47 protein-coding genes and 4 pseudogenes are annotated in these 51,206 nt (G+C 71.2%); 32 read left to right on the top strand and 19 right to left on the bottom strand.

All coding sequences use genetic code 11. The annotated features are described in order from the left end of the window. The first annotated feature begins 24 nt into the window (after positions 1 to 24). From uvrC to ACNAYW_RS10680, 6 genes and pseudogenes are all read left to right on the top strand, one after another. Complete coding sequence (gene uvrC, locus ACNAYW_RS10655; RefSeq protein WP_415849668.1) at positions 25 to 2,028, top strand: excinuclease ABC subunit UvrC; 2,004 nt, start codon at positions 25 to 27, stop codon at positions 2,026 to 2,028. Between the two features lie 14 nt (positions 2,029 to 2,042). Continuing rightward, positions 2,043 to 2,201: pseudogene (locus ACNAYW_RS10660) on the top strand (arsenic transporter); the annotation flags it as partial. Between the two features lies 1 nt (position 2,202). Beyond that, positions 2,203 to 3,092: pseudogene (locus tag ACNAYW_RS10665) on the top strand (SLC13 family permease); the annotation flags it as partial. 106 nt (positions 3,093 to 3,198) lie between these two features. Next, on the top strand, positions 3,199 to 4,245 hold the full coding sequence (locus tag ACNAYW_RS10670; protein WP_415849669.1) for an iron ABC transporter substrate-binding protein: 1,047 nt from the start codon (positions 3,199 to 3,201) through the stop codon (positions 4,243 to 4,245). A 28-nt stretch (positions 4,246 to 4,273) separates the two neighbouring features. Continuing rightward, positions 4,274 to 5,771, top strand: a 1,498-nt coding sequence (locus ACNAYW_RS10675) for an ABC transporter permease (RefSeq protein ID WP_415849670.1), incomplete at its 5' end; no start/stop codon positions are given. Then, positions 5,768 to 6,829, top strand: a complete 1,062-nt coding sequence (locus ACNAYW_RS10680; RefSeq protein ID WP_415849671.1) for an ABC transporter ATP-binding protein — start codon at positions 5,768 to 5,770, stop codon at positions 6,827 to 6,829. The genes ACNAYW_RS10675 and ACNAYW_RS10680, both read left to right, overlap by 4 nt. Here the strand turns inward: ACNAYW_RS10680 and ACNAYW_RS10685 are convergent. The 3 genes from ACNAYW_RS10685 to ACNAYW_RS10695 all read right to left on the bottom strand — a co-directional run bounded on the left by ACNAYW_RS10685 (position 6,820) and on the right by ACNAYW_RS10695 (position 9,992). Further along, positions 6,820 to 7,404: a DUF6928 family protein gene (locus tag ACNAYW_RS10685; RefSeq protein ID WP_415849672.1), complete on the bottom strand. Its 585-nt coding sequence runs from the start codon at positions 7,402 to 7,404 to the stop codon at positions 6,820 to 6,822. The two genes, ACNAYW_RS10680 and ACNAYW_RS10685, sit on opposite strands and share 10 nt — an antisense overlap. 67 nt (positions 7,405 to 7,471) lie before the next feature. After that, positions 7,472 to 9,445, bottom strand: a complete 1,974-nt coding sequence (gene ggt / locus ACNAYW_RS10690; RefSeq protein ID WP_415849673.1) for a gamma-glutamyltransferase — start codon at positions 9,443 to 9,445, stop codon at positions 7,472 to 7,474. 73 nt (positions 9,446 to 9,518) lie between these two features. After that, a complete protein-coding gene (locus ACNAYW_RS10695; protein WP_415849674.1) occupies positions 9,519 to 9,992 on the bottom strand; it encodes a M15 family metallopeptidase in 474 nt (157 codons plus the stop codon). Between the two features lie 185 nt (positions 9,993 to 10,177). On the opposite strand from ACNAYW_RS10695, the gene rapZ reads away from it, so the two are divergent. The 11 genes and pseudogenes from rapZ to ACNAYW_RS10750 all read left to right on the top strand — a co-directional run bounded on the left by rapZ (position 10,178) and on the right by ACNAYW_RS10750 (position 19,881). Next, complete coding sequence (gene rapZ, locus ACNAYW_RS10700; protein WP_415849720.1) at positions 10,178 to 11,035, top strand: RNase adapter RapZ; 858 nt, start codon at positions 10,178 to 10,180, stop codon at positions 11,033 to 11,035. Continuing rightward, complete coding sequence (locus ACNAYW_RS10705) at positions 11,032 to 11,994, top strand: gluconeogenesis factor YvcK family protein (RefSeq protein WP_415849675.1); 963 nt, start codon at positions 11,032 to 11,034, stop codon at positions 11,992 to 11,994. The genes rapZ and ACNAYW_RS10705 overlap by 4 nt, the downstream gene beginning before the upstream one ends. Positions 11,995 to 12,056: 62 nt before the next feature. Beyond that, complete coding sequence (gene whiA / locus ACNAYW_RS10710; protein WP_175374920.1) at positions 12,057 to 13,034, top strand: DNA-binding protein WhiA; 978 nt, start codon at positions 12,057 to 12,059, stop codon at positions 13,032 to 13,034. A 139-nt stretch (positions 13,035 to 13,173) separates the two neighbouring features. Further along, positions 13,174 to 13,363 (top strand): glyceraldehyde 3-phosphate dehydrogenase NAD-binding domain-containing protein (locus tag ACNAYW_RS10715; protein ID WP_415849676.1); only part of this gene is annotated, 190 nt, incomplete at its 3' end. Between the two features lies 1 nt (position 13,364). Beyond that, positions 13,365 to 13,524, top strand: a pseudogene (locus ACNAYW_RS10720) (glyceraldehyde 3-phosphate dehydrogenase NAD-binding domain-containing protein); the annotation flags it as partial. A gap of 1 nt (position 13,525) precedes the next feature. Further along, positions 13,526 to 14,154 (top strand): annotated as a pseudogene (locus tag ACNAYW_RS10725) (type I glyceraldehyde-3-phosphate dehydrogenase); the annotation flags it as partial. Further along, positions 14,154 to 15,392, top strand: a complete 1,239-nt coding sequence (locus ACNAYW_RS10730) for a phosphoglycerate kinase (protein WP_415849677.1) — start codon at positions 14,154 to 14,156, stop codon at positions 15,390 to 15,392. The pseudogene ACNAYW_RS10725 and the gene ACNAYW_RS10730, both read left to right, overlap by 1 nt. Beyond that, a complete protein-coding gene (tpiA, locus tag ACNAYW_RS10735; RefSeq protein WP_415849678.1) occupies positions 15,389 to 16,171 on the top strand; it encodes a triose-phosphate isomerase in 783 nt (260 codons plus the stop codon). The genes ACNAYW_RS10730 and tpiA overlap by 4 nt, the downstream gene beginning before the upstream one ends. A 79-nt stretch (positions 16,172 to 16,250) precedes the next feature. Next, positions 16,251 to 16,487 carry a preprotein translocase subunit SecG gene (gene secG / locus ACNAYW_RS10740; RefSeq protein ID WP_068520767.1) on the top strand — a complete coding sequence of 79 codons (237 nt, stop codon included), beginning with the start codon at positions 16,251 to 16,253 and terminating at the stop codon, positions 16,485 to 16,487. A gap of 141 nt (positions 16,488 to 16,628) precedes the next feature. Then, positions 16,629 to 19,382: a phosphoenolpyruvate carboxylase gene (gene ppc, locus ACNAYW_RS10745; RefSeq protein ID WP_415849679.1), complete on the top strand. Its 2,754-nt coding sequence runs from the start codon at positions 16,629 to 16,631 to the stop codon at positions 19,380 to 19,382. Positions 19,383 to 19,437: 55 nt separating this feature from the next. Beyond that, on the top strand, positions 19,438 to 19,881 hold the full coding sequence (locus ACNAYW_RS10750; RefSeq protein ID WP_415849680.1) for a limonene-1,2-epoxide hydrolase family protein: 444 nt from the start codon (positions 19,438 to 19,440) through the stop codon (positions 19,879 to 19,881). 4 nt (positions 19,882 to 19,885) lie between these two features. Here the strand turns inward: ACNAYW_RS10750 and ACNAYW_RS10755 are convergent, their stop codons facing one another. The 3 genes from ACNAYW_RS10755 to ACNAYW_RS10765 form a co-directional block, all read right to left on the bottom strand. Then, positions 19,886 to 21,565, bottom strand: coding sequence for a serine/threonine-protein kinase (locus ACNAYW_RS10755; protein ID WP_415849681.1), 1,680 nt, complete (start codon positions 21,563 to 21,565; stop codon positions 19,886 to 19,888). 63 nt (positions 21,566 to 21,628) lie between these two features. Continuing rightward, the gene (locus ACNAYW_RS10760) at positions 21,629 to 23,935 is read right to left on the bottom strand and encodes an outer membrane protein assembly factor BamB family protein (RefSeq protein WP_415849682.1); all 2,307 of its coding nucleotides are present in this window, start codon (positions 23,933 to 23,935) and stop codon (positions 21,629 to 21,631) included. An 86-nt stretch (positions 23,936 to 24,021) separates the two neighbouring features. Continuing rightward, entirely contained in the window at positions 24,022 to 25,170 is a 1,149-nt protein-coding gene (locus ACNAYW_RS10765) for an acyl-CoA dehydrogenase family protein (protein ID WP_415849683.1), read from the bottom strand. A gap of 112 nt (positions 25,171 to 25,282) precedes the next feature. Between ACNAYW_RS10765 and ACNAYW_RS10770 the strand changes: the two genes are divergently transcribed. From ACNAYW_RS10770 to ACNAYW_RS10785, 4 genes are read left to right on the top strand one after another with little or no spacing between them, the layout of a single operon-like run. Continuing rightward, on the top strand, positions 25,283 to 25,717 hold the full coding sequence (locus ACNAYW_RS10770; RefSeq protein ID WP_415849684.1) for a YbaB/EbfC family nucleoid-associated protein: 435 nt from the start codon (positions 25,283 to 25,285) through the stop codon (positions 25,715 to 25,717). Further along, positions 25,714 to 26,022 carry a hypothetical protein gene (locus ACNAYW_RS10775; protein ID WP_415849685.1) on the top strand — a complete coding sequence of 103 codons (309 nt, stop codon included), beginning with the start codon at positions 25,714 to 25,716 and terminating at the stop codon, positions 26,020 to 26,022. The genes ACNAYW_RS10770 and ACNAYW_RS10775 overlap by 4 nt, the downstream gene beginning before the upstream one ends. Beyond that, on the top strand, positions 26,019 to 26,960 hold the full coding sequence (locus tag ACNAYW_RS10780; protein WP_415849686.1) for a WXG100-like domain-containing protein: 942 nt from the start codon (positions 26,019 to 26,021) through the stop codon (positions 26,958 to 26,960). Before ACNAYW_RS10775 ends, ACNAYW_RS10780 begins: the two co-directional genes overlap by 4 nt. A 21-nt stretch (positions 26,961 to 26,981) precedes the next feature. Further along, a complete protein-coding gene (locus ACNAYW_RS10785) occupies positions 26,982 to 27,674 on the top strand; it encodes a VOC family protein (RefSeq protein ID WP_415849687.1) in 693 nt (230 codons plus the stop codon). On the opposite strand, the gene pgl is transcribed toward ACNAYW_RS10785, so the two are convergent. Genes pgl through tkt form a run of 5 tightly spaced genes read right to left on the bottom strand, consistent with a single transcriptional unit; the run spans position 27,671 to position 34,081 of the window. Then, positions 27,671 to 28,429: a 6-phosphogluconolactonase gene (gene pgl / locus ACNAYW_RS10790; RefSeq protein ID WP_415849688.1), complete on the bottom strand. Its 759-nt coding sequence runs from the start codon at positions 28,427 to 28,429 to the stop codon at positions 27,671 to 27,673. The genes ACNAYW_RS10785 and pgl overlap by 4 nt on opposite strands. After that, a complete protein-coding gene (locus ACNAYW_RS10795) occupies positions 28,429 to 29,343 on the bottom strand; it encodes a glucose-6-phosphate dehydrogenase assembly protein OpcA (RefSeq protein ID WP_415849689.1) in 915 nt (304 codons plus the stop codon). The genes pgl and ACNAYW_RS10795 overlap by 1 nt, the downstream gene beginning before the upstream one ends. Beyond that, complete coding sequence (gene zwf / locus ACNAYW_RS10800) at positions 29,340 to 30,860, bottom strand: glucose-6-phosphate dehydrogenase (protein ID WP_415849690.1); 1,521 nt, start codon at positions 30,858 to 30,860, stop codon at positions 29,340 to 29,342. The genes ACNAYW_RS10795 and zwf overlap by 4 nt, the downstream gene beginning before the upstream one ends. A gap of 6 nt (positions 30,861 to 30,866) precedes the next feature. Next, complete coding sequence (gene tal / locus ACNAYW_RS10805; protein WP_415849691.1) at positions 30,867 to 31,973, bottom strand: transaldolase; 1,107 nt, start codon at positions 31,971 to 31,973, stop codon at positions 30,867 to 30,869. Positions 31,974 to 31,981: 8 nt separating this feature from the next. Then, positions 31,982 to 34,081, bottom strand: a complete 2,100-nt coding sequence (gene tkt / locus ACNAYW_RS10810) for a transketolase (RefSeq protein ID WP_415849692.1) — start codon at positions 34,079 to 34,081, stop codon at positions 31,982 to 31,984. Between the two features lie 305 nt (positions 34,082 to 34,386). Here tkt and ACNAYW_RS10815 point away from each other — a divergent pair, with 305 nt between their 5' ends. Both ACNAYW_RS10815 and ACNAYW_RS10820 read left to right on the top strand, forming a co-directional pair. Further along, on the top strand, positions 34,387 to 35,367 hold the full coding sequence (locus ACNAYW_RS10815; RefSeq protein WP_415849693.1) for a heme o synthase: 981 nt from the start codon (positions 34,387 to 34,389) through the stop codon (positions 35,365 to 35,367). Between the two features lie 2 nt (positions 35,368 to 35,369). Next, on the top strand, positions 35,370 to 35,999 hold the full coding sequence (locus ACNAYW_RS10820) for a maleylpyruvate isomerase family mycothiol-dependent enzyme (protein WP_415849694.1): 630 nt from the start codon (positions 35,370 to 35,372) through the stop codon (positions 35,997 to 35,999). Between the two features lie 18 nt (positions 36,000 to 36,017). Here ACNAYW_RS10820 and ACNAYW_RS10825 read toward each other — a convergent pair whose 3' ends face one another. Further along, on the bottom strand, positions 36,018 to 36,602 hold the full coding sequence (locus ACNAYW_RS10825; protein ID WP_415849695.1) for a TetR/AcrR family transcriptional regulator: 585 nt from the start codon (positions 36,600 to 36,602) through the stop codon (positions 36,018 to 36,020). A gap of 98 nt (positions 36,603 to 36,700) precedes the next feature. On the opposite strand from ACNAYW_RS10825, the gene ACNAYW_RS10830 reads away from it, so the two are divergent. Then, positions 36,701 to 38,005, top strand: a complete 1,305-nt coding sequence (locus ACNAYW_RS10830) for an NADH:flavin oxidoreductase/NADH oxidase family protein (RefSeq protein WP_415849696.1) — start codon at positions 36,701 to 36,703, stop codon at positions 38,003 to 38,005. On the opposite strand, the gene ACNAYW_RS10835 is transcribed toward ACNAYW_RS10830, so the two are convergent. Further along, on the bottom strand, positions 37,994 to 38,959 hold the full coding sequence (locus tag ACNAYW_RS10835; RefSeq protein WP_415849697.1) for a quinone oxidoreductase family protein: 966 nt from the start codon (positions 38,957 to 38,959) through the stop codon (positions 37,994 to 37,996). The two genes, ACNAYW_RS10830 and ACNAYW_RS10835, sit on opposite strands and share 12 nt — an antisense overlap. 85 nt (positions 38,960 to 39,044) lie before the next feature. Here ACNAYW_RS10835 and ACNAYW_RS10840 point away from each other — a divergent pair, with 85 nt between their 5' ends. Next, positions 39,045 to 39,614 (top strand): dihydrofolate reductase family protein, encoded by a 570-nt coding sequence (locus ACNAYW_RS10840; RefSeq protein WP_415849698.1) that lies wholly within the window; start codon positions 39,045 to 39,047, stop codon positions 39,612 to 39,614. A gap of 25 nt (positions 39,615 to 39,639) precedes the next feature. Here the strand turns inward: ACNAYW_RS10840 and ACNAYW_RS10845 are convergent, their stop codons facing one another. From ACNAYW_RS10845 to mptB, 5 genes are read right to left on the bottom strand one after another with little or no spacing between them, the layout of a single operon-like run. Continuing rightward, the gene (locus tag ACNAYW_RS10845; protein ID WP_415849699.1) at positions 39,640 to 39,933 is read right to left on the bottom strand and encodes a hypothetical protein; all 294 of its coding nucleotides are present in this window, start codon (positions 39,931 to 39,933) and stop codon (positions 39,640 to 39,642) included. Then, positions 39,930 to 40,910, bottom strand: a complete 981-nt coding sequence (locus ACNAYW_RS10850) for a COX15/CtaA family protein (protein ID WP_415849700.1) — start codon at positions 40,908 to 40,910, stop codon at positions 39,930 to 39,932. The genes ACNAYW_RS10845 and ACNAYW_RS10850 overlap by 4 nt, the downstream gene beginning before the upstream one ends. 39 nt (positions 40,911 to 40,949) lie before the next feature. Next, positions 40,950 to 41,735, bottom strand: coding sequence for an ABC transporter permease (locus tag ACNAYW_RS10855; protein ID WP_415849701.1), 786 nt, complete (start codon positions 41,733 to 41,735; stop codon positions 40,950 to 40,952). A 1-nt stretch (position 41,736) separates the two neighbouring features. After that, positions 41,737 to 42,669 (bottom strand): ABC transporter ATP-binding protein, encoded by a 933-nt coding sequence (locus ACNAYW_RS10860; protein WP_415849702.1) that lies wholly within the window; start codon positions 42,667 to 42,669, stop codon positions 41,737 to 41,739. 6 nt (positions 42,670 to 42,675) lie between these two features. Further along, entirely contained in the window at positions 42,676 to 44,472 is a 1,797-nt protein-coding gene (gene mptB / locus ACNAYW_RS10865; RefSeq protein WP_415849703.1) for a polyprenol phosphomannose-dependent alpha 1,6 mannosyltransferase MptB, read from the bottom strand. A 103-nt stretch (positions 44,473 to 44,575) separates the two neighbouring features. On the opposite strand from mptB, the gene ACNAYW_RS10870 reads away from it, so the two are divergent. From ACNAYW_RS10870 to ACNAYW_RS10900, 7 genes are read left to right on the top strand one after another with little or no spacing between them, the layout of a single operon-like run. Further along, positions 44,576 to 45,277: a helix-turn-helix transcriptional regulator gene (locus ACNAYW_RS10870; RefSeq protein ID WP_415849704.1), complete on the top strand. Its 702-nt coding sequence runs from the start codon at positions 44,576 to 44,578 to the stop codon at positions 45,275 to 45,277. Further along, positions 45,274 to 46,704 (top strand): Fe-S cluster assembly protein SufB, encoded by a 1,431-nt coding sequence (gene sufB / locus ACNAYW_RS10875; RefSeq protein ID WP_415849705.1) that lies wholly within the window; start codon positions 45,274 to 45,276, stop codon positions 46,702 to 46,704. The genes ACNAYW_RS10870 and sufB overlap by 4 nt, the downstream gene beginning before the upstream one ends. After that, the gene (gene sufD, locus ACNAYW_RS10880) at positions 46,704 to 47,879 is read left to right on the top strand and encodes a Fe-S cluster assembly protein SufD (RefSeq protein WP_415849706.1); all 1,176 of its coding nucleotides are present in this window, start codon (positions 46,704 to 46,706) and stop codon (positions 47,877 to 47,879) included. Before sufB ends, sufD begins: the two co-directional genes overlap by 1 nt. An 18-nt stretch (positions 47,880 to 47,897) precedes the next feature. Then, on the top strand, positions 47,898 to 48,668 hold the full coding sequence (gene sufC / locus ACNAYW_RS10885; protein WP_415849707.1) for a Fe-S cluster assembly ATPase SufC: 771 nt from the start codon (positions 47,898 to 47,900) through the stop codon (positions 48,666 to 48,668). Next, positions 48,665 to 49,927 (top strand): cysteine desulfurase, encoded by a 1,263-nt coding sequence (locus ACNAYW_RS10890; RefSeq protein ID WP_415849708.1) that lies wholly within the window; start codon positions 48,665 to 48,667, stop codon positions 49,925 to 49,927. The genes sufC and ACNAYW_RS10890 overlap by 4 nt, the downstream gene beginning before the upstream one ends. Beyond that, a complete protein-coding gene (sufU, locus tag ACNAYW_RS10895; RefSeq protein ID WP_415849709.1) occupies positions 49,927 to 50,385 on the top strand; it encodes a Fe-S cluster assembly sulfur transfer protein SufU in 459 nt (152 codons plus the stop codon). Before ACNAYW_RS10890 ends, sufU begins: the two co-directional genes overlap by 1 nt. After that, complete coding sequence (locus tag ACNAYW_RS10900; protein ID WP_415849710.1) at positions 50,382 to 50,768, top strand: metal-sulfur cluster assembly factor; 387 nt, start codon at positions 50,382 to 50,384, stop codon at positions 50,766 to 50,768. The genes sufU and ACNAYW_RS10900 overlap by 4 nt, the downstream gene beginning before the upstream one ends. 139 nt (positions 50,769 to 50,907) lie before the next feature. Here ACNAYW_RS10900 and ACNAYW_RS10905 read toward each other — a convergent pair. Then, positions 50,908 to 51,206: hypothetical protein (locus tag ACNAYW_RS10905; RefSeq protein ID WP_415849711.1), on the bottom strand; the 299-nt coding region annotated here is incomplete at its 5' end.

Consider the following 51,206-nt stretch of genomic DNA (forward strand, 5'->3'; position numbering starts at 1 on the left):
GGCCACCCGTCCTAATCTGGACGGGTGGCCGATCCGCAGAGTTACCGTCCCGCACCGGGCACCATCCCCACGCAGCCCGGCGTGTACAAGTTCCGGGACAAGCACGGCCGCGTCATCTACGTGGGCAAGGCGAAGTCCCTGCGCAGCCGCCTCAACTCGTACTTCGCCGATGTCCACGGACTGCATCCGCGCACGTACCAGATGGTCACCACCGCGGCGTCCGTCGAGTGGACCGTGGTCGGCACCGAGGTCGAGGCGCTGCAGCTCGAGTACAATTGGATCAAGGAGTTCGATCCGCAGTTCAACGTCCGCTACCGGGACGACAAGACCTACCCGATGCTGGCGGTCACGCTCAATGAGGAGTACCCGCGGCTGTACGTCTACCGCGGGCCCCGCCGCAAGGGCGTGCGCTACTTCGGCCCCTACAGCCACGCCTGGGCCATCCGCGAGACGCTCGACCTGCTGCTACGCGTCTTCCCCGCCCGCACCTGCTCCGCGGGGGTCTTCAAACGGCACAACCAGATGGGCCGCCCGTGCCTGCTCGGGTACATCGACAAGTGTTCCGCGCCCTGTGTCGGCCGGGTGACCGCGGCGGAGCACCGGCAGATCGTCGAGGACTTCTGCGATTTCCTCGCCGGCAAGACCGACAATCTCATCAAGCAGCTCGAGAACGACATGCTCGGCGCCAGCGAGGACCTCGACTTCGAGCGCGCGGCACGCCTGCGCGACGACGTCGCGGCGCTGCGCAAGGCCGTCGAGAAGCAGGCCGTGGTGCTCGGCGACGGCACCGACGCCGACGTCATCGCCTTCTCCGCCGACGAGCTCGAGGCGGCGGTGCAGATCTTCCACGTCCGCGGCGGGCGCGTCCGCGGCCAGCGCGGCTGGGTGGTCGAGAAGCCGGGCGACGCGGAGCAGAACGAGAACGCCGAGCTGCTGGAACAGTTCGTCACGCAGTTCTACGGCGAAGAGGTCGAGCGCGCCAAACAGTCGGGCGACAGTGCCGCCAACCCCGTGCCGCGCGAGGTCCTCGTCCCGGTGCTGCCGGACGACGCGGACGAGCTGCAGGACTGGCTCACCGGGCTGCGCGGCGCACGGGTCTCGCTGCGCATCCCGCAGCGCGGCGACAAGCGCACGCTCATGGAGACGGTGGAGCGCAACGCCGTCGAGGCGCTGCACCAGCACAAGCTCAAGCGCTCCGGCGATCTCACGGCGCGCTCGGCGGCGCTGCAGGGGCTGCAGGACGCGCTGGACCTCGACGAGGCGCCGCTGCGCATCGAGTGCGTCGACATCAGTCACATCCAGGGCTCCGACGTGGTGGCCTCGCTCGTGGTCTTCGAGGACGGCTTGGCGAAGAAGTCCGACTACCGGCACTACGGGATCAAGGAGGCCGCGGGCGACGGCCACAGTGACGACGTCGCCTCGATCGCCGAGGTCACTCGTCGCCGCTTCCTGCGCCACCGCGCCGACGCCCGCCAGGCCGAGGCGGCGGAGAGCGCCGACGGCAGCGAGGTTCCCGACGACAACGGGGGAGACCTCGCCCCGGAGGCGGCGCTCGACCCGCAGACGGGGCGTCCGCGGCGGTTCGCGTACCCGCCCAACCTCTTCGTGGTCGACGGTGGCGCGCCGCAGGCCGCCGCCGCGCAGGAGGTCCTCGACGAGCTGGGCGTGACCGACGTGGCCGTGGTCGGCCTCGCCAAGCGGCTCGAGGAGGTGTGGGTGCCGGGCGATGAGGACCCGGTGATCCTGCCGCGCAGCTCGGACGCGCTGTTCCTGCTCCAGCGCGTGCGCGACGAGGCGCACCGGTTCGCGATCTCGTTCCACCGCAGCAAGCGGTCGAAGCGGATGACCGCGAGCGCGCTCGACGCGATCCCGGGTCTCGGCGACACCCGCAAGACCGCGCTGCTCCAGCACTTCGGCTCGGTCACCAAACTCCGCGAGGCCAGCCTCGAGGAGATCGTGGAGGTGCCCGGGATCGGGCTCACCACCGCCAGAACGGTGCTCGACGGCCTGCGTACCGACGGCGCGTGAACGCGGCCGACGTGGTGGCGCAGGTCGCGCCCGTCCTCGTCTTCCTGCTGGCGATCACCGTGGTCGCCGAGATCGCGCAGCTGGCGGGCGTCTTCGACGCGCTCGGCGTGCTCGCCGCCCGCCTCGGCCGGGGCCGCGTCCCGCTGATGTGGCTGTGCGTGGTCGCCGCCGCGNGCGCGGCGACGATCGTGCTCAGCCTCGACACGACGGCGGTGCTGCTGACGCCCGTCGTGCTGGCCGCGGCGGCGCGACTCGGGCTGGCGCCGGTGCCCTTCGCGATGACCACGGTCTGGCTCGCCAACACCGCCTCGCTGCTGCTTCCGGTCTCGAACCTCACCAACCTGCTCGCGGTCTACCACCTCGAGGGCGGCGTGCGGGCGTACCTCGCGCTCTCGTGGCGCCCCGCGATCGCCGCGATCGCGGTGACCGTCGCCGTGCTGTGGCTGCTGCACCGCCACGACCTGCGCGGCCGGTACCCGGTCCCCGAGTTCGAGGCGCCCGCCGACCGGGTCCTGTTCGGCGTGGCGGCGGTCGTCTGCCTCGCACTCGGGCCGGCCTTCGCCCTCGGGGTGCCGCCCGCCGCGGCGTCCACGGTGGCCGCGCTCGTCCTCGTCGGCGCGGTCGTCGTCCGCGCGCCGCAGCGGCTCCGCGAGATCGTCGTGCCGTGGCGGATGGTGCTGATCCTGGCGGCGGTCTTCGCCGGGGTGCAGGTGCTGCTCGCGGTCGGGCTCGAGGGCGTCCTGCGCGAGGTCGCAGGGGAGGGGACGGCACCGTCGGACCTGCTGCGGGTCGCGGGCGCGGGGGCGCTCGCCGCGAACGGCGTGAACAACCTGCCCGCGTACCTGGCCCTCGAACCCGTCGCCGTCGGCGAGCCGATGCGTCTCATGGCCTTGCTCGTCGGCGTCGGCGTGGCCCCGATCGTCACCCTGTGGGCCTCGCTGGCGACGCTGCTCTGGCGGGAGCGCTGCGCCCGCGTGGGCGTGCGGATCTCCGCCCGGCGGTTCGCCGCCCACGGCCTGCTGCTCGCGGTGCCCGCGACGATCGTCGCGGTTCTGGTTCTCTGACGCGTCAGGTATGTCTGCTCGTCCGCGGAGGTGGCGGGCTTAGTGTAGCGTCGCCTTACTCTCGCCCGTCGTGAGTGATTTCGTTGCTCAAGAAAAGGATTCGACGATGTCGTTGCGCAAGCGCTCCACCCTGGCCGCCGCACTGGTGGCGGTGGCCTCCCTCACGATCACGGCCTGCGGGTCGAGCGACGACGGTGCGGCACCGTCGAGCCCGGGCTCCGCGGGCGGCGACCTGACGCTCTACAACGCCCAGCACGACACCCTCGCCAAGGAGTGGGTGGAGAAGTTCACGGCGGAGACCGGCATCAAGGTCACGATCCGGCAGGGCAAGGATTCCGAACTGGCGCAGCAGATCATCGCCGAGGGCGATCGCTCGCCCGCCGACGTCTTCCTCACCGAGAACTCGCCCGCGATGACCCAGGTGGAGAACAAGGGCCTGTTCGCCGACGTCGATCCCGCGACCCTCGCGCAGGTGGGGAACGGCCTCAAGCCGTCCACCGGCAAGTGGACGGGCATCGCCGCGCGCTCCACGGTGCTGGTCTACGACAAGCGCAAGGTGACGCCCGAGCAGCTGCCGAAGTCGATGGCGGACCTCGCCGCGCCGGAGTGGAAGGACCGGTGGAGCGCCTCGCCGTCGGGCGCGGACTTCCAGGCCATCGTCTCCGCCTACCTGCAGCTCAAGGGCGAGCAGGCCACGAAGGACTGGCTCACGGCGATGAAGGCGGGCGCCAAGGCGTACAAGGGCAACGGCGCCGCGATGAAGGCCGTCAACGCCGGCGAGGTCGACACCGCGCTGATCTACCACTACTACTTCTACGGTGACCAGGCCAAGACCGGCGAGAACTCCGGCAACGTGGGCACCCACTACTTCAAGAACCAGGACCCGGGCGCCTTCGTCTCGATCTCCGGCGGCGGCGTGCTGAAGTCGTCGAAGAAGCAGGCGCAGGCGCAGCAGCTCCTGAAGTTCATCACCTCGAAGGCGGGCCAGGAGGTGCTCGAGAAGGGCACGTCCTTCGAGTACCCGGTGGCCTCCGACGTTCCGGCCAACCCGAAGCTCGTTCCGATGGCGGACCTGCAGGCGCCGACCGTCGACCCGGCCAAGCTCAACGGTCCGCAGGTCGTGACCCTGATGACCGAGGCGGGCCTGCTCTGAGGCTGCTCACCCTCGCGGNCGCNGNCANCGCGGCGGTCGCGGCGGTGCCGCTGGGCTTCGTCGTCTACACGACGGTCGACACCGGCTGGGCGGAGTCCGTCCGCCTCGTCTTCCGGCCCCGCGTCGCCGAGCTCCTCATCAACACCGTGCTGCTCACGGTGATCGCGGTGCCGCTGAGCGTGATCGTCGGCGTCGGCGGCGCCTGGCTGGTCGAGCGGACCGAGCTGTGGGGCCGCCGCGCGTGGTCGCTGCTCCTGGCCGCGCCGCTGGCGATCCCCGCGTTCGTCGGCAGCTACGGCTGGGTCTCCGCGATCCCGTCGCTCGGCGGCCTGTGGTCGGGCGTGCTCATCGCCGTGCTGTTCTACTACCCCCTCGTCTACATCCCGGTCGCGGCGGCACTGAGCCGCCTCGATCCCGCGCTGGAGGAGTCCGCGGCCGCGCTCGGTCTCGGCCGCTGGGCCGTCTTCGTCCGCGTCGTGCTCCCGCAGCTCCGGCTCGCCGCGCTCGGCGGCGCCGTGCTGGTGGCGCTGCACCTGCTGGCCGAGTACGGGGCGTTCGCGATGATCCGGTTCGACACCTTCACCACCGCGATCATGGTGCAGTACCAGTCGACCTTCAACGGCGCCGCCGGGTCGATGCTCGCCGGGGTGTTGGCGCTGCTGTGCCTGCTGCTGCTCGTCGCCGAGGTGGCCGCCCGGGGCCGTGCCCGGTACGCGCGCGTCGGCTCGGGTGCCGTCGCCGCGCCGGAGCGGATCCCGTTGGGCCGCTACCAGGCCGGGGCGCAGCTCGCCCTCCTGGCGCTCGGGGGCGCGGCGCTCGGGCTCCCGTTGTGGTTCGTCGTGCGGTGGACCGTCCGCGGCGCCGCGCAGACGGTGCCCGCCGATCTGCTCGAGGCGCTCGGCACGTCGCTCGGCTACGGCGCGGTGACCTCCGTGCTCACCGTCGCCGCCGCCTTCCCGCTCGCCTACCTCGCCGTGCGCCGGCCGACCGGGGTCACCCGGACGCTCGAGGCGTCGACCTACGTGAGCAGCGCGATGCCGGGAATCGTGATCGGCCTGGCGCTGGTGACCGTCTCGATCCGCGCGCTGCCCGACCTGTATCAGAGCGCGACGGTGCTCGTCCTCGCGTACGTGCTGCTGTTCCTGCCCCGGGCCGCGGTGGGCCTGCGGGCCGGGCTGGCGCAGGCGCCGATCTCGCTGGAGGAGGCGGCCCGCGCGCTCGGGGCGCCGCCCCCGGTCGCGTTCGCGCGCATCACCCTCCGGCTCACCGCGCCGGCCTCGGCCGCCGGCGCGGCGCTCGTCTTCCTCGCGGTCACGAACGAGCTGACCGCCACGCTCATCCTCGCGCCCAACGGAACCCGCACCCTCGCGACGGAGTTCTGGGCCAAGAGCAGCGAGATCGACTACGCAGGCGCGGCGCCCTACGCGCTCGCGATGGTGCTGCTCTCGCTGCCGACCACCTACCTGCTGTTCCGCCAGTCCCGGCGGGCCGCCGGACGTACCACCCGGACGAGAGGAGCCGCATGAGCACCGAACTGGTCCTGCGCGGGCTCACCAAGCGCTACGGCACCGACACCGTCCTGCGGGACGTCGATCTGACGGTGCCCGCCGGCTCGATCACCGCCGTCGTCGGGCCGTCCGGATCGGGCAAGACCACCCTGCTGCGGCTCGTCGCGGGGTTCGCACGCCCGGACGCCGGCTCCGTCCACCTCGGGGGCGACGAGCTCGCCTCCGGTGCCGCGTGGGTGGCCGCACACCGCCGCGGCGTCGGCTACGTGGCGCAGGACGGCGCGCTCTTCCCGCACCTCTCGGTCGCCCGCAACATCGCCTTCGGGATGGGGCCCTCGCTGCCGGTGCGCCGTCGCGCCGCGGCCGGACGGGTCGCGGCGCTGCTGGAGACGGTGTCGCTGGATCCGACGCTGGCGCAGCGCTATCCGCACGAGCTCTCCGGCGGCCAGCAGCAGCGTGTCGCGCTCGCGCGGGCGCTCGCCGGCAGCCCGCGGATCATGCTCCTGGACGAGTCCTTCTCGGCCCTGGACGCGGGCCTGCGCGTCGCGACCCGCGCCGCCGTCGCCGAGGTCCTCGGCGCTGCGGACATCACCACCGTGCTCGTGACCCACGACCAGGCGGAGGCCCTGTCGTTCGCCGATCAGGTGGCGGTGCTGCGCGGCGGTGTGCTGGAGCAGGTCGGCCCGCCGGCGGGGGTCTACGCGCGGCCGGCGTCCGAATCGGTCGCCCGCTTCCTCGGCGACGTCGTCGTTCTCGACGGTGCGCGCGACGGTGCCGCCGCCGAGACGGTGCTGGGGCGGATCCCCGTCGCCGGGGCCGACGGTGCCGCCGCGTCCGGCCCGGTGCCGCTGTTGCTGCGCCCCGAGCAGATCCGGATCGCGGGGGAGGGCGTGCCCGCCACCGTCGTCCGGGTCGAGTTCTTCGGCCCGGACGCCACCGTCGGCCTGCGTCTCGCCGGCGGGACGAGCATCGAGATCCGGCATCCCAGCACCGAGCTGCCCGCGCCGGGCGAGGACGTGCGGCTGCAGGTGGTGGGGGAGGCCGTGATCCTCGGATCGCCCGCCGCTCAGCGGTAGACGAGGAGCGCGACTGACCTCGGATCGAAGGAGTCGGTCCACCGCGGCCCCTCGTAGGAGAAGCCGAGACGATCGAAGAGGGCGCGCTCGGTGATCGACCCGTAGCTGTCCTCCTCGGCATCGAACCCGCGCTCGAACGGTAGTGGCGTCCCCTCGTCGATGAAGAGCTCGCGGTCGGCGCCGCCGAACACGCGTACCGTCTCGTCGTTGCGCCAGAACGCGAAGACCCCCATGGATACGACCGAGTGCAGCACGAACGCATCAACGTCGTGATCCTTCAGAATCGGGTAGCCCCAGTCGGGGACCGCCTCCATGGTCCACTCGATCGACACGTCGTCGTACGCGGCGATGATCAGGTCGCCGTACACTCCGATCGCGACCTCCCCGTCTCGTGAGTAGACGTCGCTGACGAGGTCGCCCGTGCGGTGCGAGCGACGTCGCCGTCCCCACGAACGCTTGCCGAGGATCTCCGTCGCCAGCGCGTCCGACGCCGCGACGTCGAGCGGCGGCAGATCCCGCAGCCGCGCCGCCGGATCGGACGTGGACGCCACGATGAAATTGCACTTCATTCCCATGGCGCCGACGCTACGGGTGCGGCCCTGCCCGCGGCTTGGCGCGGACCAGCACGGTTCCCGGTGCGGATCAGCTGCCGCCGAGCACGACCCCCTCGCGCCGCGGATCGACGCCGCCGGCGTAGACGTCACCCTGCTTGACGATCGCCGACAGCCCCGACACCTGCGGTGCCAGGTTGAGCGTGTGTCCGAGCGCGCGCAGTTGCTCGACGACCTTGCGGCCCTCCTCCGTGTTCAGCGTCGGATGGGCGCTGTCCACGTTGGTCTTCGCCGAGTTCGCCGCGCCGAAGTTGGCGAGGCCGACGGCCTGCTGCGGGTTCAGCTTCCAGTCGGTCAGGCCGATGATCGTCTTGATCACGTACTGGATGATGACCGCGCCGCCGGGGGACCCCAGCGCGCCGATCGCGTCGCCCCGGGCGCCGTCGGCGCCGCGGCCGAAGAGGATCGTCGGCGACATCGAGCTGCGCGGCCGCTTGTTCGGCTGCACCCGGTTCGCCACCGGTAGGCCGGCGGAATCGGCCGGCTCCGCGGAGAAGTCGGTGAGCTGGTTGTTCAGCAGGAAGCCGTCCACCATGTGGTACGAACCGAAGGCCGACTCGATCGTGGTGGTCATCGACGCGACGTTGCCCGCCTTGTCGAGCACCGTGATGTGACTGGTGCCGTGCTCGGGCGTCGTCGTCACGCCCGGTGTGGCGGTGGCGAACTCGCCGGGCTTCGCGGTCCCCATGGTCTTGGTCCGGTCGATCAGCTTCGCGCGGCCCTCCAGGTACGCGGGGTCCACCAGCGCGGCCGGGGAACCGCCGGGCAGCGGGATGAAGTCGGGGTCGGCGATGTACTTGTCCCGGTCCGCGTAGGCGAGGCGCTCCGCCTCGGAGATCAGATGGATGGCCTCCGCGGTCGGGACGCCCCCGTCGGGGCCGGGATCGCCTCCGTGCACAGCGTCGGGCCCGAGCTTCGACAGATCGAAGGAGTTCAGGATGCCCAGCGCCTGCGCGACGGTGATACCGCCGGACGAGGGCGCCGGCATCCCGCACAGCTCGCGATCGCGGTACGGCGTGCACACGGCCTCGCGTGTCTTCACTGCGTACTGTGCGAGATCCTGCACGGTCATCGTGCCCGCGGTGCGGCCGCCGGTGGTGTCCCGCACGGACGCGACGATCGCCTCGGCGATCGGGCCGGTGTAGAAGGCCTTGGCGCCCTCGGAGGCGATGGCGCCCAGGGTCTTCGCGTAGGCGGGGTTGGTCAGCTTGACGCCCGCCTTCTTCGGCGCACCGTCGGGCTCGAGGAAGTACGCCTTGAGATCCGCGTCGCTTTCGAAGTTCTTCGCCTCGTCGGCGATGGCACCGGCCAGGCGCGGGCTGATCTCGAAGCCGTCGTCGGCGATCTTCACCGCGGGGTCGAAGAGCTCGCGCCAGGTCTTGCTGCCGTGCTCGCCGTGAACGGCCTCGAGGAGGCGGAGTGCGCCGGGCACGCCGATCGCCCGCCCCGACGAGCGGGCGTCGGGCTTGGGGGCCGTCTGATCCGTGGGGGAGACCCACCGCAGGTAGTTCTCGTCGGCGCTCGCGGGCGCCGTCTCGCGACCGTCGTACGCCTGCACCTTCTTCGACTTCGCGTCGTAGTAGAGCAGGAAGGCACCGCCGGCGATACCGGAGGACTGCGGCTCGACGAGGCCGAGCACCGTCTGCGCGGCGACGAGCGCGTCGGCCGCGCTGCCGCCCTGCTCGAGCACCTCGCACGCCGCCTTCGTGGCGAGCGGATTGGCGGTGGCGACGCCGTAGTCCTTGGTGTGCGTCACGGGAAGCCCGGACCGGTAGCCGGACGCCCCCTCCGGATTGGTGCTGATGTCCTTCGGGCCGCTGGGGTCGGCGGCGGCCGACGGCCGGTACATGGTCCCGGTCGGGCTGGTCGCGTCGCACCCGCCCGCCGCGATCGTCACCGACGACGGTCCGCCGGACGGCCCGCCGTCCGATCCCGAGGTGCCGCACGCGGTGAGCGCGAGGGGAATGACGAATGCGGCCGCGGCCGCCGACCTGAGACGGAGCATGACGTCCTCCACGAGAATCGGATCATCGAAACCTAACACCGGCCCGTGAGCCGCGCGAAGGGTTCGCGCCAGGTCAGCGGTACGAGGCGTCGGGCACCGTCGGCGGGCAGACCCCGCCCGGAGATGCGACGAGCTCGAAGTGCCACCACTCGTTGTCGAAGGTGCGGCACAGGCCCCATCGATTCCCGTTCGCCTGCAGCCACGTCGCGCCCTGCCACGGCCCGACGTCGATCGCCTCGCCGCTGACGTGGGTCGACTCGGCGGGCGGGAGCACCCAGCGCCGGGCCGCCGCGGGCGAGCCGTACCGGGCGAGGCCGTCCGACCAGAGCCACTGCTGCTGGTCCCAGGAGCGCTTGCCGGAGGTGATGCTGATTACCGTGCCGTTCGCCGCGGCCGCCCGGTACGCCGCCGAGTAGGCCTCCGCGAGGGTGGGATCGAGGCCCGCGGTGCCGGGCACCGACTCCGCCGACGCCGCCGGAGCCACCAGCGCGGACGCCGCCGTGGCGAGGACGACGGCGGTCAGGGCGGCGGTGCGGTGAACGGACACCGTGACGACTCTAGGCGGTCGGCGTTCCCCGGTGCACGGCCCAGCGAGACCACCGCGCGAACCGCGCGCGATGGCTAGGCTGAAACGGTACCGACGAGCCAGGAGGAGGGTCCGTGCGCCCGACCGGGAATCCGGACGACCGAGCCGAGGAGCGGACCGTCGGCGAACACCGCAGTGACGGCCCCATGGACGTGCTCCTGGTGACGGGCCTGTCCGGCGCCGGCCGCGGCACGGCCGCCAAGGTGCTCGAGGATCTCGGCTGGTACGTCGCCGACAACCTGCCTCCCGCCCTGATCAGCAACATGGTGGACATCTCGCTGGCCGACGAGTCGCGGATCCACCGCCTGTGCATCGTGACCGACGTGCGCAGCCGCACCTTCACCGGAGACTTCGCGAACATCCGACGGGAGTTGGCCGAGAAGGACATCGAGCCGCGCGTCCTGTTCCTCGACGCCTCGGACGAGACCCTGATCCGCCGGTTCGAGCAGGTGCGCCGCAAGCACCCGCTGCAGGGCAGCGGCACGCTCGCCGAGGGCATCGCCGCGGAGCGCCGCATCCTGCAGCCCATCCGGTCCACCGCGGACCTGGTGCTCGACACCTCCGCCCTCTCGGTCGCCCGCCTGCGCGAGACGATCGAGAGCTCCTTCCGCACGCTCCGGTCCGGGACGATCACCGTGACAGTCGAGTCCTTCGGCTTCAAGAACGGCATCCTCCTGGACGCCGACATGGTGGTCGACGTGCGCTTCCTCCCCAACCCGTTCTGGGTACCCGAGCTGCGCCCGCTCAACGGCCTCACCGACGAGGTCTCCGGGTACGTGCTGGGGCAGCCCGGCGCCTCCGACTTCCTCGACACCTATGCGGAGCTGCTGGACCCGTTGCTCGCGGGGTACCGGCGCGAGGGCAAGACCTACCTCACCGTGGGCATCGGCTGTACCGGTGGCAAGCACCGCAGCGTCGCCATGACCGAGGAGCTGGTCCGCCGGCTCGCCGGCCGGCCGGGCATCGAAGTCCGTGCCGCGCACCGGGACCTGGGGCTCGAATGACGGCGCTGAAGCTCGCCTCCCTCGGCGGGGGCCACGGACTGTTCGCGACCCTGCGCGCGGGCCGCGCCCTCGGCGCGGAGATCACCGCGATCGTCACCGTCGCCGACGACGGCGGGTCCTCGGGCCGGTTGCGGAGCGAGCTCGGCATCATCCCGCCCGGCGACCTGCGGATGGCGCTGGCGGCGCTCATGCCGGACGACGACCGCGGCGAGTTCTGGGCGGGGATCCTGCAGCACCGCTTCGGCGGCGGCGGGGCCATGGCAGGGCATCCCGTCGGGAACCTGCTCCTGGCCGGGCTCTGCGAAGTGCTCGGCGACCCCGTCGACGCCCTCGACGCGATCGCCGACCGGTTCGGCGTCCAGGGCCGCGTCGTGCCGATGGTGCCGGGGCCGTTGCGGATCGAGGCCGACGTGACCGGGCTCGAGGACGACCCGCGTCTGTCGCGCGTCATCCGCGGGCAGGTCGCCGTGGCCGTGACGCCGGGGCAGGTGCGCCGGGTCCGGTTGCTGCCCCCGCACCCGGAGGCGTGCGTCGATGCCGTGGAGGCCATCATGGCCGCCGACGTGGTCACGCTCGGCCCCGGATCGTGGTTCAGCTCCGTCATCCCGCACGTGCTCGTGCCCGAGCAGCTGGACGCGCTGCGACGCACGACCGCCCGGCGGGTGCTGATCCTCAACCTGGCTCCCGAGCCCGAGGAGACCGGGGGCTATTCGCCCGAGCGGCACCTGCACGTGCTCGCCGCCCACGCCGACGGTCTGCGCTTCGACGACGTGCTCGTCGACGCCCGGACGGTGCCGCCGGGGACCGAGCGCGAGCACCTCATCCGCGCCACCGCGCTCCTGGGTGCGACGCCCCACTTCGTGGACGTCGGCGTGCCCGGGACCCACCAGCACGACCCCGAGGCACTGGCAGCCGCGATCGCGAAAGTGGCCTACAGTGAACTCTCGGACCGCGAATAGGCAACCTTTTCCTTTCCATCCGAATGTAGTCGACGTTTTCCCAGGAGGAGCCCGCTGTGGCGCTGACATCCCAGGTCAAGGACGAGCTGAGCCGGCTCTCCATCACCCAGGTCAGCGCGCGCCGCGCCGAGGTCGCCTCGCTGCTGCGCTTCGCGGGCGGCCTGCACATCCAGGGCGGCCGGGTGATCGTCGAGGCCGAGGTGGACACGGGGATCACCGCGCGCAGGCTCCGCAAGGAGATCCTCGACCTGTACGGCTACAACTCGGACGTGCACGTGCTCAGCGCGGGCGGCCTGCGCAAGGCGGCCCGGTACATCGTCCGCGTGGTCAAGGACGGCGAGGCGCTCGCCCGGCAGACGGGCCTGCTCGACATGCGCGGCCGGCCGGTCGTCGGCCTGCCCTCGCAGATCGTCGGTGGCTCGGTGCACGACGCCGAGGCCGCATGGCGCGGCGCCTTCCTCGCGCACGGCTCGCTCACCGAGCCCGGCCGGTCCAGTGCGCTCGAGGTCTCGTGCCCGGGCCCGGAGGTCGCGCTCGCCCTCGTCGGCTGCGCCCGCCGCCTCGGCGTGACGGCGAAGGCGCGCGAGGTGCGCGGCGCCGACCGCGTGGTCGTCCGCGACGGCGAGGCCATCGGCGCGCTGCTCACCCGCATGGGCGCCAACGACACCCGCCTGGTCTGGGAGGAGCGGCGCATGCGGCGCGAGGTCCGCGCGACCGCGAACCGTCTGGCGAACTTCGACGATGCCAACCTCCGCCGCTCCGCCCGGGCCGCCGTCGCGGCCGCCGCGCGCGTCGAGCGGGCGCTCGAGATCCTGGGCTCCGACGTTCCCGATCACCTGGCGCAGGCCGGCTCGCTGCGCGTGCAGCACCGTCAGGCCTCCCTCGAGGAACTCGGGCAGCTCGCCGACCCGCCCATGACCAAGGACGCGGTCGCCGGACGGATCCGTCGACTGCTGTCGATGGCGGACAAGCGCGCGGCCACCGACGGCGTGCCGGACACCGAATCCGCGGTCACCGCGGACATGCTCGACGAGGGCTGACCGGCTCCCCACCGCGGCGCGAAAGTCGAGCGAACGGGCACGATCGGCGCCAACCGCAGAACTGGTAATAACCAAGCGGGCGGGGTGTTCCGGGGCTACCGTTGGCGGGCAGGTATTCCTGACCCGAAGGAGCACTACAGTGACGGTTCGCGTAGGCATCAACGGATTCGGCCGGATCGGCCGCAACTTCTTCCGGGCGGTCGCCGCCCAGCAGGCACTGGGTACCACCGACGTCGAGATCGTGGCGGTCAACGACCTGACCGACAACGCGATGTTGGCCCATCTCCTCAAGTTCGACTCGATCCTCGGTCGCCTCGATGCGGACGTGGNCGCCGACGGCGACTCCATCCGCGTCGGCGACCAGGTCATCAAGGCCCTCGAGGTCCGCGAGGGGCCGGCGGCGCTGCCCTGGGGCGATCTCGGCGTCGACGTGGTCGTCGAGTCGACGGGCATCTTCACGGCGCGCGACAAGGCCCAGGGGCACCTGGNCNCCGGCGCCGACCTCACCGTGGTGATGGGCGTCAACGACGACAAGTACGACGGCAGCCAGCACATCATCTCCAACGCCTCGTGCACCACGAACTGCCTCGGTCCGCTCGCGAAGGTGGTCAACGACGAGTTCGGCATCGTCAAGGGCCTGATGACGACCGTCCACGCGTACACGCAGGACCAGAACCTGCAGGACGGCCCGCACAAGGACCCGCGCCGCGCCCGGGCCGCCGCGATCAACGTGGTGCCCACCTCGACCGGTGCGGCGAAGGCCATCGGCCTCGTGCTGCCCGAGCTGGAGGGCAAGTTGGACGGCTACGCGCTGCGGGTGCCGATCCCCACCGGTTCCGTCACGGACCTCACCGTACAGCTCGCGAAGAAGGCGACGGTCGAGGAGATCAACGCCGCGATGAAGGCCGCTGCGGAGGGGAAGCTCCAGGGCATCCTCAAGTACTACGACGCCCCGATCGTCTCCTCCGACATCGTCACCGACCCGCACAGCTCGCTCTTCGACGCGGGTCTGACCAAGGTGATCGACGATCAGGCTAAGGTCGTGTCCTGGTATGACAACGAATGGGGCTACAGCAACCGCCTCGTCGACGTGACTGATCTGGTAGGTAAATCGCTCTGATGACCGTTTCCACTCTTTCCGACCTGCTGTCCGAGGGCGTCGAAGGACGCACCGTGCTGGTCCGCAGCGACCTGAACGTGCCGCTCGACGATGCCGGCGTGATCACCGACGCCGGTCGCATCGTCGCCTCGGTGCCCACGCTGAAGGCGCTCGCCGAGGCCGGCGCGAAGGTGATCGTCACCGCGCACCTCGGCCGCCCGAAGGGCGCACCCGACCCGAAGTTCTCCCTCGCGCCCGTCGCGGCGGAGCTGGCGGAGCGCCTGGGCCGCAACGTCCAGCTCGCGGGCGACGTCGTGGGCCAGGACGCCCTGGCGCGCGCCGAGGGACTCACCGACGGTGACGTGCTGCTCCTGGAGAACGTGCGCTTCGATCCGCGCGAGACCAGCAAGGACGACGCCGAGCGCGAGGCGCTCGCCCGCGACCTCGCCGAGCTCGTCGACGTCTCCTCGCACGCCGGCGAGGGCGCCTTCGTCTCCGACGGCTTCGGCGTCGTGCATCGCAAGCAGGCCTCCGTCTTCGACGTCGCGAAGCTGCTCCCGGCCTACGCCGGCGGCCTCGTCGACGCGGAGGTGCGGGTCCTCGCGCAGCTCACCGAGAACCCGTCGCGGCCGTACGCCGTGGTGCTCGGCGGCTCGAAGGTCTCCGACAAACTGGGCGTCATCCGGGCGCTGGCGCCCAAGGTCGACACCCTGGTGATCGGTGGCGGCATGGCCTTCACCTTCCTCGCCGCGCAGGGCTTCTCCGTGGGCACCTCGCTGCTGCAGGAGGATCAGATCGAGACCTGCAAGCAGCTGCTCGAGGAGTTCGGCGACGTGCTGCACCTGCCGGTCGACGTCGTGGTCGCCGATGCCTTCGCCGCCGATGCGGCCGCGAAGACCGTCGCCGCCGACGCGATCGAGGACGGTTGGATGGGCCTCGACATCGGCCCGGAGTCCGCGCAGCGCTTCGGTGCCGTGCTCACCCAGGCCAAGACGGTCTTCTGGAACGGACCCATGGGCGTCTTCGAGTTCCCGGCCTTCGCGGCGGGCACGAAGGCCGTCGCCGAGTCGGTCATCAAGGCCACCGGCAACGGCGCCTTCACCGTGGTGGGCGGCGGCGACTCGGCCGCGGCCGTGCGCACGCTGGGCCTCGACGAGGACGGCTTCAGCCACATCTCCACCGGCGGCGGTGCCTCGCTGGAGTACCTCGAGGGCAAGGAGCTCCCGGGGCTGAAGGTGCTCGAAAGGGGTGACGCATGAGCCGCAAGCCGCTCATCGCCGGCAACTGGAAGATGAACCTCAACCACCTCGAGGCGATCGCGGTGGTCCAGAAGCTCGCCTTCGCGCTGCCGGACAAGTACTTCGGCCACGTCGACGTCGCGGTCCTGCCGCCGTTCACGGACCTGCGCTCGGTGCAGACGGCCGTCGATGGTGACGACCTGAAGATCACCTACGGCGCGCAGGACCTCTCGCCGCACGACTCCGGCGCCTACACCGGCGACATCTCCGGCGCCTTCCTCGCCAAGCTCGGCTGCACCTACGTGGTCGTCGGGCACAGCGAGCGCCGCACGATCCACGGCGAGACGGACGAGATCGTGCTCGCCAAGACCAAGGCGGCGCTGCGGCACGGCCTGACCCCGATCGTGTGCATCGGCGAGGGCCTCGAGGTGCGCGAGCAGGGCGGTCACGTCGCGCATTGCGTCGACCAGCTGCGCGGCTCGCTCGCCGGCCTGTCCGCCGACGAGCTGTCGAAGATCGTCATCGCCTACGAGCCCGTGTGGGCGATCGGCACCGGCAAGGTGGCGACCCCGCAGGACGCGCAGGAGGTGTGCGCCGCGGTGCGCGCCGCCGTCGCCGAGCTCGGCGGCGCCGAGGTCGCCGCGGGGATCCGCGTGCTCTACGGCGGCTCGGTGTCCAGCAAGAACGTGGGCGAGCTCGTCGCGCAGCCCGACGTGGACGGCGGTCTCGTGGGCGGGGCGTCGCTCAAGCCCGACGAGTTCGCCGCGCTCAGCGCCATCGCCGCCGGCGGGCCGCTGTAGCCGACGGCGTCACTCGACGCGCCGCACGCCCTGATCGACCGACGCCGACCGGAAGGTACACTGGATCCTCGTGGAAACATTGCAGCTGGTGCTGAAGATCGCCATCCTCGTGCTGAGCCTGCTGCTGGTGGTGCTCGTCCTGCTCCACCGCGGTAAGGGCGGCGGCCTGTCGTCGCTGTTCGGTGGCGGCGTGCAGTCGTCGCTCTCGGGCTCGTCGGTGGTGGAGAAGAACCTCGACCGGGTGACGATCTTCGTCGGCATCATCTGGACGGTGTGCATCGTCGGCGTGACGCTGAGCATCAAGCTGACGTCCTAGACGTCGCCCCGAAGACTTCGGCGAGGCGCCTCGAACCCGCAGGGTTCGGGGCGCCTTCGTCGTCGGCGGGTGCCGCCGGGCGGTGTGCCCATATGGGCGCCCGCCTCGAAATCTGAGCAGGCGGTAGGAATACTGCCCAGCATGACCAGTGAGCCAGCGCGCGCCGCCACCGAACCCCTCCGCGACGACATCCGGCTGCTGGGCGGGATCCTCGGCGACACCGTCCGCGAACAGGCCGGACCGCAGATCTTCGACCTCGTCGAACGGGCCCGGCAGGAGTCGTTCGCCGTGCGCCGCTCCGAGCTGGACCGCGGCCAGCTCGCGGCCCTGTTCGCCGACGTCCCCACCGCGGAGGCGATCCCCGTCATCCGGGCCTTCTCGCACTTCGCCCTCCTCGCCAACCTCGCCGAGGACCTGCACCGCGAGCGCCGTCGCGCCATTCACGTGCGCGCGGGCGAGCCGCCGCAGGCCTCGTCGCTGGCCCACACCTACGCCCTGCTGGAGGGCGCCGGGCTCGACGGTGCCGACGTGGCCGCGGCGCTGCGGCACGCGCTCGTCGTGCCCGTCATCACCGCGCACCCGACCGAGACCCGCCGGCGCACCGTCTTCGACACCCAGCACCGGATCACGGAGCTCATGCGCTACCGCGACCGGACCCAGCTGGACGCGCGCGAGGAGGAGCAGGTCCAGGTCGGGCTCCGGCGCCAGATCCTCACGCTCTGGGACACCGCGCTGGTGCGGCTCGAGCGGCTGCGGATCCAGGACGAGATCGAGAACGGCCTGCGCTACTTCGACTCCGCTTTCCTGCAGGTGATGCCCGCCATCAACCGTGAGGCACGGATCCGGCTGCGCGAGCTCTACCCCGGGACCGCTCTGCTGTCCGAACCGATCGTGCGCCCCGGTTCGTGGATCGGCGGCGACCGCGACGGCAACCCGTTCGTCACCGACGACGTGGTGACCATGGCGTCGCGGCGCGCGGCCGCCACCGCGATCGGCCACTACCTGCGTGAGCTGCTGCAGCTGGAGCAGGAGCTCGCGCTCAGTTCGCGTCTCACCACCGTCGCCGACGAACTGTTCGCCCTCGCCGCCTGGGACGACTCGCCCAAGCGCGCCGACGAGCCCTATCGCCGCGCCCTGCGCGGCATCCGCGGACGCCTCACCGCGACGGCCGACGCCCTGCTCGACGAGCAGCTGGACGCACGGATCGACATCGGCGCCGAGCCGTACCGCGCACCATCGGAACTGCTCGCGGACCTGGGCGTGGTGGACGCCTCCCTGCGGGCCGGAGGGGACGGCCTCATCGCCGACGACCGCCTGCAGTCCCTGCGGGAGGCCGTGAACACCTTCGGTTTCCACCTCTCCGGGCTGGACATGAGGCAGAACTCCGATGTGCACGAGGAGACCATCGCCGAGCTCTTCGCCTGGGCCGGCGTGCACCCCGACTACGCCGCGCTCGACGAGGACGCGCGGGTGCGGCTCCTCACCGACGAGCTGCGGCTGCGGCGCCCACTCGTGGGGCCGGGCGCGGAGTTCTCCGAGCAGACCGCCAAGGAACTCGGGGTGTTGCGGGCGGCGGCGCGGGCGGTGGAATCGCTCGGTGCCGGGGCGATCCCGAACTACATCATCTCCATGTGCACGTCGGTCTCGGACCTGCTCGAGGCCGCGGTCCTGCTCAGGGAGGCGGGCCTGCTGCGGCCCGACACCGACGGCGGCGCCGAGTGCCCCGTGAACATCGTCCCGCTCTTCGAGACCATCGAGGACCTGCAGCAGGGGGCCGCGACGATGCGGGCCGCGTTCGCCGTGCCGGTCTACCGTTCGCTCGTCGACGGCAAGGGCGGCCTGCAGGAGATCATGCTGGGCTACAGCGACTCCAACAAGGACGGCGGCTACCTCGCCGCCAACTGGGCGCTGTACCGCGCCGAGCTCGACCTCGTCGCGATGGCGCGCGAGGCCGGGATCACGCTGCGGCTCTTCCACGGCCGCGGCGGCACGGTGGGCCGCGGCGGTGGGCCGAGCTACGACGCGATCCTCGCGCAGCCCCCGGGCGCGGTCCGCGGCTCGCTGCGGCTCACCGAGCAGGGCGAGATCATCGCCGCGAAGTACGCGGAACCCGCACTCGCCGTGCGGAACCTGGAGTCGCTCGTCGCGGCGACGCTGGAGTCCTCGCTGCTCGACGTCGAGGGCCTCGGCGACGACGCGGAGGAGGCCTACGCGGTCCTCGACGAGCTCGCCGCCCTCGCGCGCGAGGCCTACGGCGACCTCGTGCACCGCACCGACGGCTTCGTCGAGTACTTCAAGACCTCCACGCCCGTCGAGGAGATCGGCTCGCTCAACATCGGCTCGCGCCCCAGCTCGCGCAAGCAGACGTCGAAGATCTCCGACCTGCGCGCCATCCCGTGGGTGATGGCGTGGTCGCTCTCCCGTGTCATGCTGCCCGGCTTCTACGGCACGGGAACGGCGTTCGAGACGTGGATCGGGGGAGACCCGGCCCGGCTGGAGCGGCTGCGGGAGCTGTACCGGCGGTGGCCCTTCTTCCGGTCGGTGCTCTCCAACATGGCGCAGGTCCTCGCGAAGTCCGACCTCGGCCTCGCGGCCCGGTACGCGGACCTGGTCCCCGACGCCGCGCTGCGCGAGCGCGTCTTCGGCAAGATCGCCGACGAGCACCGTCGCACCATCGCGATGTACTACGCGATCACCGAGACCGACGATCTGCTCGCCGACAACCACGCCCTCAAGCGGTCCGTGTTCAACCGCTTCCCGTACCTCGAGCCGCTCAACCACCTCCAAGTGGAACTGCTGCGCCGGTACCGCTCCGGCGACGAGGACCCGCTGGTGCAGCGCGGCATCCTCCTCACCATGAACGGCCTGGCGACCGCGCTGCGCAACTCCGGATAGTTTCTCCGCCCCAGGGCGGAGGACGGGGCGCCGCCGCGGCGGTACTGTCGGCGGCATGACTGACGTGGTGGTGCAGGACGAACAGGCGACGGTGCTGACCTTCCTCGCCGATATGCAGGACGGCCGGGCCGAGGAGGCGGTCGCCGCCTTCGACGAGGACGTGGTCTACACGAACGTGGGCCTCGCGACCCTGCGCGGCCGCAACCGCGCGGGCCGGGTGATCCGGCTGCTCGCGCAGCCCGCCCTCGGCTTCGGCGTGGAGGTCACCTCCATCGCGTCCGACGGTGCCGTCGTCCTCACCGAGCGCATCGACGAACTGCGGGTGGGCCCGCTGCGCGTGCGGTTCTGGGTGTGCGGCCGGTTCGACGTCCTGGACGGCCGGATCGTGCTGTGGCGGGACTACTTCGACAACCTCGACATCGCGAAGGGCGTCGTGCGCGGCGTGCTGGCGCTGGCCATCCCCGCCGCGCAGCGGAAGATGACGCCGCTGCAGCGCTGACGGATCACTTGTTGTAGCGCGTGCTGATCTCGGGGCGCAGGGTGTCGGAGACGAACTTCGCGGCGCAGTGGTCCTTGTCGTAGCTCTGCTGCAGGCACCACGCCAACGCCGGCTCGTACGTGTCCCAACTGATGCCCGCGTACACCGGTACCCACGAGTCGCTGCGGTCGAAGACCGGCCACCCACCGCTCTGCAGGAGTCGGACGTTCCCGTGTCGCTGGTCGAATCCCGCGAGTTCGCCGAGGATGTCGGCCTCGAGCCACGTCTTCCCGTCGTCGAACGCGCCGGAGTACTTGGACGCGAGTTGCACCACCCAACGGTTGTTGAGCGTCGCTAGCACGACAGGCCGGTCCGCCGCCGCGCGCGCCTGCAGGGCGGCCAGCGGATTCGGCGCGACGGTCGTCGTCGTGGGCGGCGGCGGCGCGTCGGTGGTGGTGGTCGGCGCGGACGCCGTCGCGGTGACGGTCGCCGTTGCGGTGGCGCCGGCGGTCTGCGCGATCGGGGCGGTCCTGCGGTCCGACAGGGCGACGTACCCCAGCACGGCCGTGGCCCCGATGAGCACCGCGGCGACCACGGCGAGGATGGGAACCGCCCGGCTCTTCGCGGGCGGCGCCTGCGGGGCCGGCGCCATCGGGTACGACGGCGCGGCGGGGTACGACGGTGCCGCCGGGTAGGAGGGCGCGGCGGGGTACGACGGCGCCTGCGGGTACGAGGCCCGCGGCGACGGCTGCGAGATCACCGTGGGGTGGGAGTCCGCCGGCGGATGCGGCTGGGAGACCACGGTGGGGTCGGCCGGCTCGGCGAGCGGCCGGATCAAGGTCTGGTCGTACGCGGGCGAGGGGAGCGGCACGTCGACGCTGTGGCCTGCGAGGGCATCGCGGGCGGCACCCGCCAGCTCGCCGCAACTGCCGAACCGATCCGCTGGATCCTTCGCCATGCCCCGCGCGATCACGGTGTCCATCGCCGGCGGGACCGCCGCCTCGGCGCTCGGCCGGGGAATGGGCGCCGTGAGGTGCTGCTTGAGCATGGCGCCCAGGCTGTCGCCGCGGTAGGGAGCGTTCCCGGTGAGCGCCTCGAACAGGACGCAGGCCAGCGAGTACACGTCGCTCGCGACCGTCGCGGAGTCACCGTCGAAGCGCTCCGGTGCCGCGTAGGCCTGGGAGCCGACGAACAGCCCCGCCGACGTCATCCGGGACTGCGTGTCGGCGACCGCGAGCCCGAAGTCGAGGAGGTAGGGGAACCCGGACTCGGTGAGTTCGATGTTGGCGGGCTTGACGTCCCGGTGCACGAGGCCCTTGGCGTGCGCCGCGTCGAGTGCGCCGGCCACCTGCTCGACGAGCGCGACGGCGCGCTCCGGGGGCAGCGGACCGTCGTTCAGGACTTCCGCGAGATTGCGGCCCTCGACCAACCGCATGTCGATGAACAGCACGCCGTCGATCTCGCCGAAGTCGTGGATCGGGATGACGTGCGGGTCCGCGAGGCGCGCCACCGTCTGCGATTCGCGGGAGAACCGCTCCCGGAACTGCGGGTCCTCCGCCGCCGAGGCGTGCAGCAGCTTGAGCGCGACATCCCGGTCGCGCTGCGCGTCGTGCGCGAGGTACACCTCGCCCATCCCGCCACGACCGAGCAGACGCCCGATCTCGTACGGCCCCAGCGTGCTACCGCTGCGTGTGCCCTCGTTCATGGACGTCCCCTCCCGCTGCGTGCTGCGCTGATCGTAGCGGTCGGCGCCGACATGTTCGGCGGGTCACCAATAGCGCGTCGACCCTTCCGGTCCGGCGATGCTGGAGACGAGCTTGGCGAAGCAGTGATCGCGGTCGAACCCGTTGGTTCGGCACCATTGATTCGCCTGATCCGGGCCGGGGAACGTCGCAGCCGCCACGGAGACCCACCACCCTCGATAGTTGAACACCGACCATTCGTCCGAGTACAGCAGGCGCACGTCCGCGAACCGCAGGCGCAACGCGAGGAACTCGTCGAGGATCGCCTGCTCTTCCCACGTGCGGCCGTCGGCCACCAGACCCACCCTCTTGCTGGATAGTTGCGCCACCCAGCGGTTGTTCAGGCTGCCGAGGATGAAGGACTTGTCGCTGTCCGCCTGGATCCGCAGGGCGCTCAGGCCCGACGTCGGGTTCAGGCCGGACTGCGGTCCGGGTCCCGTCGAACCGATGGGGCCGTTCGATGGTGCCGGGACCTTCGCCCGGCCCGTGCCCCCGTCGGGCTGGACGCAGTCGACCAGGTAGCTGTGCCCGCCCAGGCCGCCGGCGCCGCTGGATCCGTTGCCGCTGCCGGGCGGTGGGAGGGTGTCCGGGGTGCGGAAGAACTGGCCCTGCTTGAACATCAGGTCGACGGTGGTCCCGTTCTTCTGTCCGGTGGAGTCCTCCTCGGGTTTCGGCACGCCGATCGCGTTCAGGGCGAAGTCGAAGGTGCCGCTCGCGATGACACCGGTGGCGTCCGAGACGGTGACCGACGTCCCCGATGCCGTCAGCGCATCGCCCTCCGGGCACGTGGCGGTGATCTTCATCGTGACCACCAGCCCGCCGGACTCCGTGCGGAACTTCTGCGGCGTCAACACCGGCTTGCTCCCGCACCGCGTGTAGTAGGTGTCGTCGGCCGTCGCGCCCGCGGTGCCGGTGCTCGTCCCGGGCGCGCTCGCGGCGCCGCCCGTCGCCTTGTACCCGACGATGCGGTCCTTCCCCACCACGATGAAGGTGTCACCCAGCGCGAGGAGCGCGCCGACCGAGCCGTCCGCGGCGACGGGAGACGGGATCGACCACGCTCGACCCCCGGTCGTGCTGTCGAGTGCGACGAGGTCGGTGCCGCTGGGGTACACCAGGTAACGGCCGTCGGTCAGAGCGGTGGTGCCACCGCTCGAGCCGACGCGCCCGATGCTCCCCGGGGCCGTCCACAGCTTTCGACCGGTCGCCGTGTCAACCCCGATGTACCCGGCGTCGGTCTCCAACACCGTGATCCGCCTACTGACCAAAGGTGCCGCGATCATGCGATTGTTCGTCGACGGGGACACCGACGCCGCCCAGCGGGCAGTGCTCGCGCCGTCGCGCAGGACGCCGTCCACGATGAGGGCCTGCTCGAGTCCGCGCGAGGCCACCGCGGGCACTCCGACCGTGCCGGTGCCGGGGTGGGAGACGGCACCGTCGGGCCGGATGACGGTGACGGGCGCCGTGACGCCGGACCCCGGGTCGGCGGCCACCATGCCTCCGTCCGGGGCGATCCGTGGCAGGGATCCGACGTACGAATGCAGCAGCGTCCCGTCGCGCGCCGACGCGACGTAGACGCCGCCCCCGTGGTTGAAGGCGACGAGTGCGCCGGTGGCGAGAGCGCCGCTGAAGTCCCCGCCGGGACCGTCCGGACCCGCCACCGGCCGCGACCACTCGACGGCGCTCGGGCCGACACGGAAGATCGACTCCGCAGACGTGCGGAAGGCCGCGTCGCCGTTGTAGGCGACCATGCCGAACTGCTTGTCCGTCGCGGACACACCGGCGCTCACCGACCGACCGGCCAGGTCGAGGAGGAAGACTCGGGAATCGTCGGACTGGCTCGTGCGGCAGGCGGTCCGCCCGGCCACGACCTGATCCGCGCAGGTCAGCGATGCGTCAGGTACCCAGGTTCGGCCGTCGGCGTCGATACTGACGACGGTGGCGCGGCCTGCGACCTCGGCGCCGGTGAGCACGAACCGGCCGTCGGTCGCCGCCCCGGCGGAGCCGTACTGGGCGTTGGTGAAGTTCGTGGAGAAGAACGTCGACGCGCCGACGTCGGACGGACGGACGGTCCACGCGGGCGCCGGAGCCGTGGGGAACTCCTTTGTGAGTTGCCCCGGGACGGGACCGGAGTCATCGTCGGAACTCCTGGCCTTCCACCACCAGATCCCGCCGGCCACGAGGACCACCACGCACAGGACGGACACGCCTGCGAGGATCCAGGGGAGGGCGGACCGTCGGGCGGGGACGGGCTGAGGCGGAGGCACCTGGCCGTACCCGTACACCGGCCGCTGCTGTGGGCCGTACGGGAAGGGCTGTCCTCCGGGCGAAGTCATGCGTTCAGCCGATCAAAAAGGCGACGCCCGGACAATCATCCGATCGGATGACAGCCCGGGCGTCGCCGGAGGAGTCGCGTCGTGCGTCAGAGCGTGCGCGCGATGATCTCCTTCATGATCTCGTTGGTGCCGGCGTAGATCATCTGGACGCGGTTGTCGACCCAGAAGCGCGCCGCCGGGTACTCGGCCATGTAGCCGTAGCCGCCGAACAGCTGCAGGCACTCCGACGCGACCTCCTGGGCGCGGTCCGAGGTCCACCACTTCGCCATGGCGACGGTGGGGATGTCGAGCTCGCCCTTGACGTGCTTCTCGATGCAGTCGTCCACGAAGACGCGCGCGATGGTGGTCTCGGTGAGCGCCTCGGCGAGCTTGAACTTGGTGTTCTGGAAGCCGAAGATGGGGCGGCCGAAGGCCTCGCGCTCCTTGGTGTAGCGCAGGGTCTCCTCGAAGATGACCTCCATGCCGGCGACGCACGCCTGGCCGATGATGAGGCGCTCCTGCGGCAGCTGCTGCATGAGCTGGTAGAAGCCCTGGCCCTCCTGGGTGCCGAGGAGGTTCTCGACGGGCACGTGCACGTCGTCGAAGAAGAGCTCGGAGGTGTCCTGGCCCTTCTGTCCGATCTTGTTGAGGATGTTGCCCTTGCGGAAGCCCTCGCGGTCGGCCTCGACCAGGATCAGCGAGATGCCGGCGGCGCCCTCGTCGGGGTTGGTCTTGCAGACCAGGACCACGATGTCGGCCTGCTGGCCGTTCGTGATGAAGGTCTTGCTGCCGTTGATGACGTACTCGCCGCCGGTCTTGATGGCGCGGGTCTTCACGTTCTGCAGGTCCGAGCCGGTGCCGGGCTCGGTCATCGCGATGGCGCCGACGGCCTCGCCGGAGGCCATCTTGGGCAGCCACGCCCGCTTCTGCTCCTCGGTGCCGTACGCGAGGATGTAGTGCGCGACGATGCCGTTGTGCAGCGAGACGCCCCAGCTGGTGTCGAAGGCCTGCGCCTGCGCGGCGATGAGCACGGACTCGTGGCGGAAGTCGCCGCCACCGCCGCCGTACTCCTCGGGGATCGACAGGCACAGCAGGCCGAGCTCGCCGGCCTTGTTCCAGAGGTCGCGGTCGACGTGGTGCTGCTCGGCGAACTTCTCGATGTTGGGGGTGAGTTCCTTCGCCAGGAACTTGTCCGCGAGGTCGCGGAGGGCGTCGAGCTCGTCGTTCATCCAGCTCGAGCGGCGGCGTGCGGCCATGGGGTGACCACCTTTCTGCGGAGGGTTGCCGCACCACTAAATCAGAACCGGCTCGACAAAAACAAGCACGAGTGAAGGATTCGAGGTTCGTTCGCAGGTCAGCGGGCTTTCCGTGCCCGCCTGGATGCTGTCGAAAAATTCCTCGGAACCGTTCGCGGAGTCGGTGCGTCTAATTGATGCGGGAGAAACGCCAACGAGATCGGGGGACGAGTTGGACACGACACCGCAGTTCTGGTCGGACGCCGCTGATGCGGAGAGGACGTTCGAGCAGGCGCACGAGGTCCGTGAGCGATTGGCCCACATAGCGGGCACCGGGACGGCCGCACGGGGGGACGTGCGGGTCACCGTCGGAATGGGGGGACGGCTCACGGGCGTGGTGATCGCGGGCCGCGCGATGGAGTACTCGGGGGAGGCTCTGAGCGCGGAGATCATGACGGCGGCCTCCCTGGCCGAGAAGGCTGCGGCCAGGGAGGTCCACTCGATCGCCACCGAGTTCTATCCGGGACTCGACTTCTGGGACCGGTACACGGGGGAGGCGGCGCGATGACGGACTGCGTGATCGCTCCTGCCACCGCAGTCGCCCATGAGGAGGCGCTGACCACGATCGCGACGACCGTGAGCGCGGCCGGGACGACGTCGTCGTCGAACCGCGTCGGGGGCGGCGATTACGGTGCCCTCTTCGGCTGGCTGGCCACCCGGGTGAACAAGACTCTCGACGATCTCACCGAATCGGTCTCCACGCACAGCGGAGAACTGGAGACCCACCGCACCGAGTTCCGGCGGAACATCACGGTGAACCAGGAGACGGATCAGGGCGGGGCGACCGCGCTCACGGAAACCGGACATCGATGAGCGGCGACGGCGTGATCGCGACGGTCGGCGACGCGGTCGCGGGGGTGCCGCTCGCCGAGGCCGTCGTCGACGCGGCGGAGGCCGTGGTCGAGGATCAGAGCGCGATGGGCCTGCTCGCCGCGGTTGTGAGCATCGGCTCCGAAGTGGGTAGCGCAGTGCAGGATCCGATCGGCACCTTCTTCGCCTCCGGCGTGGGCTGGGTCATCGAGGCGATCCCGGCGCTGAAGTCGTCCCTGGACGCCGTCTCGGGGAACCCGGACACGATCGATGACCTGAGCGACCTGTGGACCGAGAAGGTCGCCACTCCGCTCGCGGGCGTGGCCGACGCCGTGCGGACGGCCTCCGCCGCCACGTCGTCCGGGTGGTCGGGTGTCGACGCCGATGCGTATCGCACGGCCACGACCGCTCTCGCCGAGCACAGCGAGGCCCTCGGCACCGCGGCGCGAGCCACCGCCACCGGGTTGAGCATCGCGGGAGCCCTCGTGGTCGAGGTCCGCAACTTCATCAGAGACGAGCTCGCCTCCCTCGCGGTGTGGGCCGCGGCGAGTTATGCGGCCGCCACGGCGACCTCGGTTCCGACCGGCGGCGCGTCCGTGGTGGCGGCGACGAACTCGATCCTGCTGCGCGGCGCCGCCCTCGCACAGAAGTTCGCCGGCGTGCTGCGCAAGCTCACCACGAAGCTCGAGGGACTCGCGGACAGGTTCGCCGCTCTCGGCACTGCCGTGCGGGCACTGAAGCGCACCAGCACCGGCATCGACGACGTGGCTGCGGCGACGACCCGTGCGGTCGATGACGGCGTCGTCGTCCAGACCGCTTTCCACCTCGCCGGGAACAGGCCCGTCTCCACGCTCGGCGAGGCCGCCGTCTCGGCGGGCACCAGCGGGATCAAAGTCATGGGCGACGGGTGGTCGGCGTGGTCCGGCACAGCGCCCGCGTAGTGGCTGCGGCAGGATGGCGGGGTGACCTTCGCAGCTGCGCGTGACCAGGTGATCCTCGACGTCCCGACCGAGGCGCGGGTCGCCCATGCGCGGCTGCTCGGCGCCGAACCGGCGGAGCGGTACACCGCGGAGGGGATCGACGTCGCGGTCGGCGCACCGTCGTGGGCGAGCGCCTCGGGCCTCCTCGTCGCGGCGGACGACGCTGCCGCGGCGGCGAAGCTCGCCGAGCGGCGTGGCCTACCCGTGACCGACGTCGGGGCCGGATTCGCCGGCGCGGCCGACGGACTCGTGCTGGGCCTCGCGGGCCCGACGGAGCCCGCGACCGCACCCGGCGCGGAGATCACGGGCGTCGACCACGTCGTGGTCACGTCGCCGAACCGCGACCGGATCATCGCCACCCTGTGTGGGCGGCTCGACTTCGACCTCCGCCTGGACCGCGTGCAGTCCTGGGGCGTGCACCAGCTCTTCTTCCGCCGGGGCGACCTCCTCGTCGAGGTCGTCCTGCAGGAGGGCGAGGGCGTCGAACCCGCCGGCCCGGACGCGCTGTGGGGCGTCGCGTGGCGCACCGTCGACGCGGACGCGACGCACACCCGCCTGACCGAACAGGGGATCGCGATGAGCGAGGTGCGGCGCGGCGCCAAGCCGGGCACGCGCGTCGCGACCGTGAAGGATCCCGCGCTGGGCGTCCCCACGATCGTGCTGGAGCAGTCCTAGGCGAGCTCGGACGCGGCGGCGCCGTCGAGGTACCAGACGGTCTCCTGCGAGCCGTGCGCGCCGGCGCAGGGCCAGTCCTCGGGCGACGCGCCGCCGACCCCGGCCGCGACGGCCTCGGCCTTGTCCGCACCCGACACGAGGAACCAGACGCGCCGCGCCGCGCCCACCGCGGGCAGCGTGAGCGTGAGGCGCCGCGGCGGCGGCTTGGGGGAGTCGCGCACCGAGACCACCGTGGCGTCCTCCTCGCGGACCGCGTCGGTGTGCGGGAACAGCGAATTGATGTGGCCCTCGCCGCCCATGCCCAGCAGATGCACGTCGAAACGGGGCACCGTGCCCGCGCCGGCGGCGACCGCGTTGTCGCGGGCGGCGGCGTTGTCCGCCAGGCGCTTCGCGTAGACGCGGGCGGCCAGCGCGCCGTCGCCGCTGAACTCGTCCGAGGCGGGGAAGCGGTAAACGTTGGCATCGGGGACCGGCACGTGCGCGAGCAGCGCGTCCTCGGCCTGCAGCACGTTGCGGTCGGGGTCGTCGCCCGCGACGAAGCGCTCGTCGCCGAAGAAGACGTCGATCCGCGACCAGTCGATCACCCGCTCCCGCAGCGCCGCCGACAGCGCGTTGCCGTTGGTGCCGCCGGTCAGCACGATCGAGGCGAAGCCGCGCTCGGCCTGCGCCTGCTCGATCACGGCGACCAGGTCGTCGGCGGCCGCCGCGACGAGGGCGGCGGCATCGTCGAACGTGCGAACGGTGGGCTCGGTCATCAGGGCATCTCCGATCGGTCCACGTCGGACACGCCGCCCAACGCCGTGAAGTAGATGTCGTCGTCGTCGAGGCGGCGCAGCTCCTCCGCCAGGCAGTCGGCCACGTCGCGTCGACGGATCGCGACGCGACCGTCGGGCTGACCCGGCCGCACGAGGACCGCGGTGGAGTTCTGGTCGAACTCCAGGCGCAGCGGCCCGCTCGTGCGGTCGAGCCGCACCTCGAAGCTGCCGGCGCGACGCTGGACGGGAACGTCGAGCTGTGCGCGCAGCCAGCCCGCCAGGAGATCGATGCCCGGGCTGTTCGACGGTCCCGTGACCACCGCGGAGGTGATCGCCTCGAACGGCGGCTGGTCCAGCGCGGACGCCAACAGCGCGCGCCACGGCGTGATCCGGGACCAGGCCAGGTCCGAGTCGCCCGGCGCGAACCCGTCGCGGCGCAGCGCGAGCACCGCGACCGAATCGTCGGACGCGGTGGCGTCGGTGATGCGGCGCGACGCGAGCGCGCCCACCTTGTCGGCCGAGGGCACCGCGGGCGCGGCCCCGGGCCACCAGGCGACGACGGGCGTGTCCGGGAGGAGGAAGGGCACGATGACCGATGCGCCGTGATCGGCGAGCTCGCCGAACAGCCGCAGCACCACGACCTCCGACGCGCCGGCGTCGCCGCCCACGCGGATCTGTGCGTCGAGCCGGGTCCGCTCGGTGCGCGGGCCGCGGGCCACGACGATGACGCGGCACGGATGCTCGCGCGATGCGGCGTTCGTCGCCTCGATCGCGCTCTCGGTGGGTTCGCCCTCCTCCGCGGAGATGATGAGCGTCAGAACGCGGCCCAGCGTGACGGCGCCGCCCGATTCGCGCAGGCGGACGAGCCGTTTCGAGACGTCCTGGGTGGAGGTGTCCGGCAGATCGAGAATCATGGGCGCCGCCACGTCCTTCCGGTCCGGGCCAGCATCGCATCGGCCGACGTCGGGCCCCACGACCCGGACTCGTACTCCTCGGGGCGGCCGCCCTCGGCCCACAGCGCGAGCACCGGGTCGAGGATCTTCCACGACAGCTCGACCTCGGCGTTCACCGGGAACAGCGAGGGTTCGCCGAGCAGCACGTCGAGGATCAGGCGCTCGTAGGCCTCGGGCGAGCTCACCGTGAACGCCTCGCCGTAGCTGAAGTCCATGTTGACGTCGCGGACCTCCATCGAACTGCCCGGCACCTTGGAGCCGAAGCGGAGGGTGACGCCCTCGTCGGGCTGCACGCGGATGACGAGGGCGTTCTGGCCGAGTTCCTCGGTCATGGTGTCGTCGAAGGGCAGGTGCGGCGCGCGCTTGAACATCAGCGCGATCTCCGTCACGCGGCGGCCCAGCCGCTTGCCCGTGCGCAGGTAGAAGGGCACGCCCGCCCAGCGCCGCGACGCGATCTCGACGGTGATCGCGGCGTAGGTCTCCGTGGTGGAGGTCTCGCTGAAGCCCTCCTCCTGGAGCAGGCCCACGACCTTCTCGCTGCCCTGCCAGCCGGGCCCGTACTGGCCGCGTGCCGACGTCTCGGCCAGCGGTTCGACGGGGGTCGTCGCCGACAGCACCTTGATCTTCTCCGCCTGCAGCTCCGCCGGGTGGAAGCTGGTCGGCTCCTCCATGGCGATGAGCGCCATGAGCTGGAGCAGGTGGTTCTGGATCACGTCCCGTGCGGCGCCGATGCCGTCGTAGTAGCCGGCGCGGCCGCCCAGCCCGATGTCCTCGGCCATGGTGATCTGGACGCTGTCCACGTAGTGGCTGTTCCAGGTCGGCTCGAACAACTGGTTCGCGAACCGCAGCGCCAGGATGTTCTGCACCGTCTCCTTGCCGAGGTAATGGTCGATCCGGAAGACCGACTGCTCGGCGAAGACGTCGTTGACCACGGCGTTGAGCTTCTGCGCGGACTCGAGGTCGTGCCCGAAGGGCTTCTCGATCACCACGCGCCGCCAGCCCTCGGACTGATCGGCCAGCCCCGAGCGCTTGAGCTGCTCGCACACCGTGGGAAAGGCGTCCGGCGGGATGGAGAGGTAGAAGGCGGTGTTCCCGCCGGTGCCCCGCTCCGCGTCCAGATCGGCCAGCGCCGTCGAGAGCCGGTCGAAGGAGTCGTCGTCGTCGAACGCACCCTGCACGAACCGGATGCCCTCGGCCAGGCGCTCCCACACGTCGTCGCGGAACTCGGTGCGCGAGTGCGCCTTCGCGGCCTCCCGGACCGTCGCCGCGAAGTCCTCGTCGGTCCACGGTCGGCGGCCGAAGCCCACCAGCGAGAAGCCGGGTGGGAGCAGGCCGCGGTTGGCCAGGTCGTACACGGCGGGCATCAGCTTGCGGCGCGAGAGGTCACCGGTGACGCCGAAGATCACCAGGGACGAGGGCCCCGCGATCCGCGGAAGGCGCCGATCGCGGGGGTCCCGTAGCGGGTTCGTCCAGGTCACCGGCTGTTAGGCCTTGGCCTCGAGCTGCTCGGCGGTCGCGTCGAGCAGCTTCTGCCAGGCCTGCTCGAACTTCTCCACGCCCTCGGTCTCGAGGAGCTCGAAGACCTCGGAGAGGTCGACGCCCGCCCCCTGCAGGTCGCCGAAGACCTGCGCCGAATCCTCGGCGCGGCCCAGGACCGTGCCGTCGGTGACCTCGCCGTGGTCGGCGAAGGCGGACATCGTGGCGCCCGGCATGGTGTTGACGGTGTTCGGCGCGATCAGCCCGGCCACGTACAGCGTGTCGGGGTAGTCCGGGTTCTTCACGCCGGTCGACGCCCACAGCGGCCGCTGCACATTGGCACCCTCGATCGCGGCGAAGCGGGCGGCGCCGAAGATCTCCTCGTAGGCGGCGTAGGCCAGGCGCGCGTTCGCCAGGCCCGCCTTGCCGCGCAGGTCGAGCGCGGCGTCGGTGCCGATGGCGTCGAGCCGCTTGTCGATCTCGGTGTCCACGCGGGAGACGAAGAACGAGGCGACCGAGTAGATCTCGGCCACGTTCTTCCCGGCCGCGGCCGCCTGCTCGAGGCCGTCGAGGTAGGCGTCCATGACCTGGCGGTGCCGCTCCACCGAGAAGATCAGCGTCACGTTCACCGAGATGCCCTCGGCGATGACGCGGGTGATCGCGGGGAGTCCGGCCAGCGTGGCGGGGATCTTGATGAGGACGTTCGGCCGGTCGACGATGCCGTGCAGCTCGATCGCCTGGGCGACGGTGCCCTCCGTGTCGTGCGCGAGCCGGGGGTCGACCTCGATCGAGACGCGTCCGTCCAGGCCGCCGGTCTTCTCGAAGACGGGGGCGAGCACGTCGCACGCGGCGCGCACGTCGTCGGTGGTGACGGTGCGGATCGTCTCGTCCACGCCGGCGCCGCGGGCCTTGAGCTCGGCGACCTGCGCGTCGTACTCGGTGCCCTTGGACAGTGCGGCCTGGAAGATCGCCGGGTTGGTGGTGACGCCGGTGACGGAATCGGTCTCGGTCAACGCCTTGAGGTCGCCGGACTCGATCAGGCTGCGCGACAGGTCGTCGAGCCAGACGGAGACGCCGGCCTCGTAGAGGGCCGCGAGATTCGGGTTCTGAGCCATGGTGTGCGTTATCCCTTCAGGTTGGCGAGGGACTGTTCGGCCTTCTGGGCCACGTTCTCGCCGGTGAATCCGTACTTGGCGAACAGGACCTTGTCGGAGGCGGACTCGCCGAAGTGCTCGAGCGAGACGACCTCGCCGAAGCCGCCGACGATGCGCCACCACGACTGGGCGATGCCGGCCTCGACGGCGACGCGCGCCTTGACGGAGGGCGGCAGCACGCTGTCCTGGTACGCCTGGTCCTGCGCGTGGAACCACTCGACCGAGGGCATGGAGACGACGCGCGCCCGGATGCCCTTCGCGGCGAGCAGGTCGGCGGCCTGCAGGGCCAGCTGCACCTCGGAGCCGGTCCCGATGAGGATCACGTCGGGGGCGGCACCGTCGGCGTCCTTGAGGACGTAACCGCCGCGCGCGACGCCCTCGGCGGACGTGCCGGGCAGGATCGGCACGCCCTGGCGGGTGAGGATCAGGCCGGTGGGGCCGTTGCCGCCGGAGCGCTCGAGGGTTGCCTTCCACGCCGCGACGGTCTCGTTGGCGTCGGCCGGGCGGACCACGTTCAGGCCCGGGATGGCGCGCAGCGCGGCGAGGTGCTCGACGGGCTGGTGCGTGGGGCCGTCCTCACCGAGGCCGACCGAATCGTGCGTCCACACGTAGATCGGGTCGATGTCCATGAGGGCCGCGAGGCGGACGGCGGGGCGCATGTAGTCCGCGAACTGCAGGAAGGTGCCACCGTAGGGCCGGGTCCTGCCGTGCAGCACGATGCCGTTCAGGATCGAGCCCATCGCGTGCTCGCGGATGCCGAAGTGGAGGGTGCGGCCGTAGGGCTGGGCGTTCCAGTCGTCCGTCGAGATCGACGTGGGGCCGAAGGAATCGGCGCCCTTGATCGTGGTGTTGTTCGAGCCGGCGAGGTCGGCCGAGCCGCCCCACAGCTCGGGCAGCGTCTGGCCGGCGGCCGCGAGGAAGGCGCCCGACGCGGCGCGGGTGGCGATGGCCTTGTCGTCGACGCTCCAGGTGGGCAGCTCGGCGTCCCAGCCCGCGGGCAGGGTGCCGGCCTCGAGCCGGTCCAGCAGCGCCTTGCGCTCCGGGTTGGCGGTGGCCCACGCGTCGAAGCGGGCGTTCCACGCCTCGTGCTCGGCCCGGCCGCGCTTCACCAGCTCGCGCGCGTGCGCGATGACCTCGGGGGCCACGTCGAAGCTCTTAGCGGGATCGAAGCCGAGGATCTCCTTGACCGCGGCCACCTCGTCGGCGCCGAGCGCGGAGCCGTGCACGCCGCCCGTGTTCATCTTGTTCGGGGCGGGGAAACCGATGACGGTGCGCAGGATGACGATCGACGGCTTGTCGGTGACGGCCTTGGCGGCCGCGACGGCCTCTTCGATGGCGGTCACGTTCTCGCCGCCCTCGACGTACTGCACGTGCCAGCCGTAGGCCTCGTAGCGCTTGGCGACGTCCTCCGACAGCGCGATGTCGGTGTTGTGCTCGATCGAGATCTTGTTGTCGTCGTAGAACAGGATCAGGTTGCCGAGCTGCTGCGTGCCCGCCAGCGAGGACGCCTCGGAGGTGACGCCCTCCTCGATGTCGCCGTCGGAGGCGATGACGTAGACGAAGTGGTCGAACGGGCTGCTGCCCGGGGCCGCCTCGGGATCGAACAGGCCGCGCTCGTAGCGGGAGGCCATCGCCATGCCGATGGCCGACGCGAGGCCCTGGCCCAGCGGGCCGGTGGTGATCTCGACACCCCTGGTGTGGCCGTACTCCGGGTGGCCGGGGGTCAGCGAGCCCTCGGTGCGCAGCGCCTCGAGGTCGCTGAGCTCGAGGCCGAATCCGCCCAGGTACAGCTGCAGGTACAGGGTGAGGCTGGAGTGGCCGCAGGACAGCACGAACCGGTCGCGGCCGATCCAGTGGGTGTCGGACGGGTCGTGGACCATCACCTTCTGGAACAGCGTGTAGGCCAGGGGAGCGAGGCTCATCGCGGTGCCGGGGTGGCCGTTGCCGACCTTCTGCACGGCGTCGGCCGCCAGCACTCGGGCGGTATCCACCGCGCGCGTGTCGAGATCGGTCCAGTCGGCGGGGTGATGCGGCGTGGTGAGGGTGTGGATCTCGGCGGTGCTGGTCACGGCTGGCGGACTCTCCTGGTCGTGGGGGCGTGCGTGCTCAAGTGTGAACCCTACTCGGCGCCGATGCACGGTCGGCGGAAACTACCGGGTAGGTCTCCCGGGCGGGCGGTACCGGGATTCGCGGTGACGAACCCGATTCGGCGACGCGGGACGGGAGGACTACCATGGCTCGTAGTAGATGGGGTCGGCGCCGGTCGCGGACCCGCGGCGGGGTGCGAGTCCCGGCGCCCGCGGTCGGTCAGCCCCGGCCGCGGAGGAAATGAGTCCGGCTGCGCCCGGACCCGTCAGAAGAGAGTGCGGCACAGATGGTTTTCAAGGGCGGGCACGGGACGAACACCCCAGACGCTCGCTCGGCGGCCGCGCCGGTGCCCGGCACCTTCGCCGGACGCGCACTGCAGACCGTGCTCGCCTACATCGCGCTGACCAAGCCGAAGGTGATCGAGCTGCTGCTCGTCGCCACCATCCCCGTGATGCTGCTCGCGGACCGCGGCCACGTGAACCTGCCGCTCATCCTGTCGACGCTGTTCGGCGGATGGCTGGGCGCGGCCTCGGCGAACACGCTGAACATGGTCGCGGACGCCGACATCGACCAGAAGATGAAGCGCACGGAGCGGCGGCCGCTCGCGCGGCACGCGGTGCCCGTCCGGCACGCCCTGATCTTCGGCCTGGTGCTGGCCGCGGCCTCGTTCGCGTGGCTGTGGGTCATGGCGAACCTGCTGTCGGCCGTGCTGGTGCTGGTCACGATCGCGTTCTACCTGTTCGTGTACACGATGCTGCTCAAGCGCCGCACCTCGCAGAACGTGGTGTGGGGCGGTGCCGCGGGCTGCATGCCCACGCTCGTCGGGTGGGCGGCCGCCACGGGCACCATCGAGTGGCCGGCGATCGTGCTCTTCCTGGTGATCTTCTTCTGGACGCCGCCGCACACGTGGGCGCTGGCCATGCGGTACAAGGAGGACTACAAGGCAGCGGGCGTGCCCATGCTGCCCGTCGTGGCGCCGGAGACCACCGTCGCGCGACAGATGGTCTGGTACACCTGGGCCACCGTGATCACCACGCTCGTCCTGATCCCGGCCGCGGGTCTCGTCTACGCGATCGCGGCCGTGCTGTGCGGCGGGTGGTTCCTGTACGCGGTGCACAAGCTGTACACGCAGACCAAGGCCGGCCACGAGATCAAGCCGCTGAAGGTCTTCCTGCAGTCGAACAACTACCTCGCGCTGCTGTTCTGCGCGCTCTCGGTCGACTCGATCCTCAACTACAGCACCGTCTGGCAGCTGCTCGGGCACTGACGATGGCCCCCTCCGACCGCGACGCCTGGCCCCTGATCTTCGCCGAGCGCGCCGCGCTGGCCGAGGACCTCGACGCCCTCACGGACGCGCAGTGGACCACTCCGTCCCTCTGTGCGGGCCTGACGGTGCGCGAGGTCCTGGCTCATCTCACCGCGGGCGCGTCCGACAATCCCGTCGTCTGGTTCGCGGGCGTCCTGCGTCACCGCTTCGACTTCGACGCCAACGTCGCGCAGCGACTCGCCAAGCGCCTGGGTGACGATCCCGCGGACACCCTGCGGCGGTTCCGGGCCGTGCGCACCAGCCGGACCAAGGCGCCGATCCCCGTGGCCGCGATGCTGGGGGAGATCGTGGTGCACGGCGAGGACGTCCGGCGCCCGCTCGGCATCGCCCGCGCGTACCCGGCGGAGGCGCTCGACCGCCTCGCCGCCTTCTACGCCGGCTCGGATCTCATGCTGCCGTCGGCGACCCGGGCCCGCGGCCTGCGGCTGCGCGCCACCGACGGTGCCTTCGCCGCCGGCGACGGCCCCGAGGTGGCCGGGCCCACCCTCGCGCTGATCATGGCGCTCACCGGGCGGGACGCCTACCTCGCCGAGCTCGGCGGGCCGGGACTGGCGGAGTTCGCCGCGCGCTGACCGATCTGCGAGGCGTGCTCAGGCCTGCGCGATCCCCAGGGCGGCGGTCACCGTCGCGCGGACGCGGCGGTGCACCTCCTCCGGCGAGGAGGCGTCGAACTTGCCGTCGAGGTGCAGGAACGCCAGCCCGTGGACCAGCGCCCACACCGCGGTGGCGGTGTCCGTGGAGTCGCTCGCGGATGCGGGCAGCGTCTGCTGGATCAGGCCGGTGAGGTAGGCCTTGATCGCGTCCACGGCCTCGACCCGGTCGGGCTCGGTGCCGCACGGTTCGGCGAACATGGCGCGGAAGAGCCCGGTGCGGTGCAGGGCGAAGTCGACGTAGGCGATCGCGATGTCGGCGAGGTCGTCCGGGCCCGACGGTGCCGGGCACGCGGCGGTCAGCGCGGCCGCGAGTTCGCGGTAGCCGACGGCGGCGACGGCCGAGATCAGCGCGCCGCGGTCGGGGAAGTGCCGGTAGGGCGCGGCGGTGGACACGCCCGCCCGACGGGCGACGGCGCGCAGCGACAGGTCGGTCGCGCCGCCCTCCTCGTCGAGGATCTCGACGGCCGCGCCGACGAGTGCACCGGGCAGGTCGCCGTGGTGATAGGTCGTGCTCATGGACATCAATCTACATGAGTGTTGACACCGCTTACATGTCGATCTAATGTAAGCATCGCTCACTCAATGTGATCGATGCTTACATCGCCGTGGAAAGGCCTCCAATGTCCGCCCTGTTCTCGCCCCTCACGCTTCGCTCCGGCGCGGTCCTGCCCAACCGCATCGCCAAGGCCGCGATGGAGGAGGGCATCGCGGGCGCGGGACAGGCCCCCGACGGGCGGACCGTCGAGCTGTACCGCCGCTGGGGTGCCGGCGGCACCGGCCTGCTCATCACCGGCAACGTCATGGTGCACGCGGAGGCGCTGACCGGCCCCGGCGCGATCGTCCTCGACGCCGGGTCGCCGCTGCAGCCGTTCCGGGCCTGGGCCGCGGCCGCCAAGGAGAACGGGGCGAGCATCTGGATGCAGATCAGCCACCCCGGCAGGCAGATCCAGAAGGACATGCCCGGTGTCGTGTGGGGTCCGACCGCGAAGTCCGTCGATCTCGGGAACGCGCTCTCCAACCGGTTCGCCACCCCCGTCGCGATGACCGGCGAGCAGATCCGCGCCACCGTCGCCCGCTTCGCCACGACGGCCCGTCGGGCGCAGGAGGCCGGATTCGACGGTGTCGAGGTGCACGCCGCGCACGGGTACCTGCTGTCGCAGTTCCTCTCGCCGCTGGTCAACACCCGCACCGACGAGTGGGGTGGCTCGCTGGAGAACCGCGCGCGACTCCTGCTCGACGTCGTTCGCGCCGTGCGCGCCGAGGTCTCCGAGGAGTTCGCCGTCGCGGTCAAGCTCAATTCCGCCGACTTCCAGCGGGGCGGCTTCGACGCCAGCGACGCGCAGGCCGTGATCGCGATGCTCGCGCCGCTCGGAGTGGACCTTGTGGAGGTCTCGGGCGGCAGCTACGAGAGCCCCGCCATGACCGGCCGTTCCACGGATCCCGCCGCGGACGGCCGCCCCGGCGACGCCCGCAGCGTCGCGCGCGAGGCCTACTTCCTCGAGCTCGCCGCCGATCTCGCCGTCACCAGCGAGGTCCCGCTGATGCTCACCGGCGGCATCACCCGCCGCGAGACGGCCGACGCGGTCCTCGCCGAGAACGTCGCGGTCGTCGGGATCGGCACGGCGCTGTCGGTCACGCCCGACCTGCCCGCCCGCTGGCGCGCGGGGGAGGGCGCCGTCCGTGCCCTGCGGCCCGTGACGTGGAAGAACAAGCCGCTCGCCTCGATGACCTCGATGGCGCAGGTGCGGTACCAGCTGCGCCGCATGGCCGCCGGGAAGGATCCGCGCCCGGGTGTGCTGCCGGGCGTCGCGCTGGTCCGCGATCTGGTCGTCGTGCGGAAGGCGCTGGGACGGTACCGGCGGTGGCTCGCCGACCGGCCGGCCGACGGTGCCGCCCTCGGCGCCGCGGTCGCGTCAGGGCAGTAGCGCGACCGAGCCCGTCGTGCGGCGCGACTGCAGGTCCGTGTGCGCGCGCCCGGCCTCGGCCAGCGGATAGGTCGCGCCGACGGTGAACGTCAGCGAGCCGTCGCGCAGGCCGTCGAGGACCGCGCCGCTGCGCCGCGCGAAGTCCTCCGGCGTCGCGACGTGGTGCGCGAGCGTCGGGCGTTGCACGAACAGCGACCCGAGCGGGTTGAGGCGCTGCAGGTCGAAGGGCGGCACGGGGCCGGAGGCGGCACCGAACAGCACGACGATGCCCTTGTGTCGCGTCGCGAGCAGCGAGGCCTCGAACGTGTCCCTGCCCACGCCGTCGTACACCGCTGCCACGCCCGCGCCGTCCGTCAGTTCGCGGACGCGGGCGGCCACGTCGTCGGAGTACCGCAGCACCTGCCAGGCGCCGGCCTCGCGCGAGAGCCGCTCCTTCTCGTCCGTCGAGACCGTCGTGATCACGCGGGCGCCCAGTGCGGTCGCCAACTGCGTCACCAGCAGGCCCGTGCCGCCCGCGCCCGCGTGCACCAGCACGGTGTCGCCCGCCTGGACCGGGTGCGAGTCGTGGGTCAGGTAGTGGGCGGTCATGCCCTGCAGCAGGACCGACGCCGCGACCTCGGGGGCCACCCCGTCGGGCACCGCGACCGTCCGGTCGGCCGGCACGGTTACGAGCTCGGCGTACGATCCGGGCCCGTCGCACCAGGCCACCACGTCGCCCACGGCCCGGTTCGTGACGCCCGCGCCCAGCGCGACGACGGTGCCCGAGCCCTCGCTGCCCGGGATGTACGGCAGCGCGGTGGGATACATGCCCTCGCGGAAGTAGGTGTCGATGAAGTTCACGCCGATCGCGGACGTGCGGACCAGAACCTGGCCGGGGCCGGGCACCGGATCCGGCGCCTCGCCGTAGATCAGGACTTCGGGGCCGCCGTGTTCTGTCACTGTGATCGCGCGCATGCCTCCTCTCTACCGCACGGGGTGTGGCAGGGTCGACGGGGCCGCCGAAATCCCGGCCGCGCCCCACGATCGAGGAGTCCCATCCGTGCGTTCCCTGGTGTACTACGTCGCCGTCTCGCTCGACGGCCGGATCGCCGGCCCCGAGGGCCAGTTCGACTTCTACCCCGTCGACGAGGAGTACTCGCGCCAGATGAACGAGGAGTGGGGCGACGGCCTGCCGACGGGCCTGCACGAGGCGCTCGGCATCACGCCGCCGCGCACCAAGTGGGACACCGTCGTCATGGGCACCACGACCTACCGCATCGGCTCCGACGCGGGCGTGAACGATCCGTACGCGCACCTGCGGACCATCGTCTACTCGCGTTCGCTGAACGGCGCGGACTTCCCGGAGGTGGAGATCGTCGCGGACGATCCGGTCGCGCACATGCGTGCGCTCAAGCAGGAGGACGGCGGCGACATCTGGCTGTGCGGCGGGGGACGCCTCGCCGCGACGCTCGCGCCGGAGGTCGACAGGCTGGCGCTGAAGATCTACCCGGTGACCGCGGGCGACGGGATTCCGTTGTTCGCGGGCGGCTTCGCGCCGCAGCAATGGAAGCTGGTCTCGCACCGCGTGTTCGACATCGGGGTGATCCTGGCGCAGTACGAGCGCGCCTGAGCCGGGCCGGTCGCGCCTGAGGGGGCTAGTGCTCCAGCGCCCGGTAGCCGGCCATCCGCTCGTGGTGGCCCGGCGCCGTGGTGGCCTTGCTGACCAGCTCGCGGTCCCATTCGGAGGTGTCGAGGCCGGCCTTCTCGGCCGCGTCCTTCGCCTGCGCGGGGTTCGCTACGATCTGGTCGCCCATGATCCCGTCGCCGCCGACGAGGGTGATGCGCACGCCCTCCTCGCCCATGTTCTGGAGCACGGCGCTCGCACCGTCGTGCTGGGCGGCGAAGCGCTTCAGGCGGGAGACGACGTTGCCGGGTGCCTGGTCAGTCATGCCGCCAGCTTATCGGGCGTGACGTCGGAGGCGCGCAGCACCCGCGCGTGCATCAGCCGGTAGAGGATCGCGGTCTCGGCGATCACCGACATCGCGCCCGCCACGTGCAGCACGACGAGCAGCGCCGGGACGCCCGTGAAGTACTGGACCACGCCGATGAGCGACTGCGCCGCGACCACGGCGAAGACGATCTTCAGGCGGCGCCGGACGGCCTCGCTCGACGGTCCGCGGACCACGAGCACGGCGACCCACACGAGGATCGCGACGTACGCCGCGACCAGTAGTCCGTGGGTGAGCGAGAGTGCCGGGATCGACACGTCGAGTCGATCGATCGCCTTGGGGTTGGTCCGGTCGCCCGCGTGCGGGCCGGCGGCGGTGACGACCACGCCCGCCGCGAGGACGAGGGCCATGACGACCGCGGAGAGCGCCACCAGTCGCCGGGCTCCCGCGGGGGCGGCCTCGATCTCGACGCCGTCGTCGGGTTCGCCGACCTTGGCGTACAGCGTGGCGGCGATCCACACCATCGCGCAGGAGACCAGCATGTGCGCGCCGACGACCCACCAGCGCAGGCCGGTGAGCACGGTGATGCCGCCGAGGATGCCCTGGGCGAAGGTCGAGAAGGGCAGGATCCAGGCGTAGACCAGGATCTCCCGGCGGCGGCGGGCGCGGGTCACGGCCAGGACGATCGCGATCGACGTGGTGACCACGATCCACACCGCGATCTGCCGGTTGCCGAACTCGATGGCCTGGTGCCACCACGGGACCTCGTCCTGCGGGATCGGCAGCAGGGAATCGTCGAAGCACTTGGGCCAGGTGGGACAGCCCAGGCCCGAGCCGGTCACGCGGACCACTGATCCGGTGACGGCGATGAGCGCCTGGGAGAGCAGCGCGGCGAGCGCGAACCGCTGCTGCGCCTTCACGCTGGGGAGCGGCAGGCGGTCGACGAGGCGCAGGAAGAGCTGGTACACGCCGATCATCGTACGTGGGTGCCCCTCGGCTACTACGGCCTGTAGTGGTTAACCGGTGAACCGGAAGAGCCGGACGGCCGCCGCGGAGCCGACGACGCCCCACGCCGCGAGTACCGCCACGCCGAACCAGTCGACGGCGCCGAGCGTCGCGGCTCGGGCCAGCGCCTCGGTCAGCGCGCCCGACGGGGACAGCCGCGCGAGGACGAGCACCGCGTCCGGGACGTGCTCGCGCACGACGACGAGGGAGGCGATCGCGCCCATCACGAACCACAGCAGGTTCGCCAGCGCGAGCACGACCTCGGCCTTGAGCGTGCCGCCCAGCAGCAGGCCGAGTGAGGCGAAGGCGAAGACCCCGAGCGCGAGGATCGGCACCCACAGCAGCAGCCCGACGGGCTCGGGCCGCCACTGCAGCGCGAGGCCGATGCCGCCGAGGATCACGGCCTGCAGGATCACCACGATCACCACGGCGAGGGTCTTGCCGCCGATGACGCCCCAGCGCGGCAGCGGCGTCGCCCCGAGGCGCTTGAGCGCGCCGTACCGCCGGTCGAAGCCGACGGCGATGGCCTGCCCGGTGAACGCCGTCGACATCACCGCCACCGCCATCACGGCCGGAACCAGGGAGTCGATGCGGGTCGCGTCGCCGCCGATCGGCAGCACCGCGAAGCCGACGAGCAGCGCGATCGGGATGAACATGGTGAGCAGCAGCTGCTCGCCGTTGCGCAGCAGGAGCGTGAGTTCCATGCGCGTCTGCGCGGCGAGCATCGCCGTGGGGCGGGCCGCCTCGGGATTCGGCAGGAAGGTGCCGGGGGCGAATCGGGGCTCGGTTCGGGTCACGTCATCCCCTCAGGTCGCGGCCGGTCAGATCGAGGAAGACGTCCTGCAGGGTCCGCGTGCCCACCCGCAGGTCCGTCAGCAGCGCGCCGTGCGCGGCGAAGTGCGCCGCCGCGTCGGCGATCACCGTGGGCGTCACCTCGGCGCCGCGCACCACGTAGACGGAGCCGTGCGCGTCGGTCGCGTCCACCGTCGCGGTGAAGCCCGGGCCCAGCCGGGCGGCCAGGGCCGCGGGGTCCAGGCCCGACGGTGCCGTCACCCGCAGCTCGTGCTCCGCGCCGTGCCGGGTGAGCTCCTCGGGCGTCCCGTCGGCCACCGCGCGGCCGCGGTCGATGATGACGACGCGGTCGGCGAGCGCCTCCGCCTCGTCGAGCAGGTGGGTGGTGAGCAGCACGGTGACGCCGTCGCGGCGCAGCGCGGCAACGAGGTCCCAGACCAGCAGTCGCGCCTGGGCGTCGAGGCCGGCGGTGGGCTCGTCGAGGAACACCAGCTCGGGGCGGCCGACGAGTGCGCACGCGAGGGACAGCCGCTGCTGCTGGCCGCCCGAGAGTCGGCGGTAGCCGACGTTCACCACGTCGGTCAGGCCCAGCGTGGAGAGCAGCCAGTCGGGGTCGAGGGGGTTCGCGGCGTACGCGGCCACCAGGCGCAGCATCTCGCCGGTCTTGGCGCCGGGGTAGGCGCCGCCGCCCTGCAGCATGACGCCGATCCGGGGCTTGAGGCGGGCGGCGTCGGCCACCGGGTCGAGGCCCAGGACCTCGATGCTGCCGGAGTCGGGGGAGCCGAAGCCCTCGCACAGCTCGACGGTGGTGGTCTTGCCGGCGCCGTTGGGCCCGAGCAGGGCGAGAACGCTGCCGCGCTCCACGGTGAGATCGAGTCCGTCGACGGCGACGACGTCGCCGAATCGCTTGGTGACGGAGGTCGCGGACAGTGCGGGCACGGGTAGTCAGACTACTCGGCCGCGACGGCGGCGCCGTTCGCGGTGGCGGGGCAGCTCGAAGGCCAGGTAGACGGCGAGCGCGACGATGACGACGGTGGACATGCCCGCCTTGGCGATCACGTAGGGCTCGATCTCGCCCCCGTTGGGCATGAGCATGACGGAGATGACGCTGGAGACGATGACCGCGGCCAGGCGGAAGCCGGGCGCGGTGGCCCACGCGGCCAGCGGCACGATCGCCCACAGCAGGTACCAGGGCTGCACGACGGGGAACAGCAGCACGAGCGCCGCCATCGAGATGCCGAGCGAGCCCACGGGGTGGATCCGGCCGGAGAGGGTCGCGATGAGCATGCGCAGCACGATCACGGCGGCGAGCGCGGCGGCGATGGGCCGCGTGATGGCGAGGATCGCCGTCGTGTGGTCGCCGAGGCCCAGCAGCACCCCGACCTGGCCCGTGCCCAGGCCCAGCACCGTCGGGATGGACAGCCACGAGCGGACCTTGTTGGCCGTGCCCAGGGTGCCGGCGTCGAGCCAGCCGTAGCCGAGCCCCGTCGTCTGGCAGACCGCGACCACGACGATCACCAGGACGACGACCAGGAAGCCCGCGGAGGTGGCGAGGGCGACGATTGTGCGGCCGGCGTTCGGTCTCCATTCGGCGAGCGCGGTGCGCCAGTCGCGCAGCCGCCCGCCGATATTGGGGAAGCTGCCGCCGAGGCGCCGGGCCAACGCCATGCCGATGAAGCCGAGCGCGAGCACGGAGGTGATCTTGATCAGCCCGGACAGGGCGATCATGGCGGCCCCCGCGGTCAGCAGTCCACCCGCCGCGGTGGGGGTGACACCGTCGAGGAACGGGCGCCCCGAGTCGATCGCGCGCAGCGCCCACTCCATGCCGACGAGCATCATCCCGAGCATGAGTGCCTCGTTGTGGATGCCCGCGATGAGGTGGAAAATGACCAGCGGATTCGCGGCGCCCAGCCACAGCGCGGCCACCTCGTTGACGCCGCAGCGCCGCGCGAGCCGGGGGAGTGCCCACACGATCATCGCCACGCCGGCCAGGGCGAGCACGCGGTGCAGCACCACCCCGGCGACGATGTTCTCGCCGGTCAGCCAGGTGATGCCGCGGCCGAGGTAGAGGAAGAGCGGGCCGTACGGGGCGGGGGTGTCGCGCCAGATGTTGGGCACCGAGCGGGTGAAGACGTGGTCGATGCCGAGCGCCGCCGCCGGCCCGATCCTGTACGGGTCCAGCCCGCGCGCGGTGATCTCCGACTGCGCCAGGTAGGAGTAGACGTCCTTGCTGAACATCGGCGGCGCGAACAGGAACGGCAGGACCCACAGGGCGAGGATCCGGTCGAAGCCGCGGCGGGTCAGCCGGCGCGGTGGCGCGGGTTCGGCGTGCGCGTTCGGGTTGAGGTAGCCGATGGTGTACCTGCGCAGCAGCACCCACGCGATCATCAGCATGGCCGTGCCGACCATGGTCACCGTGAGGGCCGTCGACTGCATGCGGAACATGAGGCCGATCAGCCGGCGCCCGGCGATGGGGTTCTGCACCACGGGGAACGAGCCCACGCCCAGCGCGCCGAAGGCGATGAGCACGGCGCCGACGCCGCCGAAGGTCGCGATGGTGCGGACCGTCCGCTTCTCCTGGGCATTGAGGTCCGGGTACTGCTGCTCGTCGGAGTGCAGGCGGTTCACGGTGCCGCCGGGGCCGCTCGCTGCGATGCCCGGCGGTGCCCCTCCGGGCTTGCTCAGGCCGAGGTAGTCCGCGAACGTGCGCACGGGAGCGGGGAGAGAGGGGGTTGCGCGCACGTCCGCAAGAGTAGACGGTGCCTCGCGGGCTCCGCGGCGGACCGGCGCTGAGCTTAGCCTGACCTTGCTGGAAGTACCGGGCGAATTAAGAAACAATCGTGTTGTGAAATACGAGCAGCACGAGGCGCACGCCTCGACGGCCCAGCGTGACGGGGACACCCGCGACGCCGTGGTCGGGCTGCTCATGAACCGGGGCCAGGCCACCGCGGCCGATATCGGCGAGGCCCTGGGTATCACGACGACCGCCGTGCGCCGCCATCTCGACAATCTGCTCGAGGCGGGCGACGTGACGGTCGCGCCACCGTCGGGCCTGGGTGGCCGCGGGCGGGGACGTCCCGCGAAGGAGTTCCTGCTCACGCCCTCCGGGCGGCGGCGCCTCGGCCAGGGTTACGACGCCCTGGCGGTCGACGCCCTCCGCGCCCTGCGCGAGGTCGGCGGCGAGGAGGCGGTGCGCACCTTCGCGCGGCGCCGGGCCGAGCAGGCCATCGGCACCATCAGCCCCACCGAGTCCGCGGACCCGGTGGACGGTGCCCGTAGGATCGCGGCGTCGCTCTCGGACGCCGGATTCTCCGCCGATGCCCGAGAAGTGGGCAACGGCGTCCAGATCTGCCAACACCACTGCCCGGTGTCGGAGGTCGCATCCGAGTTCCCCGAACTGTGCGAGGCCGAAATTTCGGCGATCGAACAGGCGTTGGGAACTCATGTACAGCGTTTGGCCACCATCGCCAATGGTGACCGCGCCTGCACCACCCACGTGCCCCTTGAGCGCGTGGTCCGCGAGCAACCCGCTAAGGAGCTTCGATGACAACGGTCGAGAACGGTCCGCTGTCCCAGGAGGAGACGATCGCGTCCCTGGGAACCTACGGCTACGGCTGGCACGATTCCGACGCCGCCGGCGCCTCGGCGCAGCGCGGCCTCTCCGAGGCCGTGGTCGCCGACATCTCGGGCAAGAAGAACGAGTCCGAGTGGATGCTGCAGCAGCGCCTCAAGGCCCTCAGCATCTTCGAGAAGAAGCCGATGCCCAGCTGGGGCAGTGACCTCGACGGCATCGACTTCGGCAACATCAAGTACTTCGTGCGCTCCTCGGAGAAGCAGGCCGAGTCCTGGGAGGACCTGCCCGAGGACATCAAGAACACCTACGACAAGCTCGGCATCCCCGAGGCGGAGAAGCAGCGCCTCGTGGCCGGCGTCGCCGCGCAGTACGAGTCCGAGGTGGTCTACCACTCCATCCGCGAGGACCTGGAGGAGAAGGGTGTCATCTTCATGGACACCGACACCGGTCTGCGCGAGCACCCGGAGCTCTTCGAGGAGTACTTCGGCTCGGTGATCCCGGCGGGCGACAACAAGTTCTCCGCGCTGAACACGGCCGTGTGGTCGGGCGGCTCGTTCATCTACGTGCCCAAGGGCGTCCACGTGGACATCCCGCTGCAGGCCTACTTCCGGATCAACACCGAGAACATGGGCCAGTTCGAGCGCACCCTGATCATCGTCGACGAGGACGCCTACGTGCACTACGTCGAGGGCTGCACCGCGCCGATCTACAAGTCGGACTCGCTGCACTCCGCGGTCGTCGAGATCATCGTCAAGAAGGGCGGCCGCTGCCGCTACACGACGATCCAGAACTGGTCGAACAACGTGTACAACCTGGTCACCAAGCGCGCCAAGGCCGAGGCCGGCGCCACCATGGAGTGGATCGACGGCAACATCGGTTCCAAGGTCACCATGAAGTACCCCGCCGTGTGGATGATGGGCGAGCACGCCAAGGGTGAGGTGCTCTCCGTGGCCTTCGCCGGCGAGGGCCAGCACCAGGACACCGGCTCGAAGATGGTGCACTTCGCGCCGAACACGTCGAGCAACATCGTCAGCAAGTCGGTCGCCCGCGGCGGCGGCCGGGCGAGCTACCGCGGCCTGATCCAGATCAACAAGGGCGCGCACGGCAGCAAGTCCACCGTGAAGTGCGACGCGCTGCTGGTCGACACGATCTCCCGCTCGGACACGTACCCGTACGTCGACATCCGCGAGGACGACGTGACGATGGGCCACGAGGCCACCGTGTCGAAGGTCTCCGACGACCAGCTGTTCTACCTGATGAGCCGCGGCCTCACCGAGGACGAGGCCATGGCCATGGTGGTGCGCGGCTTCGTCGAGCCCATCGCCAAGGAGCTGCCGATGGAGTACGCGCTCGAGCTGAACCGCCTGATCGAGCTTCAGATGGAAGGGTCCGTGGGCTAGTGACCAACACACTCAACGAGGCCGTCGAGGCCCACCCCGTCGCCAACAAGGGCGAGCTGTTCACGTCCTTCGACGCCGCGGCCTTCGAGGTCCCCAGCCACCGCGACGAGGCGTGGCGGTTCACCCCGCTGCGTCGCCTCAAGGGCCTGCACGACGGGTCCGCCCAGGCCGACGGTGCCGTGACCGCCACCGTCGACGCGACGCCCGAGGGCGTGCGCTTCGAGACCGTCGCCAAGGGCGATGAGCGCCTCGGCCAGGGCGGCACGCCGTTCGACCGTGTCGCGGCGCAGGCCTTCACCTCGATGACCGAGGCCGTCGTGCTGACCGTCGCGAAGGAGACCGAGGTCGCCGAGCCCGTCTTCGTGCGCATCGCGGGCCCCGGCGAGGGGAAGACCGCCTTCACGCACATCCAGGTGCGGCTCGAGCGGCACGCCCGCGCCGTGGTCGTGCTCGACCACACGGGCTCGGGCACGGTCGCCGAGAACGTCGAGGTCATCCTCGGCGACGGCGCCTCGCTGCAGATCATCGACGCGCAGGACTTCGCCGACGATGCCGTGTGGGTCACCCAGCACCACATCCGGGTCGGCCGCGACGCGCACGTCAAGCACTTCGCCGTGCAGCTCGGCGGTGAGCTCGTGCGCATGACCCCGCGCGTGCAGTTCGACGCCCCCGGCGGCAACGCCGAGATGTTCGGGCTGTACTTCGCCGACGACGGCCAGCACCTCGAGCAGCGCCTGCTGGTCGATCACTCGGTCCCGAACTGCAAGTCGAACGTCGTCTACAAGGGCGCGCTGCAGGGCGATCCGTCGTCCAAGCTGCCCGACGCGCACACCGTGTGGGTCGGCGACGTGCTGATCCGCGCCGAGGCCGAGGGCACCGACACCTTCGAGCTCAACCGCAACCTGGTGCTCACCGACGGTGCCCGCGCCGACTCGGTGCCGAACCTGGAGATCGAGACCGGCGAGATCGCCGGCGCGGGCCACGCCAGCGCCACCGGCCGCTTCGACGACGAGCAGCTGTTCTACCTGCGCTCGCGCGGCATCCCGGAGGACGAGGCCCGCCGCCTGGTCGTGCGCGGCTTCTTCCAGGAGCTGATCGACCGGATCTCCGTCCCCGAGCTGCGCGAGCGGCTCGCCGCGGCCATCGAACACGAACTCGCCACCGCCGGCGTCTAAGACTGATAAGGAATCGAATTGTCTACCTTGGAAATCCGCGATCTGCACGTCAACGTCGTGCAGGCGGACGAGACCGCCGAGCCGATCCAGATCCTCAAGGGTGTCGATCTGACGATCAACTCCGGTGAGACCCACGCCATCATGGGCCCCAACGGCTCCGGCAAGTCCACGCTGAGCTACGCCATCGCCGGCCACCCCAAGTATGAGGTGACCCAGGGCTCCATCACCCTCGACGGCGAGGACGTCCTCGCGATGACCGTCGACGAGCGTGCCCGCGCCGGCCTGTTCCTCGCGATGCAGTACCCCGTCGAGGTGCCCGGCGTCTCCATGTCGAACTTCCTCCGCTCCGCCGCCACCGCGGTGCGCGGCGAGGCCCCCAAGCTGCGGCACTGGGTCAAGGAGGTCAAGGAGGCGATGGGCGAGCTGTCCATCGACGCGCAGTTCGGCGAGCGCTCGGTCAACGAGGGCTTCTCGGGCGGCGAGAAGAAGCGCCACGAGATCCTGCAGCTGGGCCTGCTCAAGCCGAAGTTCGCCATCCTCGACGAGACCGACTCCGGCCTCGACGTCGACGCCCTGCGGGTCGTCTCCGAGGGCGTGAACCGCTACGCCGAGCGCGAGCACGGCGGCATCCTGCTCATCACGCACTACACCCGCATCCTGCGGTACATCCACCCCGAGTTCGTCCACGTCTTCGTGAACGGCCGGATCGTGGAGTCGGGCGGCTCCGAGCTGGCCGACGAGCTGGAGGAGAACGGCTACGTGCGGTTCACCCAGGCCGTGGGAGCATGACGACGAAGACCTTCGACGTGACGGCCGTGCGGCAGGATTTTCCGATCCTCGCCCGCACGGTCCGTGACGACAAGCCGCTGGTCTATCTGGATTCCGGCGCGACCTCGCAGCGGCCGCGCCCCGTGCTCGACGCCGAGTGGGAGTTCCTCACCACGCACAACGCCGCCGTGCACCGCGGCGCGCACCAGCTGGCGGAGGAGGCCACCGACGCCTACGAGGACGCGCGCGCCGCGATCGCCGAGTTCGTGCGGGTCTCGCTCGACGAGCTGGTGTTCACCAAGAACGCGACCGAGTCGCTGAACCTGGTGGCCTACACCCTCGGCGACGACCGCTCGGCCGACGTCCTCGGCGGGCACCGCCTGCGCGAGGGCGACACCGTCGTCGTCACCGAGCTGGAGCACCACGCGAACCTCGTACCCTGGCAGGAGCTGTGCCGCCGCACCGGCGCCACGCTCAAGTGGTACGGCGTCACCGACGACGGCCGGATCGATCTCGACTCCCTGGAGCTCGACGACTCGGTGAAGATCGTCGCGTTCACGCACGCCTCCAACGTGACCGGCGCGATCGCGCCGGTGCCCGAGCTCGTGGCGCGGGCCCGCGCCGTCGGCGCCCTCGTGGTGCTCGACGCGTGCCAGTCGGTGCCGCACAGCCCCGTCGACTTCGCCGATCTCGACGTGGACTTCGCCGCCTTCTCGGGCCACAAGATGTACGGCCCGTCGGGTGTCGGCGTGCTGTACGGCAAGCGTGAGCTGCTGGCGCAGCTGCCGCCGTTCATCACGGGCGGCTCGATGATCGAGACCGTCACCATGGAGGGCTCCACGTACGCTGCGCCGCCGCAGCGCTTCGAGGCCGGCGTGCCGATGACCTCGCAGGTCGTGGGCCTCGGCGCCGCCGTGAAGTACCTCGGCGGGCTCGGCATGGTCGACGTCGCCGCGCACGAGCACGCCCTGGTGGGCGCGGCGCTCGACCGGCTGGACGCGATCGAGGGGCTGCGGATAGTCGGCCCCACCGACGACCACGAGCGCGGCAGCGCCGTCTCCTTCGTAGTGGAGGGGATCCACGCCCACGACCTCGGGCAGGTGCTCGACGACGAGGGCGTCGCCATCCGCGTCGGCCACCACTGCGCGTGGCCGCTGCACCGTCGGTTCGGCGTGGCCGCCACCGCCCGCGCGTCGTTCGGCGCGTACAACACGATCGCCGAGGTGGAGGTGCTCGCGGACGCGATCGTCAAGGCTCAGAAGTTCTTCGGGGTGATCTGATGCGCATGGAGCAGATGTACCAGGACGTGATCCTGGACCACTACAAGCACCCGCACGGCCGCGGGCTGCGCGAGCCCTTCGAGGCCGAGGTGCACCACGTCAACCCCACCTGCGGCGACGAGGTGACCCTGCGGGTGCACCTGTCCGACGATCACGAGACCGTCGTCGACGTCTCGTACGACGGCCAGGGCTGCTCGATCTCGCAGGCGTCCACCTCGGTCCTCACCGACCAGGTGATCGGCGAGCCCGTCGGCGAGGTCCTGAAGATGCTGCAGTCCTACACGGAGATGCTGCAGTCGCGGGGTCGGGTCGAGGGCGACGAGGACCTCATCGGCGATGGCATCGCCTTCGCCGGCGTCTCGAAGTACCCCGCGCGCGTCAAGTGCGCACTGCTCGGCTGGATGGCGTTCAAGGACGCGCTGTCCCAGATCATCGACTCGGAGGAGAAGACGGCATGAGCGAGAACGCTGCTGAGGCCGCCGGTACCGCGGCCGACCCGGCGCAGGCCGGCGACAACCCGCTGAACCTGCCCACCCTGTTCGACGTCGAGGAGGCCATGCGCGACGTGGTCGACCCCGAGCTGGGCATCAACGTGGTCGACCTGGGCCTCGTCTACGACCTGCGGGTCGACGACGATGCCGCGGTCACCATCGACATGACCCTCACCTCGGCGGCCTGCCCGCTGACCGACGTCATCGAGGACCAGACCCGCGCCGCGCTGGTCTCGTCCGGCCTCGCCACCGACGCCAAGATCAACTGGGTCTGGATGCCGCCGTGGGGCCCGGACAAGATCACCGACGACGGCCGCGAGCAGTTGAGGGCTCTGGGCTTCACCGTCTGACGAAACGACCTCCTGGACTGCATACCTGCAGTTCAGGAGGTCTTTTCGTGGTCGACGGGGCTGCTCTGCCTGCGCCGGATCGACGAATGCGGTTCACGTCGGTGGCGCGCACCGTTGATTCCGCTGCTCGACAGCGAGGTCACGATCCCTCGATGCCGTCGTGGGCGAGCCTGAGGAAGTCGAGGACGAGTGCGTTCGCCGGCAGTGTGTACAGGAGCGTGATCTGGGCGTGGGGGACTCGTCGCCCTGGGATGTACTTCACGTGGGGGTGGATGTCGAACTCGGCCGTGGTGGCGGAGGTTATTCCGAACCGAATCTTATCTCCAGCTGACAGGCTTGGTAAGGGGTTGACCAGCAGGGATGCTGTGGTGGACATGTCCGTCACGAGGTCGTAGTTTGGCGGTGGGACGGTGCCCAGCAGCGGGTGCACAACCACAC

Source organism: Tsukamurella ocularis (assembly GCF_965138335.1).
GTDB lineage: Bacteria > Actinomycetota > Actinomycetes > Mycobacteriales > Mycobacteriaceae > Tsukamurella > Tsukamurella ocularis_A.

Coding starts and splice junctions, on each gene's coding strand:
- ACNAYW_RS10845 (WP_415849699.1), bottom strand. CDS start 39,933: ATGACTGACCAGGCACCCGGCAACGTCGTCTCCCGCCTGAAGCGCTTC.
- ACNAYW_RS10750 (WP_415849680.1), top strand. CDS start 19,438: ATGACTGACGTGGTGGTGCAGGACGAACAGGCGACGGTGCTGACCTTC.
- ACNAYW_RS10825 (WP_415849695.1), bottom strand. CDS start 36,602: ATGTCCATGAGCACGACCTATCACCACGGCGACCTGCCCGGTGCACTC.
- sufB (WP_415849705.1), top strand. CDS start 45,274: ATGACAACGGTCGAGAACGGTCCGCTGTCCCAGGAGGAGACGATCGCG.
- ACNAYW_RS10820 (WP_415849694.1), top strand. CDS start 35,370: ATGGCCCCCTCCGACCGCGACGCCTGGCCCCTGATCTTCGCCGAGCGC.
- ACNAYW_RS10850 (WP_415849700.1), bottom strand. CDS start 40,910: ATGATCGGCGTGTACCAGCTCTTCCTGCGCCTCGTCGACCGCCTGCCG.
- ACNAYW_RS10765 (WP_415849683.1), bottom strand. CDS start 25,170: ATGGCCGCACGCCGCCGCTCGAGCTGGATGAACGACGAGCTCGACGCC.
- ACNAYW_RS10670 (WP_415849669.1), top strand. CDS start 3,199: ATGTCGTTGCGCAAGCGCTCCACCCTGGCCGCCGCACTGGTGGCGGTG.
- ACNAYW_RS10890 (WP_415849708.1), top strand. CDS start 48,665: ATGACGACGAAGACCTTCGACGTGACGGCCGTGCGGCAGGATTTTCCG.
- ACNAYW_RS10760 (WP_415849682.1), bottom strand. CDS start 23,935: ATGACTTCGCCCGGAGGACAGCCCTTCCCGTACGGCCCACAGCAGCGG.
- rapZ (WP_415849720.1), top strand. CDS start 10,178: ATGGACGTGCTCCTGGTGACGGGCCTGTCCGGCGCCGGCCGCGGCACG.
- tpiA (WP_415849678.1), top strand. CDS start 15,389: ATGAGCCGCAAGCCGCTCATCGCCGGCAACTGGAAGATGAACCTCAAC.
- ACNAYW_RS10830 (WP_415849696.1), top strand. CDS start 36,701: ATGTCCGCCCTGTTCTCGCCCCTCACGCTTCGCTCCGGCGCGGTCCTG.
- ACNAYW_RS10815 (WP_415849693.1), top strand. CDS start 34,387: ATGGTTTTCAAGGGCGGGCACGGGACGAACACCCCAGACGCTCGCTCG.
- ACNAYW_RS10680 (WP_415849671.1), top strand. CDS start 5,768: ATGAGCACCGAACTGGTCCTGCGCGGGCTCACCAAGCGCTACGGCACC.
- ACNAYW_RS10705 (WP_415849675.1), top strand. CDS start 11,032: ATGACGGCGCTGAAGCTCGCCTCCCTCGGCGGGGGCCACGGACTGTTC.
- ACNAYW_RS10795 (WP_415849689.1), bottom strand. CDS start 29,343: ATGATTCTCGATCTGCCGGACACCTCCACCCAGGACGTCTCGAAACGG.
- ACNAYW_RS10775 (WP_415849685.1), top strand. CDS start 25,714: ATGACGGACTGCGTGATCGCTCCTGCCACCGCAGTCGCCCATGAGGAG.
- ACNAYW_RS10835 (WP_415849697.1), bottom strand. CDS start 38,959: ATGCGCGCGATCACAGTGACAGAACACGGCGGCCCCGAAGTCCTGATC.
- ACNAYW_RS10755 (WP_415849681.1), bottom strand. CDS start 21,565: ATGAACGAGGGCACACGCAGCGGTAGCACGCTGGGGCCGTACGAGATC.
- ggt (WP_415849673.1), bottom strand. CDS start 9,445: ATGCTCCGTCTCAGGTCGGCGGCCGCGGCCGCATTCGTCATTCCCCTC.
- pgl (WP_415849688.1), bottom strand. CDS start 28,429: ATGACCGAGCCCACCGTTCGCACGTTCGACGATGCCGCCGCCCTCGTC.
- ppc (WP_415849679.1), top strand. CDS start 16,629: ATGACCAGTGAGCCAGCGCGCGCCGCCACCGAACCCCTCCGCGACGAC.
- ACNAYW_RS10730 (WP_415849677.1), top strand. CDS start 14,154: ATGACCGTTTCCACTCTTTCCGACCTGCTGTCCGAGGGCGTCGAAGGA.
- ACNAYW_RS10900 (WP_415849710.1), top strand. CDS start 50,382: ATGAGCGAGAACGCTGCTGAGGCCGCCGGTACCGCGGCCGACCCGGCG.
- tal (WP_415849691.1), bottom strand. CDS start 31,973: ATGGCTCAGAACCCGAATCTCGCGGCCCTCTACGAGGCCGGCGTCTCC.
- ACNAYW_RS10780 (WP_415849686.1), top strand. CDS start 26,019: ATGAGCGGCGACGGCGTGATCGCGACGGTCGGCGACGCGGTCGCGGGG.
- sufU (WP_415849709.1), top strand. CDS start 49,927: ATGCGCATGGAGCAGATGTACCAGGACGTGATCCTGGACCACTACAAG.
- ACNAYW_RS10685 (WP_415849672.1), bottom strand. CDS start 7,404: ATGGGAATGAAGTGCAATTTCATCGTGGCGTCCACGTCCGATCCGGCG.